37 protein-coding genes are annotated in these 52,371 nt (G+C 74.9%); 13 read left to right on the top strand and 24 right to left on the bottom strand.

Going from position 1 to position 52,371, the window contains the following annotated elements; genetic code table 11:
* The 4 genes from ACFWTC_RS30295 to ACFWTC_RS30280 all read left to right on the top strand — a co-directional run.
* Positions 1-2,632: response regulator (locus ACFWTC_RS30295; RefSeq protein ID WP_383932687.1), on the top strand; the 2,632-nt coding region annotated here is incomplete at its 5' end.
* Positions 2,633-2,714: 82 nt separating this feature from the next.
* Complete coding sequence (locus ACFWTC_RS30290) at positions 2,715-5,180, top strand: SpoIIE family protein phosphatase (protein WP_383932689.1); 2,466 nt, start codon at positions 2,715-2,717, stop codon at positions 5,178-5,180.
* 105 nt (positions 5,181-5,285) lie between these two features.
* Positions 5,286-5,693, top strand: coding sequence for an ATP-binding protein (locus ACFWTC_RS30285; protein ID WP_383932691.1), 408 nt, complete (start codon positions 5,286-5,288; stop codon positions 5,691-5,693).
* Between the two features lie 150 nt (positions 5,694-5,843).
* Complete coding sequence (locus tag ACFWTC_RS30280; protein ID WP_384029270.1) at positions 5,844-6,173, top strand: STAS domain-containing protein; 330 nt, start codon at positions 5,844-5,846, stop codon at positions 6,171-6,173.
* Positions 6,174-6,216: 43 nt separating this feature from the next.
* Here the strand turns inward: ACFWTC_RS30280 and ACFWTC_RS30275 are convergent, their stop codons facing one another.
* A complete protein-coding gene (locus ACFWTC_RS30275) occupies positions 6,217-7,152 on the bottom strand; it encodes a YihY/virulence factor BrkB family protein (protein ID WP_384029272.1) in 936 nt (311 codons plus the stop codon).
* A 468-nt stretch (positions 7,153-7,620) separates the two neighbouring features.
* On the opposite strand from ACFWTC_RS30275, the gene ACFWTC_RS30270 reads away from it, so the two are divergent.
* Together ACFWTC_RS30270 and ACFWTC_RS30265 are read left to right on the top strand one after the other, a co-directional pair.
* Positions 7,621-7,782 (top strand): hydrophobic protein, encoded by a 162-nt coding sequence (locus ACFWTC_RS30270; protein ID WP_383932696.1) that lies wholly within the window; start codon positions 7,621-7,623, stop codon positions 7,780-7,782.
* Positions 7,783-7,849: 67 nt separating this feature from the next.
* Positions 7,850-8,218 (top strand): PRC-barrel domain-containing protein, encoded by a 369-nt coding sequence (locus ACFWTC_RS30265; RefSeq protein WP_383932698.1) that lies wholly within the window; start codon positions 7,850-7,852, stop codon positions 8,216-8,218.
* Between the two features lie 76 nt (positions 8,219-8,294).
* Here ACFWTC_RS30265 and ACFWTC_RS30260 read toward each other — a convergent pair whose 3' ends face one another.
* The 4 genes from ACFWTC_RS30260 to ACFWTC_RS30245 all read right to left on the bottom strand — a co-directional run bounded on the left by ACFWTC_RS30260 (position 8,295) and on the right by ACFWTC_RS30245 (position 11,305).
* Complete coding sequence (locus ACFWTC_RS30260; protein WP_383932699.1) at positions 8,295-8,801, bottom strand: C40 family peptidase; 507 nt, start codon at positions 8,799-8,801, stop codon at positions 8,295-8,297.
* Between the two features lie 920 nt (positions 8,802-9,721).
* Positions 9,722-10,276 (bottom strand): YceI family protein, encoded by a 555-nt coding sequence (locus ACFWTC_RS30255; RefSeq protein WP_383932701.1) that lies wholly within the window; start codon positions 10,274-10,276, stop codon positions 9,722-9,724.
* A 247-nt stretch (positions 10,277-10,523) separates the two neighbouring features.
* Positions 10,524-10,814 carry a hypothetical protein gene (locus ACFWTC_RS30250; RefSeq protein ID WP_384029274.1) on the bottom strand — a complete coding sequence of 97 codons (291 nt, stop codon included), beginning with the start codon at positions 10,812-10,814 and terminating at the stop codon, positions 10,524-10,526.
* Between the two features lie 113 nt (positions 10,815-10,927).
* A complete protein-coding gene (locus tag ACFWTC_RS30245) occupies positions 10,928-11,305 on the bottom strand; it encodes a VOC family protein (RefSeq protein WP_383932705.1) in 378 nt (125 codons plus the stop codon).
* Between the two features lie 235 nt (positions 11,306-11,540).
* Between ACFWTC_RS30245 and ACFWTC_RS30240 the strand changes: the two genes are divergently transcribed.
* The gene (locus ACFWTC_RS30240) at positions 11,541-11,744 is read left to right on the top strand and encodes a cold-shock protein (protein WP_267719484.1); all 204 of its coding nucleotides are present in this window, start codon (positions 11,541-11,543) and stop codon (positions 11,742-11,744) included.
* A 130-nt stretch (positions 11,745-11,874) separates the two neighbouring features.
* Here ACFWTC_RS30240 and fusA read toward each other — a convergent pair whose 3' ends face one another.
* Positions 11,875-13,971 carry an elongation factor G gene (gene fusA, locus ACFWTC_RS30235; protein WP_383932133.1) on the bottom strand — a complete coding sequence of 699 codons (2,097 nt, stop codon included), beginning with the start codon at positions 13,969-13,971 and terminating at the stop codon, positions 11,875-11,877.
* A gap of 506 nt (positions 13,972-14,477) precedes the next feature.
* Here fusA and ACFWTC_RS30230 point away from each other — a divergent pair.
* Both ACFWTC_RS30230 and ACFWTC_RS30225 read left to right on the top strand, forming a co-directional pair.
* Positions 14,478-15,179: an aminotransferase class IV gene (locus ACFWTC_RS30230; protein ID WP_384029276.1), complete on the top strand. Its 702-nt coding sequence runs from the start codon at positions 14,478-14,480 to the stop codon at positions 15,177-15,179.
* Between the two features lie 155 nt (positions 15,180-15,334).
* Entirely contained in the window at positions 15,335-15,886 is a 552-nt protein-coding gene (locus tag ACFWTC_RS30225) for a DM13 domain-containing protein (RefSeq protein ID WP_383932155.1), read from the top strand.
* A gap of 47 nt (positions 15,887-15,933) precedes the next feature.
* Here the strand turns inward: ACFWTC_RS30225 and ACFWTC_RS30220 are convergent, their stop codons facing one another.
* Positions 15,934-16,455, bottom strand: a complete 522-nt coding sequence (locus tag ACFWTC_RS30220; RefSeq protein WP_383932137.1) for a TspO/MBR family protein — start codon at positions 16,453-16,455, stop codon at positions 15,934-15,936.
* 300 nt (positions 16,456-16,755) lie between these two features.
* On the opposite strand from ACFWTC_RS30220, the gene ACFWTC_RS30215 reads away from it, so the two are divergent.
* Positions 16,756-17,259, top strand: a complete 504-nt coding sequence (locus ACFWTC_RS30215) for a flavin reductase family protein (protein ID WP_383932139.1) — start codon at positions 16,756-16,758, stop codon at positions 17,257-17,259.
* Positions 17,260-17,298: 39 nt separating this feature from the next.
* On the opposite strand, the gene ACFWTC_RS30210 is transcribed toward ACFWTC_RS30215, so the two are convergent.
* Positions 17,299-18,516: an aromatic acid exporter family protein gene (locus ACFWTC_RS30210; protein ID WP_383932140.1), complete on the bottom strand. Its 1,218-nt coding sequence runs from the start codon at positions 18,514-18,516 to the stop codon at positions 17,299-17,301.
* A 203-nt stretch (positions 18,517-18,719) separates the two neighbouring features.
* Between ACFWTC_RS30210 and ACFWTC_RS30205 the strand changes: the two genes are divergently transcribed.
* Positions 18,720-19,973 (top strand): NAD(P)/FAD-dependent oxidoreductase, encoded by a 1,254-nt coding sequence (locus ACFWTC_RS30205; RefSeq protein WP_384029278.1) that lies wholly within the window; start codon positions 18,720-18,722, stop codon positions 19,971-19,973.
* Between the two features lie 108 nt (positions 19,974-20,081).
* On the opposite strand, the gene ACFWTC_RS30200 is transcribed toward ACFWTC_RS30205, so the two are convergent.
* Entirely contained in the window at positions 20,082-21,311 is a 1,230-nt protein-coding gene (locus ACFWTC_RS30200; RefSeq protein WP_384029280.1) for a glycosyltransferase, read from the bottom strand.
* Positions 21,312-21,819: 508 nt separating this feature from the next.
* Here ACFWTC_RS30200 and ACFWTC_RS30195 point away from each other — a divergent pair.
* Positions 21,820-23,898, top strand: coding sequence for a glycosyltransferase (locus ACFWTC_RS30195; RefSeq protein ID WP_384029282.1), 2,079 nt, complete (start codon positions 21,820-21,822; stop codon positions 23,896-23,898).
* Positions 23,899-23,908: 10 nt separating this feature from the next.
* On the opposite strand, the gene ACFWTC_RS30190 is transcribed toward ACFWTC_RS30195, so the two are convergent.
* Positions 23,909-24,064: a DUF6131 family protein gene (locus ACFWTC_RS30190; RefSeq protein WP_383932147.1), complete on the bottom strand. Its 156-nt coding sequence runs from the start codon at positions 24,062-24,064 to the stop codon at positions 23,909-23,911.
* On the opposite strand from ACFWTC_RS30190, the gene ACFWTC_RS30185 reads away from it, so the two are divergent.
* Positions 24,055-24,504: a DUF6480 family protein gene (locus tag ACFWTC_RS30185; protein WP_384029284.1), complete on the top strand. Its 450-nt coding sequence runs from the start codon at positions 24,055-24,057 to the stop codon at positions 24,502-24,504. The two genes, ACFWTC_RS30190 and ACFWTC_RS30185, sit on opposite strands and share 10 nt — an antisense overlap.
* 116 nt (positions 24,505-24,620) lie before the next feature.
* Here ACFWTC_RS30185 and ACFWTC_RS30180 read toward each other — a convergent pair whose 3' ends face one another.
* From ACFWTC_RS30180 to ACFWTC_RS30115, 14 genes are all read right to left on the bottom strand, one after another.
* The gene (locus ACFWTC_RS30180) at positions 24,621-25,361 is read right to left on the bottom strand and encodes a 4'-phosphopantetheinyl transferase family protein (protein ID WP_384029286.1); all 741 of its coding nucleotides are present in this window, start codon (positions 25,359-25,361) and stop codon (positions 24,621-24,623) included.
* A 10-nt stretch (positions 25,362-25,371) separates the two neighbouring features.
* A complete protein-coding gene (locus ACFWTC_RS30175) occupies positions 25,372-26,670 on the bottom strand; it encodes an MFS transporter (RefSeq protein WP_384029288.1) in 1,299 nt (432 codons plus the stop codon).
* A gap of 59 nt (positions 26,671-26,729) precedes the next feature.
* Positions 26,730-26,918: a hypothetical protein gene (locus ACFWTC_RS30170; RefSeq protein WP_384029290.1), complete on the bottom strand. Its 189-nt coding sequence runs from the start codon at positions 26,916-26,918 to the stop codon at positions 26,730-26,732.
* Positions 26,919-27,457: 539 nt separating this feature from the next.
* Positions 27,458-28,765 (bottom strand): glutamate synthase-related protein, encoded by a 1,308-nt coding sequence (locus tag ACFWTC_RS30165; RefSeq protein WP_384029292.1) that lies wholly within the window; start codon positions 28,763-28,765, stop codon positions 27,458-27,460.
* Complete coding sequence (locus ACFWTC_RS30160; RefSeq protein ID WP_383930987.1) at positions 28,762-29,745, bottom strand: asparagine synthetase A; 984 nt, start codon at positions 29,743-29,745, stop codon at positions 28,762-28,764. The genes ACFWTC_RS30165 and ACFWTC_RS30160 overlap by 4 nt, the downstream gene beginning before the upstream one ends.
* A 104-nt stretch (positions 29,746-29,849) precedes the next feature.
* Positions 29,850-31,196 carry a methylaspartate mutase gene (locus tag ACFWTC_RS30155; protein WP_384029294.1) on the bottom strand — a complete coding sequence of 449 codons (1,347 nt, stop codon included), beginning with the start codon at positions 31,194-31,196 and terminating at the stop codon, positions 29,850-29,852.
* Positions 31,193-31,624 carry a cobalamin B12-binding domain-containing protein gene (locus tag ACFWTC_RS30150; RefSeq protein ID WP_383930981.1) on the bottom strand — a complete coding sequence of 144 codons (432 nt, stop codon included), beginning with the start codon at positions 31,622-31,624 and terminating at the stop codon, positions 31,193-31,195. Before ACFWTC_RS30150 ends, ACFWTC_RS30155 begins: the two co-directional genes overlap by 4 nt.
* A gap of 153 nt (positions 31,625-31,777) precedes the next feature.
* Positions 31,778-31,984 (bottom strand): MbtH family protein, encoded by a 207-nt coding sequence (locus tag ACFWTC_RS30145; RefSeq protein WP_383930978.1) that lies wholly within the window; start codon positions 31,982-31,984, stop codon positions 31,778-31,780.
* A complete protein-coding gene (locus tag ACFWTC_RS30140; protein WP_384029298.1) occupies positions 31,981-39,129 on the bottom strand; it encodes an amino acid adenylation domain-containing protein in 7,149 nt (2,382 codons plus the stop codon). The genes ACFWTC_RS30145 and ACFWTC_RS30140 overlap by 4 nt, the downstream gene beginning before the upstream one ends.
* A gap of 316 nt (positions 39,130-39,445) precedes the next feature.
* Positions 39,446-44,737: a condensation domain-containing protein gene (locus ACFWTC_RS30135; protein ID WP_384029300.1), complete on the bottom strand. Its 5,292-nt coding sequence runs from the start codon at positions 44,735-44,737 to the stop codon at positions 39,446-39,448.
* Between the two features lie 13 nt (positions 44,738-44,750).
* Entirely contained in the window at positions 44,751-46,589 is a 1,839-nt protein-coding gene (locus ACFWTC_RS30130; protein ID WP_384029302.1) for an amino acid adenylation domain-containing protein, read from the bottom strand.
* A 5-nt stretch (positions 46,590-46,594) separates the two neighbouring features.
* Positions 46,595-47,635 carry a TauD/TfdA family dioxygenase gene (locus tag ACFWTC_RS30125; RefSeq protein ID WP_384029304.1) on the bottom strand — a complete coding sequence of 347 codons (1,041 nt, stop codon included), beginning with the start codon at positions 47,633-47,635 and terminating at the stop codon, positions 46,595-46,597.
* 51 nt (positions 47,636-47,686) lie between these two features.
* On the bottom strand, positions 47,687-48,484 hold the full coding sequence (locus ACFWTC_RS30120; protein ID WP_383930963.1) for a thioesterase II family protein: 798 nt from the start codon (positions 48,482-48,484) through the stop codon (positions 47,687-47,689).
* Positions 48,481-52,371: amino acid adenylation domain-containing protein (locus tag ACFWTC_RS30115; protein ID WP_384074784.1), on the bottom strand; the 3,891-nt coding region annotated here is incomplete at its 5' end. The genes ACFWTC_RS30115 and ACFWTC_RS30120, both read right to left, overlap by 4 nt.

Genomic DNA, 52,371 nt, shown 5'->3' with positions numbered 1-52,371 from the left:
GATCACGGTGGACGCCTCCGGTGAGGTCGCCGAGCTCAAGGACAACATCAACTCGATGGTCGGCTCGCTGCGCGAGACGACCCGGGCCAACCAGGAGCAGGACTGGCTGAAGTCCAACCTGGCGCAGATCTCCGGCCTGATGCAGGGCCACCGCGACCTCGCCGTCGTCGCCGAACTCGTCATGGACGAGCTCACGCCTCTCGTCCGCGCCCAGTACGGGGCCTTCTACCTCGCGGAGGAGGGCCCGGGCGGCTTCGCCCTGACCCCGGTCGGCTCGTACGGGGCCCCCGCCGGCGCACTGCGGCGGTTCGGCCTCGGCGAATCGCTCGTCGGGCAGGCGGCTCGCAGCCGCCGCACCATCTCCACCGACGACGTACCGCCCGGGTACCTGATCTCCTCCGGCCTCGGCCAGACCGCGCCCGGCAGCCTCATCGTCCTGCCCGTCGTCGTCGAGGGCCAGGTCCTCGGGGTCATCGAACTGGCCTCCTTCACCGCGTTCACCCCTGTGCACCGGGACTTCCTCGACCAGCTGATGGAGACCGTCGGCGTCAACGTCAACACCATCGTCGCCAACGCCCGGACCGACGAACTCCTCGACGAGTCCCAGCGGCTCACCGCGGAACTCCAGGCCCGCTCCGCGGAGCTCCAGTCCCAGCAGGAGGAGCTCCAGCACTCCAACACCGAGCTGGAGGAGAAGGCCGCCCTCCTCGCCGCGCAGAACCGCGACATCGAGACGAAGAACCTGGAGATCGAGCAGGCGCGCCAGGAACTGGAGGACCGGGCAAGACAGTTGTCGCTCGCCTCGCGCTACAAGTCCGAATTCCTCGCCAACATGAGCCACGAGCTGCGCACCCCGCTCAACAGCCTCCTCATCCTGGCCCAGCTCCTCTCGCAGAACCCGAGCCGCAACCTCACCCCCAAGCAGGTGGAGTACGCGGGCATCATCCACTCCGCCGGCTCCGACCTCCTCCAGCTCATCAACGACATCCTCGACCTGTCGAAGGTGGAGGCCGGGAAGATGGACGTCCACCCGGAGCAGGTGGCCATGCGGCAGCTGCTCGACTACGTCGAGGCCACCTTCCGCCCCATGACCACGCAGAAGAACCTCGACTTCACGATCACCACTGCCCCCGGCGTCCCCACCCGGCTGGTCACGGACGACACCCGGCTGCGCCAGGTCCTGCGCAACCTGCTGTCCAACGCCGTCAAATTCACCGAACGGGGCCGCGTGGAGCTGCGCATCGAGATGGTCGAACCCGCCGAACGCCCGGCGGAACTGAGGGCGTGCGGACCGGTGGTCGGCTTCCGCGTCGGGGACACCGGCATCGGCATCGTCGAGCAGCAGCTCGACGTCATCTTCGGCGCCTTCCAGCAGTCGGACGGCACCACGAGCCGCAAGTACGGCGGCACGGGCCTCGGCCTCTCGATCAGCAGGGAGATCGCGCACCTCCTCGGCGGTGCGATCACGGCGCAGAGCACCGTGGGCACCGGCTCCACCTTCACTCTGTACCTGCCCGTCGCGCGGCCGGACTACGAGGACGGGTCGGCCCCGGCGGCCGGAACCGCAGCGGCCGGAGCACGGGCCGACGGAACCCCGGTGGTCGGAGCCCCGGCCGGAGCCACCGCCATCGGGATTCGCGCCGCCGCCGATCCCGAGCCGTCGTCCCGTACCCCGGACGCCGCGCCCGGCGGTGACGGCGGGCCCCCGGCTTCGATTCCCCGTCCACGCCGCCTGTTGGTGATCGAGGAGCGCGCGAGGGGGCTCCTGTCGCTCGTCGCCGAGAGCGCGGCGGCCGACCTGGCCACCGTCCGGGCGGACGGCGGCGGCAACAGAGTCGACGTCGTGACCGCGGTCAGCGCCCGGGACGCCGCCGCGGCCCTGGCCGTGGAGCCGTTCCACTGCGTCGTGCTCGACCTCGGGATGCCCGAGGAGGAGGTGGCGGGCTTCCTGGCAGCCCTGGAGGGCGACGCGGGGCTCGCCGCCCTCCCCGTACTGGCGCACCACAGCCGGCGGCCCGGCTCCGCGGCGGAGGCGATGCCGCACCGGCCCGCCGGGAGGCAGCCGCTGGAGCTGGTGGCCGGCCTCGACGAACTGCGCGAGCGGATGGCCTTCCACCTTTCCTACGAGCAGTCGGGGGACACCCCTCGGACCACGCGGACCGACGGGCGGGGCGAACCGGGTGATCCGGCGGGCCCCGGCGATCCGGCGAGCCCGGCAGACCCCGGCGGGCAGGCGCTCCGGGGCGCCGACGCCGTGCTGGCCGGCCGTACGGTCCTCGTGGTCGATGACGACGCCCGCAACCTCTACGCCATCAGCGGGATCCTGGAGCTCCACGGCATCGACGTGCTCCACGCCGTGGACGGCCGCCGCGGCATCGAGGCACTGGTCCGGCACCCGCACGTCGATCTCATCCTGATGGACGTGATGATGCCGGAGATGGACGGGTACACGGCCACCGCGGAGATCCGCCGGATGCCCGGCCACGCGGACCTCCCGATCATCGCGGTCACCGCCAAGGCGATGCCGGGAGACCGGGAGAAGAGCCTCGCGTCGGGCGCCAGCGACTACGTCACCAAGCCGGTGGACGCGGTCGACCTCATCGACCGGGTGCGCCGCTGGCTGACCCCGTGACCGGAGGCAGGCCGGCCCCCGGGCCGGTCCCGCGCCGGGGCAGACCGCAGCCGGCACACCGCAGCAACGAGAAGGGGACAGGGTGAGCACCCCGTACAGCCCGTCACAGGAACCCGAGGCGGCCCAGCCCGCGCACACCCGGACCGGCACGTCCGGACAGGTCGTCGTGCCCGTGCTCCCGCCCGGCCCGCACCCCGCACCGGCGGCCCCGCCCGACTCGGCCGTCGGCCGGCTGGTGGCCACGGTGGAGCGGCTGCGCCGCGAGGTGCGGGAGGCCGACGCCGCCGCCGACGGGCGGGCCCTGGTCGAGCTGGCCAAGGGCATCCTCGTCGAACGGCTGCGCTGCGGCCCTGCCCACGCGGCGGAGCAGCTGGACCGCCTCGCCGCCCAGGCGGCCGTGTCCCGGCTGGAACTGGCCGCCGACATCGTCAACCAGGCCGCCCGGGACCGGGTCAGCGAACTCGCCGCCGACTTCGCCGAGCGTACGAAGGAGCCCCCGTCTGCGGACCCGGCGGCGCTCCCGCTCTCCGTGCGGCTGCGCACCGCCGAGAGCGGCGTCCTGGCCGCGAGCGACACCCAGGCCGTCGCGCGGTCCCTGCTGGAGAACGCCCTGGACCCGCTGGGCGCGGTGGCCGTCGCCGTGTGGACCGCCGGAACCGACGGGTCACTCGTCCTCGCCGGGCACGCCGGCTTCCCCGAGGCGGAGGCGGCCCGCTGGCGCTACGTCCCCCCGGAGGTCGGCACCTTCGCCCGGCTGGCCCTCACCGAGCGCGGCCCCGTAACCTCGCGCCACCCCGCCGACCGGGACGCCCCGTCGCTGGGCCGGCACACCTGGCCCGAGGGCGGCCGGATCGCCCTGCCGTCCGGCTCCGGGGGGCGGGTCCACGGTGTGCTGGAGGTCTGCTGGCCCGAACCGCTGGCCCCGCAGCCGCCGCAGGTCCTGCGCCAGCTGGAAGCCCTCGCCGAGCTGTGCTCCCACACCCTGCACGACCTGCCTGCGCCCGAGCGCGCGCACGGCGGTCCGGCCGCCTGGCCGGAGCTGGAGGAGCTCACCGACCTCGCCGACAACCTCCACGACCCGGCCCTCGTCCTCACGCCCGTCCTGGACGAGCAGGGAAACCTGACCGACTTCCGCATCCACCACGTCAACGAGCGGTTCGTCGACCCCGTCGGCCGGCCCCGCGGCGCCATCAGCGGCTCCCTGCTGCTGGAGGCGTACCCCACGGCCGCCGAGGACAACGGACTGTACGAGAAGGCAAAGCGGGTCCACGCGACCGGCGAGCCGCTGCGCAACCAGCGGACCACCCTGACGGCCCTGGTGGGCCAGGTGGCCCTCCCGGCGGTCGCCGAGGTCAGCATCAGCCGCCACGCCGCCGCCCTCCTGCTGCTGTGGCGGACCGAGGACGAGACGGCGCGGCTGGCGAGCCTGCTCCAGCACGCCCAGCGGCTCGGCCGGGTCGGCGGGTTCGAGGAGAACCTCACCGCAGGGAAGGTCACCTGGAACAGCCAGCTGTTCGACATCTACGGACGGGCCGCCACGGCCCGGCCCGTCCCGATGGAGGAACTGCCCGACCACGCCCACCCCGACGACGGGGTCGACATCCGGCGCTTCCTGCGCACCGTGCTGCACCACCGGCGCGACGCGTCCGTCGACTTCCGCCTCCAGCGGCCCGACGGGATCACCCGGCACATCCGCGTGGTCGCCGAACCCGTCCTCGACGCCCAGGGCGGTCTGGTCGCCGTCCGGGGCGCCTACCAGGACATTTCCGCCCAGCACTGGACCGAGGTCGCGCTGGCCGCGACCCGCGACCAGCTCGCGCACACGGAGGCCGAGTCGGCCGACCGGGTCCGGCTGACCCTCCAGCTCCAGCAGGCCATCATGCCGCCGGCCCCGGCGCCGTTGGAGGTGCCGGGCATGCGGATCGCCGTACGGTACCGGCCGGCGGAGTCCGAGGCGCTCGTCGGCGGCGACTGGTACGACACGGTCCTGCTGCCCTCCAAGGAGGTCATGCTGTGCGTCGGCGACGTCGCCGGGCACGGCATCGGCGCGGCGACGGGGATGGTCGTCCTGCGCAACGCACTGCGCGGACTGGCCGTGACCGGCGCCGGCCCCGGGCAGCTGCTGTCCTGGCTCAACCGGGTCGCCCACCGCCTCACCGACCAGGTGACGGCCACCGCCGTCTGCGGCCTCTACAACCCCGAGACCGGGATCCTGCGCTGGGCGCGGGCCGGGCACCTGCCGCCCGTCCTGATCCGCGGCGAGAGCGTCGAGTCGCTGCCGCTCTCCGACGGCCTGCTGCTCGGTGTGCTCGACGACGTCACCTACACCGAGCAGGAGATCCGGCTGGAGGGGGACGATACCCTTCTCATGTTCACGGACGGACTGGTGGAACGCAGGGACCTGTCGGTCAACGAGGCGGTGGGGGAGTTCCTCCTCCGCACCAGGGACGCCCCGCGCGACCTGGAACGGCGCCTCGACCGGCTCCTCACCCACAGCAAGTCCGACACCGATGACGACACCTGCTTGATCGGAATCCAGCTGGTGTGACGGGTGCGGTCCCGGTATACGGGGAAGGGCCCTGTCAGCGGCCGCGGTTCGGGCGGCGAGCCGGGTCGCGGGGGCCGCGGCGCAGAAGGCGGAACGGCGGAGTCGATGGAGTACGAAGGACGGCAGCACCCGGAGCTCGCACAGGAGCTGCCGGCCACGGTGGCCCAGGCGCGCGCCCGGGTCCGGGAGCTGGTCGAGAGCATCCCCCCGGAGCGGGCCGGGACGGACGAGGGCCTCACCGACATCCTGCTGGTGACGTCGGAACTCGCGACCAACGCCATCCGGCACGGCGGGGGCCTCACCGGGTTCGGCGTCAGGATGGAGGCGGACGGACTCGTGCTCACGGTCGCCGACGCCAGCCCGCGGATGCCGGTGGCCCTCCTCCGGGAGGAGGGGTACACCGGCCCGGGCGGGTTCGGCTGGCCCCTGATCTGCCGGCTGGCCAAGGACGTCGCGATCACCCCGCTGCCCGGCGGCGGCAAGCGCATAGAGGTGCTCATGCCCCTGCGCTGAGGGCACGTGGCCGGGTCCGTCGAACCGGGGGCCGCCCACCGGCGCCCGGAAGCCAACGTGCATGGTTGGTGCAGGCCATGGGTAGTCCATCGCCGCACTGAACGAAGAAGAGGGGAGTCCAGGGTGACTGCCGAGCGCTGCCATGTCGAAGTGCTGGATCAGCAGGACGGGGTACGCGTCGTGGTGATGGCGGGCGAGTTCGACCTCGACAACGCCGGTCCGCTGCGCCTGGCCCTGGATCCGCAGGCCGAAGGCGTCCGGCGCTTCGTCGTCGACGTCACCCGGGTGTCGTTCGCCGACTCGATCACCTTGACGATCCTGCTCCAGGCGACGCTGGCGCGGGACGTCGTGCTGGCGGGTTCCCAGCCCTCGCACCTCGCGCAGCTGCTCAGACTGACCGGGGCCGACCGGGTGTTCGCCGCCGCCCCCTCGGTCGACGAGGGGCGCGCCATGGTGCTGCCTCCCCGCTCGGGGCGGTGACCGGCGCGGTCCCAGGGCCCGGCCGGACCCGCCCCCGCGGGGGTCAGGGCCGCAGGCCCCGCGCCGCCCGGGCCTTCGTACCGCGCGTCCGCGCCGCCCGGGCCCAGGACCACCGGGGGCCGGCGGAGCGCGCGGGGGCGGCGGGCAGGGGCTCCGGCTCCGGTGCGGCGGCCGCGGGGGACCGGCGCTGGAGTTCGGCGTTGAACTGCGCGCCGATGAGCAGCGACAGGTTCCCGAGCCACAGCCAGATCAGGAAGACCACGATCCCGGCCAGCGACCCGTACACCCTGCTGTAGGTGCCGAGCCCGCTCTGGCTGTACAGCGTGAACAGGAACGACGCGGTGAGCCACAGCACCGCGGCCAGCACGCCCCCGGGCAGCCCCCGCCGGGTGCGGCCGGGGCTCAGCCGGGGTCCCGTGCGGAACAGCACGAGGACGAGCGCCGTCACGACGAGCAGCAGCGCCGGCCAGCGGGCCACGGCCCAGGCCCCGCTGGTGTCGTGGCCCAGGAGCTGCGAGAGCCTGCGCACCGCGGGCGCCGACAGCAGCAGGAGCGCGGCCCCCGCGAGGAGCAGGGCCAGCAGGGTCAGGGCGGTCAGCACGATGGTGTGCGCGGTGCGCAGCGGCGGCCGAGCGTCGGGCACGCGGTGCATGGTGTGCAGGGCCCGGCGGAAGACCGCGAGGTAGCTGGACGCGGACCACAGCGCACTGAGCAGGCCGCTGATCAGCAGGGCCCAGGTGGAGCTCTGCGAACTGACCAGGCCGGCCAGCGCCTCCTGGAGCACCTGGGCGGACTGCGGCGGCAGGTACGAGGTGAGGTCGGTCATGAGCCGCTCGCGGGTCGGCGTACCGGCCAGGCCGAACAGGGAGACGGCCACCAGCAGCGCCGGCAGGAGGGCCAGCACCGAGTAGTAGGTCAGGGCCGCCGCGCAGTCGGAGAGGTTGTCGTGCCAGCCGCGCACGACGGTGCCCCGCAGCACGGCGCCGATGCGCGCGCGCCGGCGCGCGGGCGGGCGCGGTGACGACTGCGGGGACGGGGGCGGAGAGGACGGTGGGAACACCGGGCGCTCAGATTCCGGACCCGGACGAGGGGCGTGCGAGAGGAGACATGCCAGCCGTCTACCCCCTGCCCGGTCCGGCAGACGCCGGGGGCCGGTGAAATGAATCAGGCCGCCCATGGTGGGAAACGGTGGGAAACGGGAGGTGCGACGGGGGGCGTTCCCCTCTTGCGGCCGCGTCGCGGCGGCCGAGTCCAGAACATCGCCAGCGACCCGGCCGTGGCGATCCCGGCGGAGATGTTCCACTACGGCACGTCCAGGACGGCCCTCCTCGCTACGCCGATTCGATCCTTCCCCTGAGGGCTGGTCCCGCATGACCCGCCGGAGAGTCGGAGGGTTCTGTGTAAACGCGGAAGGGCGGGGCAGCAGAGGCTCTGGAGGTTGATAACAATGGTTCCCCTGCTTCTTGTTCTTCTGCTCGCCCTGATCCTGTTCGGTGCCGGTTTCGCCCTGAAGGCATTGTGGTGGATTGCGATCATCGTGCTGGTCGTATGGCTCGTCGGCTTTGTCGCCCGCCCCAAGGGCAGTAGCGGCCGCTGGTACCGCTGGTAGCCGTCGCGGCTTTTCGCGGCCGATCCGTTCGGCCATCGACCGTTCGATATGAAGGAGTTGTCTTTTCGTGACGAACAACGTGTGGGCCTATCGACAGACTTCGGGTCATCTCCGGGGTACCGATCTGACCGGATTCAAGGTCGAGGCGACCGAGGGAGTCATCGGCAAGGTCGACAAGCACTCCGATGAAGTCGGTTCGTCCTACCTGGTGGTCGACACCGGTGTGTGGATCTTCGGCAAGGAGGTCCTGCTTCCGGCGGGCGCCATCACGAAGGTCGACGTGGACGAGAAGAAGATCTACGTCGACCGTACGAAGGACGAGATCAAGGCCGCTCCGGAGTTCCACCGGAACAAGCACCTGGAGAACGCCGAGTACCACGAGCGGCTCGGTCTCCACTACGGCAACGGCGCCCCGTACGGCGGCCCTTCCGCCTGATGCTCCAACGCCCGGTCTCCGGGGGCCCGCACCACGGTGCGGGCCCCCGTCGGCGTGCTGATGGGGGTCTGCGTGGTCAACCGGCGCGGCCGTAGCGGACGTTCCCGCTCCAGATTCGCTCCAGCCGTACGCGGCTGCCCGGGCGGGGGGCGTGCCAGATCTTGTCGTGGCCGGCGTAGATGCCGACGTGTCCAACGGTCGAGCCCTTGGGGAAGAACACCAGATCCCCCAGTGCGCGGTTGCTGCGGGAGACGTGGGAGGTCTGCTCGTACTGCTGTTCCGCGGTGCGGGGCAGCTTTCTGCCCGCCTTCCTGAAGGAATAGAGCATCAGGCCGGAACAGTCGAAGCGTTTGGGTCCCGTCGCCCCGCGGGCGTACGGGGCTCCCTCTTTGGATGCCGCGACGGCAACGGCTCTGGCGCCGTACCCAGGGGCCGCATGGGCGGGCGAGGCGGGGCCGGTCAGTATGCCGGCGGTCAGGGCGACGAGGATGGGAAAGACGCGAGGGATTCGAAATCTGGCGGCGCGGCGAGCAAGTGGGTAACCCTGTCGAGTCTTACGGGAGTCGGCCCTGGGGACGGACATCGCAGTACCTCCGCGTTCGGATGCAGATAGCGGTCGATCGGATACCTGAAGGCCCTGCTTTCAGTGACGTGATTCCTGGCGTTCAACGGCCGACAGTTTTCTCCGATGGCGTCCCGAATTCCTTTCCGGACATGGTTTGGATTGTATCGATTCTGTAACAGATCTGCGAATATATGTAAAAACGACACGCGTTGGCGTCGGCGTGTCGGGCCACGGGAAGGTGCCGCCCCACTGGGGGTCCCGTCGGAGGGGTGAGGGAGCCGCGGAGTCGGGCCCTGGTGGCGCCCTGGCGGCGGTGCGTGACCCGGACCGGCGCCGGCCGTCGAACGGGCTTGAGTTGAGGGGGCGTTGAGTCCGCTGCCCGTGCGACGCGCAGGGGCAACGGGCGGGCCGCCGCATCCGACCACCACGCGGGCGCCGCCGCCCTGTTCCGGCACCACGAGCACCAACCCCAACCGGGCCACGGGGTGCGCGTGCGCGGGCTCGCGGTGCGCCCCCGCAGCGACGGCCCGGAGCAACTGGGCCCGCGGCGCACGGACATGCGGCCGGCCCCACTGCCGACGGGGGACCGGCGCGTAGCGGAGCTCACGGTCCTCGTCCTCGCCCGTCACGCGGGGGGACGGCTCGACGGGCTGCGCGCGATCCGCTCAGCGGCGCACGTCCGGGGCGGGCTCTCTGCCATCGTTGCGGCCGGTGGCACGCACGGGTGCGGGGCGCAGGGCGCCTCCGGGAGTACTGCGGGCAGGAGCGGGGACGCCGCGCCCTGCGCGAAGCGCCCGGTTCCACATCGAGGCCGGTGCGGGGCGGTTCCACCACGGCCGCGACGCCGACGTGCGGCGCGGCGGCCCCGGTAGGGGACCCCCGCCGGACCGCCGCTCTGCCGGACCGGCGGCGGCGACTTGCCAGGGCTCTGCCGGTGGTCAGGGCTGCCGGATCGCGGACACCTCGAACTCCAGGACCACCTTGTCCCCGACCAGGACGCCACCGCCCTCCAGGGCGGCGTTCCAGGTGATGCCGTAGTCCTTGCGGCTGATCGCCGCCGAGCCCTCGAAGCCGACGCGCAGGTTCCCGTACGGGTCCGTGGCGCTGCCCTGGAACTCGAAGTCGATGCCGAGGGGGCGGGTGACGTCCTTGATGGTGAGGTCGCCGGTCAGCCGGTAGGCGGTGTCCCCGAGCCGCTGCACACCGGTGGACACGAAGGTGATCTCGGGGAAGGCCGGTGCGTCCAGGAAGTCGTTGGTGCGCAGGTGCCCGTCGCGCTGCTCGTTGCGGGTGTCGATGCTCGCGGATTTGATCGTGATCGAGGCGGAGGACTTGGAGGGGTCCTCGCCGTCGAAGTAGCCGCTTCCCTCGAACTCGTTGAACGCGCCGCGCACCTTGGTGACCATGGCGTGCCGAGCCACGAAGCCGATCTGGCTGTGCGCGGGGTCGAGGGCGTAGTTCCCGGTCAGTGAGGTGAGGGGGGTGGTGGTCATGGACCTGCTCCGCGGGGGCTCGGGGACGGGGACGAGATGCGCTCGTCCACGCTAGCCACGCTCGCCGCGACAGGCGTTCGACCGCGCCCGGACGTCACCCGATCGGCCAGGGCCGGTGCCCGGCGAGTCGCCGTGCCGCGCCCGGCCGCGTTCCCGTTGCCGCGCGCGGCCGGGTCCCCGCCGCGTTCCGTGCGGCGACCCCGCCGTGATCCGACCCCGCCGTGATCCGCCCCGCGCGCGGACCTGTTCAGGAACGCGGGGCGGTGGCGATCTCGTCGCGGATCAGGTTGCGGTGCTCCTCGTACACGAGGTGCGCCTCGTCGCTCGGAACCGCACCCGTGTCCAGGCCGCACAGGCACGTCACCGTGGTCTTGCCGGTGGGTACCCGCCCGGTCCACTGCTGTGCGGGGGTTTCCTGCGAGTCGAGCGCCGTGTCGTGGTTCTCGTAGCGGAGTTTGTGCCGGTACGCGGGCGTGCGCGGCTCGCGCGGGAGGGACGCCGGGCCGGTGCTGTCGAGGGTGGATCGGTACTCGCTCATGCGCCCATCATCCCGTGCCGGTGCGCTCCCGCGGCAAACCCCCGCCCGGGACACAGCCCGATGGGTGCACGTACGGCTGCCGGAGCGCGTGCCGGCCTTGCCCGGGGCGCCCCCTACTCGTCGACCAGGGACAGGACGTTTCCGGCCGGGTCCTTGAACCAGGCGATCGACGGCATGGCGCCGCCCTCCCCGCGGGCGATGCCCTTGGCGTCCTGGTCGAAGCCCGGATAGCGCTCGAAGGCCACCCCGAGGGCCGCGAGGGCGTCGACCCTCTCCTCGATGTCGTCCACCGGGAAGTTCAGCACGGTGAAGTCCGCGGGCCGGTGGTCGTCCTTGGGGTACAGCAGCACGGAGCCGCCGCCCCCGAGGTGCAGGAAGAGCATGTCGTGCTCCCGCGTGACCCGCAGACCGAGCGTTCCGCCGTAGAACTCCTCGGCCTTACCTACGTCGTCCACCGAGAACCCGCTGAATGCCTTCGTGTCCCGGAACATGATCACTCCTGTCTCCGCGGCGGCCCCCTCCCATCTTCTCCCCGACGGCCCGCGGGCGGCGCGCGCAGTGCCCGGCGGGTGGTCCGCCGGCCGGGGTGTGATCGCGGCCGCGACGAATTCCGGCGAGCAGGTGTAGACGCCGGGCGGCACGGGGAGGAAGGTGTCGGGTGCCCGACCACGGGCACCCGGGCGGCCCCGATCCGGGCCGCTCGCAGCATTGGACAGAAGGACGAGCATGGCCAGCGGCACCGTGAAGTGGTTCAACTCCGAAAAGGGCTTCGGCTTCATCGCCCAGGACGGGGGCGGACCGGACGTCTTCGCCCACTACTCCAACATCTCCGGCAACGGATACCGCGAACTGACCGAGGGCGAAACGGTGTCGTTCGACATCACGCAGGGCCAGAAGGGCCCCCAGGCGGAGAACATCATCCGCGCCTGAGCCCCCGCCCCACCCCGCTCGACGACGGCTCCCGCACCGGAAGGTGCGGGCGCCGTCGGCGTACCAGGAGGCGGCCCCGGGCGGGCACCTCGGCCCGGCGCCGCCGCAGCCCGGGCGCCCCGGCGCGCGGCTACCGGGCCGGCAACGCGTCCGCGACCGCGGCCGGGACCGGCGCGAGGCCGGCCGGGCGGGTGGTGAACGTGCCCCGCCCCTGGGTACGGCCGCGCAGCCGCGAGGCGTACCCGAACAGCTCGGCCAGCGGCACGGTCGCAGTGATCACCGCCGTGGCCGACTCCGCGGTGGACCCCGAGACCCGCCCGCGGCGGGCCGCGAGGTCCCCGAGGACGCTTCCCACACCGTCCTCGGGAACGGTCACCGTGACCTCCACGACCGGTTCGAGCAGCTCCACCGCACTCGCCCGCAGCGCCTCGCGCAGCGCGAACCGGCCCGCGGCGCGGAACGCGAGCTCCGAGGAGTCCTTGGAGTGGACCGCCCCGTCGGTGAGCGTGACCCGCAGGCCCGTCACCGGGTACCCGCCGAGGGGGCCCTCGGCGAGGGCGTCCCGGCAGCCGGCCTCGACGGCACGCGCGTACTCCTGCGGCACGCGGCCCCCGCCGACCACCGACCGGAACGTGAAGCCCGCAGTCCCGCTCGCCCCGCCCTCCTCGGCGGGCTCGACGTCGATGACGACGTGCGCGAACTGGCCCGCGCCACCGTCCTGTTTGACGTGCCGGTAAACCAGGCCCGACACCCCGCGCACGACGGTCTCCCGGTAGGAGACCTGCGGCCGGCCCACGACGACCTCGACCCCGTGGCCGCTGCGGATCTTCTCCACCGCGACCTCCAGGTGCAGCTCGCCCAACCCCGACAGCACGGTCTGGCCCGTCTCGGCGTCGGACCGCACCGCCAGCGACGGATCCTCCTCGACGAGCCGCGCCAGCGCCGACGCGAGCCGGCCGGTGTCGGCGCCGCTGCGGGCCTCGACGGCGACCGAGACCACCGGTTCCGCCACCGGCGGCGGTTCGAGGACCAGCGGCGCCCCCGGCGCGCACAGGGTCGTGCCCGCCCGGGCCGCCTTCAGCCCGATCACGGCGACGATGTCACCGGCAACCGCCTCCTCCCGTTCCTCGTGCCGGTCGGCCTGGACCCGCAGGATGCGGCCGACCCGCTCCGTACGGCCCGTACCCGCGTCCAGTACGGATGCGCCCTTGCGGAGGGTGCCCGCGTACACCCGCAGGTAGGTGAGCCGCCCGGTCGCGGTCGCCGTCACCTTGAAGGCGAGCGCCGTGAACGGCTCCTGCGGATCGGGCGCGCGCTCCTGTTCCGCACCGCCCGACACGCCCCGTACCGGCGGCATGTCCGCGGGCGACGGCAGGTACGCCAGGACCGCGTCGAGCAGCGGTTCGATGCCCCGGTTGCGGTACGCCGAGCCGCACAGCACGACCACGCCGTCGCCGCGCAGCGTCAGCTCCCGCAGGACGCGGGCCAAGGTCGTGCCGCTCAGCGCCGAGGTCGCGCAGAACTCCTCCAGCGCGTCCTGATGGAGCTCGGCCACCGTCTCCTCCAGGAGCCGGCGCCGCCGGCCCGCCTCCTCGCGCAGCGGTTCGGGGACCGGGCCCGCCTCGTACGTGTCGGAGCCCGCGCGCCAGAGCAGCGCGCGCATGTCCAGCAGGTCGACGACACCGGTGAAGCCGTTCTCCCGCCCGACGGGCAGCTGGACCACCAGCGGGACCGTGCCCAGCCGGTCGCGGATCGAGGCGACGGCCGTGTCGAGGTCGGCGCCCGCCCGGTCCAGCTTGTTGACGAAGGCGATCCGCGGGACCCCGTGCCGGTCGGCCTGCCGCCACACCGTCTCGCTCTGGGGCTCGACTCCGGCGACGGCGTCGAACACCGCGACCGCCCCGTCGAGGACCCGCAGGGACCGCTCGACCTCGTCCGAGAAGTCGACGTGCCCCGGAGTGTCGATCAGGTTGACGCGGTGTCCGCCCCAGGTGCAGCTGACGGCTGCGGCGGAGATGGTGATGCCGCGGTCGCGCTCCTGGGCGTCGAAGTCGGTGACGGTCGTGCCGTTGTGGACCTCGCCCCGCTTGTGGATGGCGCCGGTCGCGAACAGGATCCGTTCGGTGATCGTGGTCTTGCCGGCGTCGACGTGGGCGAGGATGCCCAGGTTGCGGACGGTGGTGTGGGCGGGGGAGGCGGTGGCGAACGGTCGCCGGTCGGTGCGCATGGCCCGATGCCTTTCGAACGATGGGGAAGAGGGCGGCGCGATTCCCCGACGACGCTCCCCACGCCCGCCGCCGCCGGTCCGCGGCGCGCGCCGGTGCCCCGCGGAGGGGAGCACCGGGCAGCGGGCCGCGGCGTGACCGTGCCGCCGGGACGGAGTCCGGACGGGACGGGACGGGGAGCGGGAGGAGCGGACGCTAAGCGCGCGTCAGGGGCGTACGGTGCCGGCCGCGCGGCCGGCACCGCGCCCCGTGAGACACCGGGATCACGTCGTACCGGGACGGGGGAGCGAACGCGGCGGCGGTGCGGTGCGTGCACATGGTCCGGCTCCCCTTTTCTTCACTCGGTTCGAGGCGCGCGCCGCCCTGTCGGCGGTGCGTGTGGTGAGTGTAGAGAGCGAAGTGCACCCGCGGCACGGGGTTTTCGCGCGGGCCGGGACAGACCGAGGACCCGGGGAGTGAAGGTCTCCCCGGGCCCTGGGCCGCATACACCGCGGGGACGTCCCTCCAGGTGCGCGGGGGCGCCGTGCGCGGCCTGGAACTGCACCTCCGGCGGATGGAGGAGGCGTCCCGGGAGCTGTTCGACGAGGCGGCCGACGCCGGGCGCATCCGGGCGCTGATCGGGCAGGCGGTCGCCGCGGCCGCCGGGGACGGCGACGCCTCGGTGCGCGTCACGGTCGTCCCGCACGAGAGCTCGACGGCCCGTACCGACGTCGTGGTCGCCGTCTCCGACCCGGTCTCCGACGCCCCGCGGCCACCCCTGTGGGTGCGGACCGCGGTCTACGAACGGGAACTGCCCCACCTCAAGCACGTCGCGACGATGGGACTCACCCACCAGGCGCGGGCGGCGCGGAAGGCGGGCTACGACGACGTCCTCTTTCTCGGCAGGGACGGCGCCGTACGGGAGGGTTCGGTCTGGAACGCCGAGTTCTGGGACGGCGAACAGGTCGTGTGGCCCGACGCCCCCGTGCTGCCCGGGATCACGATGCAGCTGCTGCGGGCGGCGTTGACGCGCGACGGGGTGCCGTGGACCACGCGCGTCCTGCGGACGGCCGACCTGCCGCTGCTGCTGTCCGCGGCGGCGGTCAACTCGCACTGTGCCGCACAGCCGGTCGGACGCGTCGACGGGGTTGACCTCGCGCGCGACGCGGGCGCGCTGGTGAAGGTCCTGAACAGCGCCTGGGCGGGCGTCGCGTGGGAGCCGCTCGGCTGAGACGCCCGGACGGGACGGGCGCGTCGAGTGGCGCCGTAAGGTTTCCGTCACCACCTCTGACCTGGTACCCGGCGGCCCGGACCCGTTGAATACGGGGAACGGATCCCTTCACGGATTCCTTTGAAGATCCCTTCGAGGAGGCAGCACCAGTGGCAGTGTCAGAGACGAAGCAGCGGCGCGGCAGGCTGTTCACCGGCGGCCTGGTCGCCGGGACCCTGATGGCGGGGGTGGGGCTGTACTGGTTCCAGCCCTGGAAACTGTGGCAGGACACGACCGTCAGCGACGCCCTGCCGACCGCGCCGGCGGCCGCCGCCCCGCCCGGAGCCGCTTCCCCGACCGGTCCCGCCGCCCCGCCGACCACGCTGGCCGGCGGCACGTTCACCAGCCACGAGCACGCCACCACGGGCAAGGCCGCCCTCATCCGGCTGCCCGACGGCTCCCACACGCTGCGGCTGGAGAACCTCGACACCAGCGACGGGCCGGACCTGCGGGTGTGGCTCACCGACGCCCCGGTCCTGGAGGGCGTCGCGGGCTGGCGCGTCTTCGACGACGGCGCACACGTGAGCCTCGGCAAGCTGAAGGGCAACAAGGGCGACCAGAACTACGCGATCCCGGCCGGCGTGAACCCGGCCGACTACACCAGCGTGACGATCTGGTGCGACCGCTTCGACGTCTCCTTCGGCGCGGCGGCCCTCACCACAGCGTGACCCCGGTCGGTCCGCGCCCGTGCCCCGGGTGCCCTGCCCGCTCCCGCCTACGTGTTGAGCTGCCAGACGGCCGCGTTGAGGGCGGCCGCGAAGGCCACCCACAGCAGGTAGGGGAGGAACAGGAGCGCCGCCGTGCGGCTCAGCCGGCGGAAGAGGACCAGCGTGGTGGTGACCGCCGACAGCAGCAGGGCGATGTCCAGCAGGGCGAGCCCGTACTGGCGGGCGCCGAAGAACAAGGGCGTCCAGGCCAGGTTGAGGGCGAGCTGTACGCCCCACCAGGCGAGGGCGCGCCGGGCGCGCGAACGGTCCGGGTGGCGCCAGACCAGCCACCCCGCGACGGCGATCGCGGCGTACAGGACCGTCCACACCGGGCCGAACAGCCAGGCGGGCGGTGCCCACGCCGGCCGTCGCAGCGCCCCGTAGACGTCGCCCGCGTCGGCGGAGGCCAGGGCGCCGAGGGCGGCGACGCAGAAGGTCACGGCGAGGAAGGCGGCGAGGGCCGCCCAGCTCTTCGCTCCGCCCTGCCGAGCGGGCGTCGATGTCGATGTCGGTGTCGCGGATGCTGACACGGCTGGACTCCTGGCGGATTCGGCTTGCTCCGGGGTGGCGCCGCCCGCGCGGTTTGTCGACTGCCGCGGCGGCCCCACGTCCTTCCTTCTGTCCCGGGGCGCCCGTCGGATTCGCCATCGCCGGGGGAAGGCGACGCGACCGCGCTTCGCGGACGGCCCCCGCGTCCCGCGGACGGCCCCGCACCGGACGCCGTCGCCGGTGTGGCGGGGCAGCGCCGTCGACCGGTCGCCCCGGCGCACGCTTGACCGGAGGGGACGCGGGGCACCCGCCCCGTACGGGACGCACCACGAGGAGCCACTGTGCCGGATCTGGACGCCTTCACCGAAGAACTCGACGGTGCGATGTACGTGGTCACGGCCGCTGCCGGGGACCGGCGGGCGGGCTGCCTGGTGGGCTTCGCCTCGCAGTGCTCGATCCACCCGCCGCGGTTCGTGGTCTGGCTCTCCACCGCCAACCACACCTACCGCGTCGCCCGCGGGGCCTCCCACCTCACCGTCCACCTGCTGCGCAAGGACCAGAAGGCGCTGGCCGAGCGGTTCGGGAGCCTGACCGGAGACCGCGTCGACACGTTCGCCGGGACGGACTGGCGGCCCGGGACGGAGGGCAGTCCGGTCCTCGCGGAGGCCGACACCTGGTTCACCGGCCGCGTCGAGGGACAGATCGAGGGCGGCGACCACGTGGGCTTCCTCCTGGCCCCCGTAGCCGAGGGCCGGCCCGACAAGGGCCGTCCCGCCGGGAGCCCGCACCCCGCCCCGCTCCAATACGGCGACGTCCGGGACGTGGAGCCCGGCCACGCGCCCTGAGCCGGCGCGCGGCAGGCCCGCGGGCGGGCCTCACCGGCCTCAGCGGGACCGGGAGCGGGTGAGGGAGCGGGCGCGTCGGGTCAGGCGGTGCAGGCGGGGATAGCGCTCGCGGCGCGCCCGCGCGTGCCGGTCCAGTTCCTCCATCAGCCGCTCGGAGCGCTTCTCCACGCTCAGCTCGTCCAGTACGCGGTCCGCCTCGGCGAGCAGGGCCCCGTACAGCTGCCACTGCCCGGGGTGGCGTGCCATCTCCTGCGGCAGCAGGGCGGCGAGGCGCTCGCGGCTGTGGCGGGCGGTGGCCAGTTCCTCGGAGAGCCGGGCCTCGGCCGCCTCCGCGTTGGCGCTGACCTGGGCCGTGATGAGCTGGGCGAAGGACTCCACCGCGACCGCCGTGTGCTGGTACAGGTCGTTGAGCGCGAAGGCCACCTTCGGCGGGAAGAGCGGCTCGTCGCCGCGGAACCGGGCGAGGTCGGTGAGCGTACGGCAGGACACGCGCAGCACCACCGCGCAGATCTCCAGCGTGTCCAGCCCGGTGCGCAGCACCAGCCGGAACATGAGCCCCTCGCGGACGCGCGGATTGAGCCGCAGGCTGTCCTCGGCCTGCCGCAGCGCGCCGTCGACCTCGGCGATGTCGTTGTCGAGCCGGCGGGCCTCGTGCAGGCGGGCGGCCGCCTTCTCGACCGTCGTCGTGTCGCCCGACTCGTCGCCGATGTGCAGCAACAGGGTGCGCATGCGCGCGGCCAGGTCGGTGATGGCCTCGCTGGCGGGACCGACCCAGACCGGCGGGACGAACAGGACGTTGAACGCGAGGCCGACCGCGGCTCCGATCAGCGTCTCCAGCACCCGGTCCCAGGCCGTGTCCGCGACCCGCGTCACGCCGAGGACCAGCATGGCGCTGATCGCCACCTCCGGGACGAACTCGCCCGCCTTGACGACCCGGCCGACGACGAGCGAGGCCAGGATGATCAGGCCCAGGCTCCACCACGTCAGTCCGACCAGGGCGCTGAAGCCGATCGCGAGCAGCACGCCGGCGACGACCGAGTTCACGCGCCGGATGCCCGTCGTGAGCGTCGTGTACAGGGTCACCTGGACGACGAGCAGCGCGGTCAGGGGCGCCGTCAGCGGAGCCGGCTCGCTGCTGAGCCGCAGCGCGATGACGTAGGAGACGACCGCGGCGGCGGTCGAGCGGAAGGCCTGGACGACGGCCGGCTCCCGGTACCGGCGTACGAGGTGGAGCAGACGGGCAGTTGCATGTGTCATACGCCGTGCCTGCCCCGATCAGGCGAAACCATCACCGCGGAGTTCACCCGGTCCGCCCGCCGCCGGCGGCGTGGCGAACCCGCGAACGGTTCCCGGAGCGGTCCCGGAGTGACCCGGAGTGCATCCTCCGGGGCGTCGGCGGCGGAATGAACCGCGTATCCGGTACCCAGGAGGACGGGGACGGACGGAGAGCGGAGGACACCGTGCACACGCGTCGGACGAGTCGGAACGTACTGGTCGTCGGAGCGGGCCTGGCGGGGCTGGCCTGCGCCCGCGACCTCGCGGCGGCCGGGCTGCCGGTACAGGTACTGGAGGCCGGTGACGCCGTCGGCGGCCGGGTCCGCAGCGACCGGGTGCGGGGCTTCGTCATCGACCGCGGGTTCCAGGTTTTCAACACGTCCTACCCGCAGGTCAAGGCCCGGATGGACCTGCGGGCCCTGAGGCTCTCGCCGTTCACCCCGGGGGTGGTGACCCATACGGGCGGGGGGCGGCTGCGGCGGCTCGTCGACCCGAGCCGGCGACCGCGCGAGGCACGCCGGTTGCTCGCTAGCGGCGTGTCCCCCCGGGACCTGGCCGCCCTCGGCGCGCTGTCCGCGCGCGACGTGTGCACCCCGGCGGCGCTGCTCCGCAGGGACGGCCGGGAGCGTACGACCCTCGAAGTGCTGCGCGGGGCCGGGTTCTCGGACGCGTTCGTGGAGGAGTTCTTCCGGCCGTTCCTGTCCGGCGTGTTCCTGGAGGACGAACTGGAGACGTCGGGCCGGGTCTTCCACCTCGTTTGGCGCAGCATGCTGCGCGGGACCCTCTGCCTGCCCGCCGCCGGCATCGGGGCGGTGCCCGCGCAGCTGGCCGACGGCCTGCCCCCGGGCACGGTCCGCCTGGAGAACGCCGTCACCGCGCTCACCGACGACGGCGTGCTCACCGCGGAGCACGGCGAACTGGCCGCCGCCGCCGTGGTCGTGGCCACCGGGCCGGGTGTGGCCCGGCGCCTGCTGGACGGTGTCGAGCCGCCCCCCTACCGGACCGTGACGACCTGGTACCACGCCGCCCCGGGCCTGCGCGGGTACGGGCCCGACCTGGTCACGGACGTGGCGCGCCGGTTCCTGAACACCTGCGTCCTGAGCGAGGTGTCTCCCGGCTACGCGCCCCCCGGGACGTCCCTGGTGGCCACCTCCGTGCTCGGAACCGGCTCGCCCGGCACCGGGACGGCGCTGCTCGGGACGCTCGCGGAGGTGTACGGGACGGACACCGCGTCCTGGGAGGAGGTGGCCGTGCGCACCGTCGAGGAGGCGCTGCCGGCGATGACCGGCCCGTGGCCGCTCTCCCGCCCCGCCCGGCTCGGCGCGCACCGGTACGTGTGCGGGGACCACCGGGCCACCGGCTCGGTGCAGGGCGCGCTGGCCTCGGGGGCCCGAGCGGCCCGCGAGGTCCTGGCGGACCTCGACGGGCCGGCCCGCTGACGTCCCGCCCCGCGCGCGGCGCGGCCCGCTGACCGTGCCGCACGGAGCTGCGGCCGCAGGCTGCCCCGTCCGGCCGGCTGCCCCGTCCGGCCCGCTGGTACGTCCCGTTCAGGCCATCAGCGCCACCAGCCGCCGGGCGGCGCGGGCCGGGCCCAGGGAGCGGACCTGACGGCTCAGGCCCGCCAGCCCGTGCCCCGGGGCGTCCAGCAGTGCCGACACCGCCTTGCCCACGTCGTCGGCGCGCAGCCCGTGCGGGTCCAGGCACAGGCCGGCGCCCGCCCGCTCGGCGTCGTGGGCGATGGCGAACTGATCGCTGGAGAACGGCAGTACGAGAGCCGGCACCCCGGCGGCCAGGCACTCCGTGAACGAGTTGTTGCCGCCGTGGTGGACCATGGCGTCCACCCGCGACAGCAGGGCCTGCTGGGGGACGGTCGCCGCGATCGCCGTACGGGGCCCCGCCAGGTGCGCGAGTACGCCGGCCCGGTCGCCCGCGGCCAGGATGACCGACACGTCCGGCCGGGCGGCGAGGATGCCCCGGCACACCGTCTCCAGGACGTCCTCCCGGGCCGAGAGGAAGGTGCCGAGCGCCACCAGCACCACGCGGCGGCCCGCCCGCCGCAGCCGGCGCAGCTCGGTCTCCCAGAACGGGCCCGGGCCGGCCGGTTCGGCGCGCGTGCAGTGCCCGCTGAAGACGTACCGGGGGTCCTGCTGCGGCCCGGGCAGCCAGTCCAGCCGCGGATAGTTCAGGACCACGGCGTGCGGGGAGCTCAGGGAGAACGCCCGGCCCGGCGCGGGCCGGTGCGGGGTGTGGCGCGCGGCGAACGCGGCGAACAGCGCGGTGAAGGCGACGTCGTTGGCCCGCGCCTCCCGGCGCAGCGCGAGGAGGTCCGCCGCCGGGGGCCGCACGGCCCGCGGCCAGGCGTACGGCACCCCGAACAGGGCGCCCGCGGAGTGCGTGAGGTAGCTCGGGTGCCCCGGGCAGAACGTCGCGTACGGCAGGCCCAGGCAGTGCAGCGCGAGCGTCACCGCATAGCTCAGCTGGTCCACCACGTACCAGTCGGCGGGCCAGCGGGAGTGCAGCGCGCGCAGTTCCGCCAGGACGCGTTCGGGCTCCGCGAGCATGTCGGCCCGGCGGTGACGGGCCTGGGCGAGCAGCGCGGGGACGGCGCCCGCGCGGGTGGCGTCGAGGAACTCCTCCAGGCGCGCCGCCTCCTCCCGGCCCTGCGCCGTGCGCCGGGCGATGCCGGTGTTCGCGTTGCGGGTGACCGTCAGCGGTGTGAAGTCCACGCCCGCGGCCCCGGCCAGGGGAGCGAAGGCCTCGGCGCAGGCGAAGCGCACCTCGGCCCCCGCAGCTCGCCGGCCAGCACGGACAGCGGCTGTGCGTGGGACCGGAAGGGGGGTGCGATCACGTGGACGCGGCGCATGCGGGGCTCACTTCCGTAGGTCGGCTCCGGGCTCGAGGCCCTCGGCACTGGTACGCGGTATCCGGCACTCGGCACTTCGGCTGCTCTTCCGCCGTCCGGCCCGCTATGGAGGCAGCACCCGGCGAAAAGGGCCCCGGCGGGCCCCGCGCCCGGCCCCGGGGGATGCCGGTGTGTGCCGGACGCCCGGTCCACCGCGCCGTGCGCCCGGTCCACCGCGCTGGACCCCGGCCGCGCTGGACCCCCGGCCGCACCGGGCCCGTGGGTGCGCGCCGCCCGCCGCCGCCAGGCCTGGGGGCGCGGCGCGCGGCGGGCCGGGCCCCGGTGCGTCGGCACGCGCGCCGCGTGAGGGCCGTCCGCATCCGAAGCGGTCGGACCGGCGGAAGCACGGGTGACCTCCCACCCGAGCGAGAGAGCAGGGCCCCGTGGACTCAGCCGCCCCGCACGACCGGCCGGATCCGTTCGTCGCGGTCCGCCACGCGTTCTGGACGCCCGGCGCGCCCCCGGGGCTCCCGCTCCCGGCCGGGGCGCTGGCTCCCTACCTGCGGGCCGAGTACCTCCCCTCCGGGCAGGCCGGCGCCCTCTCCGATCCCGTCGACCACCGGATCGCCCGGATGCGGCGGTCCCTGCGCCTCGGCCCGGCCACGCCGCCGGAGGAACTCGTGGCCGCCGCCCGCTGCGGGGACCAGCGCACGCGCGGCACGGTCACCGAAGCGTGGCCGGGCTCCCTGCGCCGCTACGGGGCCGATCGCGCCCGGCGCGCCCTGGGCGACGAGCTGCCGCGCTGTACGGACCCCCGTACGGCGGCGTTCCTCCTCGACCTGGCCACGGCGGGCCTGCTGAGGCCCCTGGAAGTCGTCCGCTGGGCGCGGCTGCGGGAACGGGAGGTCTTCGCGGCCCGTCCCGCCCGGCACGCCCTGTGGCGACACCTCGCGAGACACCCGCAGGACCGCGGCCTGCTGCCCGCGCCGGAGACGGCCGCCGACCCGTACGAACGGCTCCTGCTCGCCGCCGTGTCGGGTGCGCGGCTGCTCGACCCTCCGCGGATCCCCGAGGGCGGGGGACTCCTGGTCGTGCAGTCCATGCTCCTCGGCGCCATGGACAGCCCCGGCGAGGGGGCCAGTGGCGGTCTCGGGGTGCTCCTCGGGAGCCTGGGCGACGCGCTCGCGTGCACCGCCCCCGTCGACGGGGTCATCACCCTCGTGACCGGTGGTGGCGGCCCGGCCCCGACCCGGGAGCGGGACACGGGGCTCCTGCGGCCGCGCGGCCCCGGGCACTGGACCCTGGGCCTGCCCGCCGACACCTACGCCGATACCGATGCCGACACGGGCGCCGGTGCGGCGGGCGCCGACACCGCGGGCACGGTCACGTGGTGGACGGGGCGGCTCCTCGGCGAACTGGCCCGCCGGCCCGACCTGGTGCACGTCCGGTACGCCGACGACGGCTCCCTCGCCGTCGCGGAAGCGGCCCGGCGGCTGGGTGCCCGCGTGGTCTTCACGGCCACACCGGACCCGCACCGCCGCATGAGCGAGCGGCACGCGGGCGACCGGGTCCGTACGGCGGCCGACCGGGAGGAGCTGCGCCAGGACCTGCACCGCGTCTTCGCCGCAGACCGGCTGGTCGAGCGGGCCGACGAGGTCGTCGGGATTCCCGGCCCCGGCGGCACGGCCGAGCTGGTCCGCCACTTTCCGCAACTCGCGGGCGTACGGGGCGGCATGGGTCCCGCCGCGCCCCCGGAGGGCATCACCGCCCACCGGCCCCTCCCCGACGAGCACCCGCGCGGCGAACGGCTGCTGGAGCTGCTGTTCGGTGCGGGCGACCGGCCGTCGGCGCTGGATCCGGCGGCCCGGGGCCTGCCGCTCCTGCTGACCGTAGGCCGGCTGCACCCGCTCAAGCAGCAGCACGTGCTGGTCCGGGCCTGGATCGAGTCCGGGCTGCACCGGCGCTCCACGCTGGTTGTCGTCGGCGGATCGGCCAGCGCGCATGCGGCGGACGCGGCGGAACGCGAGGTGCGTACCGCCATCGCGGGCCTGTGCGCGGCCCACCCCGAGGCCGCCGCACGCCTCGCCCTGGTCCCCGCCCTGCCCAACTCGGAGGTGCGCTGCCTGGAACGGGCCCTGGCCCGCTCCGCCACCACCGGCCGGGCCCACTACGTCTGCCCCAGTGCCAAGGAGGAGTTCGGCATCGCGGTCCTGGAGGCCATGGACGCGGGTCTGCCCGTCGCCGCGACGGGCCGCGGGGGCGTCCCGCACTACCTACGGGACACGGTCAACGGCCTGCTCCTGGACACGTCCTCGGCCGTGCGGCTGGCACAGGGGGTGGAACGGCTGCTCGCGCTGCCGGACGGCGACGTCGCCGCGATGACGGCACGGGCCGCCGAGACCGTCCGCGGCGACTACTCGATCGAGGCCGCCGCGTCGGCCTTCGCCTCGGTCTACGCGGGCATGGCCCGGGCGGCGGAACGCGAATGCCTCCCGGCTCGGGGCCGGGAGGCATTCGCGTGAGACCGGACGGCTACCAATAGTGACGCCTCCCGCCGACCGCGTGACCGACGGACCCCATGATCCACAGGATGGCACCGATGACCACCAGGATGATCCCGAGGGTCCAGAGGATGGAGATGCCGAGGAGCCAGCCGATGATCAACAGGACGATTCCGAGTGCGATCATGTTTTTTCTCCCATCTCGCGATCGGCTTCTGCCCCATCCCGGCGACGGCATGCCTGCGCGGGCCCACCGGCCGGATCCGGCGGGCGGGACCTGCCCCGCACGGCCCGTACGCCGCGTGCGGCAGTCGCGTACGGGGCCCGCGCGAACCGAAGCGCTGCACGAACGTTGCGCACCGCCCGCGCCTCGGAAGGCTCCCATACTGGAGAAGCAGCGGCCACTGGAGAGCAGCGGCACCGGACCCGGGGGGATTAGAGGGCACCATGAGCGCACACCTGCTCCCGCCGGGAGAGACGCCCCCTGCCGAAGGCTCCACCGCCGAGGCCCACCAGGAGCGGCCCGACGGGGGCCTGTGGGAGCACCCCCGGTTCCTGCTGGCGCTCATCGTGATCGGCGCCGCCCTCGTCGCGGGGTTCTTCGCGGCCCGGATCGCGGGCTTCTGACCCGACCGGGGTCCCCGGCCGGACTGGAGCGGTCGCCGCGCGTCAGCGCCCCGCCTGCGTTCCGGATGACGTGCGCCTCACCGGGTCGCGCCTCACACGACTGCACCGCTCCCGCATCAATCCGGCCCGCCTCCCGGCCCGCGGTCCCGCGCGGTCCGCAGGGCGACGGCCGCGCAGTGGCCCTCCGGGACCAGGACGTCCGTCAGAGTCCAGCCCGGCAGGGGGGCCGGGGCGGGTCCCGAGCCGACGTAGTCCGCGGCCGGGTTCTCCGACAGGCCGACCCCCAGGCCCTTGAGGTAGGCCTCCTTGCGGGTCCACACGCGGGTGAAGGCGGGCGAGCGCTCCCCGGCGGAGAGGACCGCCAGCTCGGCGGCCTCCCGTGGGTGCAGTACGTCCGACAGCTCCGGGATCGTGCGCGGCGCCACCAGCTCCTCCACGTCCACCCCGACCGGCGCGGCCGCGAACGCCAGCAGGCTGATGCCGGCGCAGTGCGAGAGTGAGAAGTGCAGGGCGCCGCCCGGGAGTACGGGCCGTCCGTGCGGTTCGTCGCAATGGGCGCACGGGGCCCGTTCGACGGTGACCTCGCGCGGGGCGAGACCCAGGTACGCGCCGAGCAGCCGGCGCAGCGCGACGTGCGCGCAGACGTACGAGTCGCGGTCGGCCGCCCGCACGAACTCGGCGGCGCGGGCCAGTTCCTGCGCGTCCAGCGTGCCCGGGGCGTGCCGGGCGGCGTGCGCCCGGTAGTCGGTGGTGTCCACGAGCCACAGCTGCGGGCTCGCGGCCACCAGGACGGCCCGGGCCGGTCCCGGGTCCGACAGCCTCTCCGGTGGCAGGAGTTGCCGTGTGACCAGTGTCATCGGATCCTCCTCAGACGGCCGCGGGGACGGGGAGCTCCACCGGCACCGGCTCCTCGGCCCGCGCGGGGTGGCGCAGGGCGATGACCGCGGCCAGCGGCGAGACGAAGGCGATCACACCGCACAGCAGCCAGGTGGTCTGGACGCCCAGGACCAGGGAGAGCGAGCTGAAGACGGCGATGGAGATGGGGGCGGTGCCGATGCCGGCCAGGGAGAGGGTGGACATGGCCGCGCCCATCCGGTCCTCGGGGGCGGACTGCTGGTAAAGGGTCACGATGGCGGGCCCGTTGAGCCCGGACAGCAGGCCGACTCCGGCGGCGACGGTGGTCAGGGAGACCACGGACGGCATCAGGGCCATCACCAGGATCCCGGCGGCGAGGCCGACCCCGGTGACGACGAGGCGGACGAACATCGGGATGCGGTGGGCCATCGCGGCGCCGACCGCGCTGGAGCCGAGGGCGCCCACGCTGAACGCGGCCAGCACCACGCCGACGGCGCCGACGCCCCAGCCGCGCTCGGAGACCAGCAGGGGCAGCGCCACCTCGGCGGGCCAGCTGAAGGCCAGGTCCAGGCAGAGGGCGGCGATGAACATCCAGCGCAGGCGGGGGTTGCGGGCCAGCAGCCGGAATCCGTCGCCCGACCGCTTGACCAGGGAGACGCCGGGCTCCGGCTTCGGGCGGACGAACCCGTGGGTGACGTGCAGCAGGCAGCCGAGCCAGATCGCGCCGGTGACGGCGCCGGCGACCATGGCCAGCCACAGTTCGCCGACGGTGATCAGGAAGGCGCCGGCGGGGGCGCCGAGGATGGGCGCGACGCGCAGGACCATGGCGTAGAGGGAGTTCGCGCGGGCCAGTTGGTCGCCACGGGCGAACATCGGCAGCAGGACGCCCGAGGCCGGGCCGGCCAGTCCGAGGAGCACCCCCTCGATCAGGGCGATCACCACCAGCGGCCACAGCTCGTGCGAGGTGGCGGTGACGACGGCTCCGACGGCGAGCAGGACGACGCGGGCGGCCGTGGTCCGCAGGAGGACGAAGCGCGGGCCGAGGGTGTCGGCCACCGCCCCGCCGAAGATCAGCATGAGGGCGCGGGGCACGGTCGCCGCGAGCATCAGCAGGGTGACCGCGCGGGTGCCGCCGATTTCGACGGCGGTCCAGTTCATGGCGATGAGCAGGGCGAAGCTGCCGAGCTGGACGGCGGCCTGGCCGCCGACGAGGGAGCCGACCCGGCCCCACTGGACCGGCGCCGATGCCGGCGGCGGGGCCTGAGGCTTCGGGGCCTGCGGCTGCTCGGCCTGCTGTGCGGGGGTGTCCATGGTGCACCTGTTCTCTGCGAGGGGTGAGGGACGGAGGGGTGAGGGAGGTGGGAGTCGGGTCAGACGTGGTGGGGGCCGGCCAGGGCGGCGGCGACGGCCCGGCGGGCGGCGCGCGCCAGGTCGGAGCTCCGGGGGGTGGCGCCGGTGGTACGCAGTTCCAGGCGGCCGCCGAGATGGCCGAGGCCGGCCGAGCCGAGGGCGCGGTACGCGGCCGTGGCCGCCACGGCGGTGGAGCCGGTTCCGGGCACGGGGCCCACGGTGACCCCCGGGACCTCCGAGAGCCGGAACCGCCCGCGCACGCAGGCGGCGTGCCGCCGGCGCCCGCCGGGCCCGCGCCGCCCGGCCCGCCGTCCCGTACCGCGCGGGGCGGCCGACGGGGCCGCCCCGCCCATGCCCCGCCCGCCCGCCCCGGGGCCGTACTGCCCCTCGGCGGGCTCCGGGAGAGTGCCCGAGCCGGGTGCCGGGGCGGGCTGCCGGGCGGGGCCGTGGCCGCCTTGGGCGGGTGCCGGGCCGGGCCTCGTCCCGGGCCCCGGGCCGGACCGTCCGGCGGCGAGGGTCGGATGGGGAGCTGACGTGGCTTCTTGGCCGGGCTGCGGTGCGCGCCAGTGACCGCCGCCCCGGGCGGGTCTTGGAGCGGGCCTCGTGCCGGGTGCCGGGGCGGGCTGTCCTGTGGCGGGTTCCGTGAGGGAGGTTGAGACGGGTGTCGGGGCGGGCCTTGTTGCGGGTTCGGGTGCCGGGGTGGGGCGTGCGGGGTTCGCGGCGGGTGCCGCCGCGGGGCGGGGGGCGTTCACGCCGGGTTTCCGAGGGGGATCGACGGGGGCGCCGCGTGGACCGGGGCGTCCGGGGACCACAGGTCCGCGGGGTCCAGGTCGGCGACGCGGTACTTCCCGACCGCGCTGACCAGCAGCCGCAGTTCCAGTGCCAAGGCCTCCGCCAGGCGGACCAGGCCCGCCTCGCCGTCCTCGTCCACCGCCAGCAGCGCCGCCCGGCCCAGGCCCACCGCCGTCGCGCCGAGCGCGAGCGCCCGTACCGCGCGGCCGCCCTCCCAGATCCGCCCGGTGGCGAGGAGGTCCCCGGCCGGCCGGCCGATCCGGCGCAGGCACTCCCCGAGCGGCAGCCCGACCTGGTCCAGGAACACCCGAGGCGCCCAGCCGGTGCCGCCCTCGGCGCCGTCGACCGTGACCGCGTCGGCGCCCGCCGCCCACGCCGTCGCGGCGGCCCGCGCGATGTCCCGGCCCGGGTGGAACTTCACCCAGGTGCGGGCCAGCGGGAAGTTGTTCCGCATGAACCGCAGCTGCTGGCGGACGATCTCATCGGTGAAGGTGCCCGGCGTCGCGCAGCGCAACTGCCGCGCCGCCCCGCCGCCCAGCAGGTCCCGTACGGCGAACTGACCGGCCAGCCGGCCCGCTTCGGCCGCGCCCACCACCGTCATCCCGCCGAGCCCGGGCTTGGCGCCCTGGCCCACCTTCAGTTCGAAGCCGAGCCGTCCCGAGTCCCGCAGGGCGCGGGTCCCCGGGTCGCTGTAGAGCAGGTTCCACACCTCGGAGTCGGCGTCCTCGGTGGACTGCTGGACCACGACCCCGCCGGTCCCGTCCGGGACGGCCTCCGCGTACGCCGCCACGCGCTCCAGCAGCGCCGAGCGGGAGGCCCCGTCCGCGCCGCCCCGGGCGTACCCGTGCACCGGCACCATGTTCTCGCCGATCACCATCGGGATGCCGAGCCGGGCCGCCTGCCGGCCGGCCGCCACCCCGAGGTCCCCGCTGCCGGCCCGGGTGGACCCGAACGCCGAGAGGTACAGCGGGAGCCGGGCGGCGAAGCCGCCGACCGAGGTGTGCAGGTCCACGTCCTCGTACGAGGGCTCGCGGCCCAGGTCGATCAGCTTCTCGAGCCGCCGCGGCATGAAGACCGGCGGCGCGATCCGCAGCGCGTCCAGCGCGTCGGGCGCGTCCGCGCCCCCGGCCGGCCCGTGCCCGCCGCCCGCCCCGAACAGCTCCGCCCCGTAGGCGTCCGCCGCCGGGAAGACCTCGGCGGTCCCCGCCCGGGCCCGGGCCCGTACCGCCCGCTCCGGGAACCCCGGCGCACCCAGCCCGCTCACGGCGCGATCACCCCCGGCAGCTTCGGGTAGGCGCTGACCCGCCAGAGCGCGTCCAGCCCGGTCAGGAACCGGACGAGGCGCTGCAGTCCCATCCCGAAGCCGGCGCTGGGCTCGATGCCCTCGCGGGCCATCTCCAGGTACCAGGCGTACTTGGCCGGGTTCTCCCCGCTCTCCCGCATCCGGGTCACGATCGCCGCGTAGCCGGACTCGCGTTCGCTGCCGCTGACCAGCTCGCCGAAGCCGCCGTGCGCGATCAGGTCGAAGTTGCGCAGCACGCCGGGGCGTTCCGGGTCCTCGCGGTCGTAGAAGCCGCGCGACCCCTTGGGGTAGTCGTTGATGAAGAACGGGCGGCCGGCCTCCAGCGAGAGGACCTCCTCGCCCGCCCAGTCGATCTCCGCGTCCGGGCTCTGCGGATGGCCCTGGCCGATCAGCCGCGCCACCGCCTCCCCGTGCGTGCAGGAGTCGAACTTCCCCGACCGCAGCTCCGCGAAGTCCATCTCGTCCCGGCCCAGTTCGCGCAGCACCTCGGGAACGGTCGTCCAGACGTGGTCCACCACGCTGGTGAGCAGACCGGCCGCCAGCTCCTGGACGTCGGCGCGGCTGCCGCCCGCCAGTTCCACGTCGATCTGGTGGAACTCCACCAGGTGGCGGCCGGTGGCCGCGGTCTCCGGCGGCTCCACCCGGACGTTCGGGGCGATGTAGAAGAGGCGCGGAAAGCCCTGCAATGAGGCCTGCTTGTAGAGGATGGCGCTCGTCATCAGCTTGTACGGCTGGCCGTAGTAGTCGACGTCCAGCGCCTTGGCGCCGCGTCCGCCCGGGTCGGTGACCGGGCCCACCAGCGGGGGCAGCAGCTCCACGAAGCCCTCGCCGCGCAGGAACTCCCGCGCGGCGTGGAGTACTTCCTGCTGGACGAGCATCGCGGACCGCAGCTGCGGCGAGCGCAGGTGTGCAGCCAGCGGGGGAGGGGTCGAGTGGTCCATGTCGGCTCCTGTTCGTCTGCGTATTGGTAGGGGCGGGGCAGGACGGGGTGGGGCCGGCGGAGGGGCCGGCGGGGGTGCGCCCGTCGGAGCGACGGTGGCGCCGTTCACGCCGGGCTCCGCACGCCGCCGGCCCCGGCCCCGTCGTCGTAGCGCCGCGCGACCCGGCCCAGGGCGGCCAGCAGCCCGTCCGAGGTCATCGACCGCACGGGCGCCAGCGCCCGTCCGCCCGGGGGCGCGTACGGGGCCACCGGCATCGCCCCGGTCTCCGACCAGCGCAGCCGCCCGGCCGCGTCGACGAAGCTGCGCGAGCGCCCCGCGTTGTCCGGGTGCAGGCAGTACGGGACGTCCAGCACGCCCCGGGCGAACGCGGTCCGCAGGGACCGGCCGAGGTCCTCGCCGAGCTCCAGCACGGCCTCCACGAAGGCCCGCGCCTCGCGGTACACCTCGCTGTCCGCCGACTGTGCGGGTTCCCCCGATGGCGTCGTCAGCGCCGCGGTGGCCGCGGCCGTCTCCAGCGCCCGTACGTTCTCCAGCACCGTCGGGATCCGGTGGGCCTCGGCGGCGGTCTTCACGATCAGCCGCTGCGCCCCGGCCGTCACCGCGAGCCGCGCCGAGGCCTCCAGCAGCCGGGTCGCCCCGCGCTCGGTGTGCGGGAAGACCCCCATGTACGTGTAGAGCACGACATGGCGGTCCACGTCCGGGGGCAGGAACTCGCCGGCCAGCCGGCGCAGCGCCCGTACGGCTTCCGTGTCCTGCGCGGGGTCGGTCTGCTGCGCGTAGCTGAGGGACACGCTGCGGATGCCGTGCCGGACGAAGAACATCCCCTCCAGCAGGCTGATCGCCACCAGCAGTCCGGGCGGGCAGAGCTGGCCGAGCATGCAGCCGCCGAAGCTCTCCAGGTGCGGGACGCGCGCCGCGGGCACCAGCGTGGCCAGCAGCTCGCAGCAGCGCGCCCAGTTGTCCACGGACTCGGCGAGCGGGGTCCGCCCGTAGGGCAGGCAGTACGAGACCGGTCCCCCCTCGGTGGCGTCCAGTCCGGCGGCGGCGAGCGCCCTGACGATCGCCTCGGGCCGGGAGGAGCCGTGCCGCACCTGGACGGGGAACCCGGCGTCCAGCACGCCCGCCAGCAGCCCCCGGGTCAGTTCGGCGGAGTGGGCCGCGATCGGGTAGCCGTTGAGCGGGACCCCCTCGGCGAGGGCGGCGCGCGCGGCGGCGTGGTCTCCGACCCGGGTGTAGCTGTCGATGGTCAGGGTGCCGACGCTGGTGGCCACGGCGGACTTGGTGCGCTCCAGCCCCGCCCGCATCCGGCGCGGGTCGCCGAAGCCCATGCGGGGCTGTACGACGAGCTGCCCGGAGGCGGCGGCCTCGGCGACGAACGCGCCGAAGGACGGGGAGGGCGGTGGTGCGGGCAGGGGGGCCACGTTCGGTGCGGCGAGCGTGGCGGCGGTCATGCGACGGCCTGAGCGGCGGCAGCGGCGTCGAGCGAGGTGAGGAAGGTCCGCAGCGCGTTGACGTCGCCGTCGTCGAAGACGGCGTCGCAGCCGGCGTCGAGGAGGCGCCGGCGCTGCTCGGGGTCGGCCGTGCCGGCCACGCCGAGCTTGCCGCCGATGACGACCGGGAGGGCGAAGCCGGATCCGCGCAGCGCGCGCACGGCGCTGAGGCCGTCCCGGTAGCCGTGCCCGTTCACACTGCTGATGACCACGAGACCGGGCTCCTCGGCCGTGCAGGCTCCGGTCAGCAGCTCGTCCGTGACACAGGGACCCAGATTGCGGACCGGGTGCCCGAGCTCCTCCAGGAGCAGCTGCAGATAGACGAGATTCCAGGTGTGGGAATCCGAAGCCGTACCCGTCAGCAAGATGTTCACATTCCTTCTTCGCATACGGAGAATATAGGAAGGCACGTGCCCGGTGAGGGGCAGTCGGACCGGCAGGATGGCGGAATGAGAAAACATGCCGGACGGGCGCCGGCCGGGAATGCGGGGAAGCCGTGCCCCGACAATGCGGGACACGGCTTCCGGGTGCGGGCAGGGGGGTCAGGCGTATTGGGCGACCAGGCTCTTCGGGCGGATGTCCGTCCAGTTCAGCTCCACGTACGCGAGGGCGTCCGCGCGTGTTCCCGCACCCCAGACCGTGTCCCAGCCTGCGGGAACCTCGGCGAAGTCGGGCCACAGGGCGTGCTGCCCCTCGGCGTTGACCACGACGCGGAACGTGCCCTCGGTGTCGTCGAAAGGATTGGTCATGACAGGCTCCTCAATTTATCGGAAAGAATACGGCCGATCAGGGAAAGCGGTTCGGGTTCGCCCATTCTCGTGTGCGGGACCCCGATGAGGTGATTCTCTACGCGGCCTTCCACGTAGGGAATCCAGTGCTGCGCGAGGGTGTTCTCCGTTTCCCCGTCCTCCAGCGCCGCCAGGAAGAGCATGTCGGTGGCGACCGGACGCGGGGCGTACAGGTTCATGATTTCGGCGTGGTTGATGGAGGCGCCGATCACGGAGCGGATCTCGGCGTCCGAGAAGGCTCCGAGCACCGGGTCCTTCAGGCGCACCAGGCCGATCAGCGCGTCCACGTCGAACGGGGCGTCGGCCGGCCCTTCCGCGGCGTCGCCGACGAGCATGTCCCGCTTCTGCGCCGGGGTCATCCGGCGCCGCACCGGCTCGGTGGGCAGCAGGTGCACGTCCATCATGGCCAGCAGGTCGGTGCGTTCCCCCAGCTCCGCCAGCCGTACGGCCAGCGCGTGGGCGACCGTGCCGCCGAAGGACCAGCCCAGGAAGCGGTACGGGCCGTGCGGCTGGACCCCGCGGATCAGCGGCAGGTAGTCCGCGACCATCTCCTCGACCGACTCGGGGGAGTGGCCCAGCTCGCTCAGCGCCCGGGCCTGGATCGCGTACAGCGGCTGGTCCGGCCCCAGGTGCTGGGCCAGACCCGCGTACGGCCAGCCCACGCCCGTCCCTGGGTGCACGCAGAACAGAGGCGGCCGCGATCCGCGGGTGCTCAGCGGCAGCAGCACCCCCATCGGGTCGAAGCCGGTCGGCTCGTCGCCCAGCAGCCCCGCGACCGTCGGGGTGCGGAACAGGTCGCGCACCCCGCGCTCCAGGCCCAGGACGGTCCGCATCCGGCTGACCAGGCGCACCCCGAGCAGCGAATGCCCGCCCAGCCCGAAGAAGTTGTCGTCGATGCCGACCCCTTCAACGCCCAGCACCTCGGCGAACAGCCCGCACAGGACCTCCTCGCGCGGCGTGCGCGGGGGCCGGCCGCAGGGGCGTACGGCGACGGCGGGCGCCGGCAGCGCCCTGCGGTCCGGTTTGCCGTTCACCGTCAGCGGGATCGTGTCGAGCAGCACCGCCGCCGACGGCACCATGTGCTCCGGGAGTTCGCCCGCCGCCCAGCGCAGCAGCTCCTCGCCGGTCAGACCGTGGCCGGCGCGCGGTACGGCGTACGCCACGAGCCGCTTGCCGCCGGGGCCGTCCTCGAAGACGGCCACCGCGACCTGACCGACGCCCGGGTGCCGGGCCAGGGTCTCCTCGATCTCCCCGGGCTCGATCCGGAAGCCGCGCAGCTTGATCTGGCCGTCGGCCCGCCCGATGAAGCGCAGCTCGCCGTCCGGGGTCCAGTGCACCAGGTCGCCGGTGCGGTACATCCGGCCGCCGTCCGCACCGAACGGGTCGGCGACGAACCGCTCGGCGGTCAGCCCCGGCCGGCCGAGGTAGCCGCGCGCCACCTGGGTCCCGGCGATGTACATCTCGCCGGCCACCCCGATCGGCACCGGCCGCAGCCGCGCGTCCAGGACGTGGACCCGGGTGTTGTCCAGGGCCGCGCCCAGGTAGACGCCGGGGAGCGTGCGCTGCCCCGCCGGGATGCGCTGCTGGTGGGAGGCGAAGGTGGTCTCGGTGGGCCCGTAGGAGTGCACCAGGACCGTGTCGGGGCAGTGGTCCAGGACCCGTTGGAGGGCGCTGGGGGAGGCGACGTCACCGCCGGTCCACACCTCGTCGAGGAGCTTGAGGGTGTCCAGGCCCTCGTCCGCCATGATGTGGAAGAGGCCCATGGTGAAGTAGGCGGCGCTGACGTCGTAGGTGCGGATGGTGTGGTCGAGCTCGGCGACGTCGGTCCCGTCCCCCGGGGCGATGACCAGCCGGCCTCCGTTCAGCAGCGGCACCCACAGCTCGTACGTCGAGGCGTCGAAGCCGATCGCCGAGTGGACCAGCATCCTGCGGTGGTTGGTCCGGCTCCAGCAGCGGTCCGTGACCAGCTCCACCACGTTGCGGTGGGTGACGCCGACGCCCTTGGGCCGGCCGGTGGAGCCGGAGGTGAACATGACGTACGTCAGGGCGTCCTCGCCGACGGCGACCCCCGGATCCGAGAGGTCGGGCTGCGCCCCTCCCGTCTCCGGCGCGTCCACCGCCAGCACGCGGACCCCGGCCGCGTCCTCCCGGCGCACCGCCTCCTTGCCGAGGTGCTCCCGCTGCGTGAGCAGGACCTTCGCCGACACGTCCTCCATGATCATGCGGACCCGGGTGTCGGGCAGCCGCGGGTCCAGCGGCACGTACGCGGCCCCGCACTTGAGCACCGCGAGGAGGGACACCAGCAGCTGCGGGGTCCGGTCCATCAGGACGCCCACCGCCCCGTCCCGGCCCACGCCCGCCGCGAGCAGCCGGTGGGCGAGGGCGTTGGCCCGGCCGTCCAGCGCCGCGTAGGTCAGCGTCTCCTCCTCGTACGACACGGCGATCCGGTCCGGGGTGCGACGGGCCTGCGCGGCGAACCGCTCGTGCACCAGCCCGCACCCGGCCCGCGGCGTCGCCGTGTCGTTGTACTCGGTCACCAGGCGGAACTCCTCCTCGGCGGAGAGGAGCCGGATGTCCCCGATGCGCTGACCGGGGTCCTCGGCCACCGCCCGCAGCGTGCGCGCCAGGTGCGCGGCCAGCTGCGCGGCGGTCGCCCCGTCGTACAGGTCCGTCGCGTACTCCAGTACGCCGTCCAGCCCGGCCGGGGCCCCGTCCGCGGTCCGCGACTCGCGCAGCGACACGGTCAGGTCGAACTTGGTGAACCCCGACGCCGACCCGAGCGGGGTTCCCGCCAGGGCCGTCCCCGGGGGCGTCTGCGGCTCGGCCGGGTGGACCTGGACCACGGCCTGGACCAGCGGGTGGTGGGCGGTGGAGCGGACCGGGTTGAGCTGCTCCACGACCAGGTCGAACGGGAGGTCCTGGTGGGCGTACGCGGCGAGGTCGGTGTCCCGCACCCGCAGCAGGAGTTCGTCGAACCGGGGGTCACCGGAGGTGTCGCAGCGCAGGGCCAGGGTGTTCACGAAGAAGCCGACCAGGTCGTCCAGGGCCTCGTCGTCGCGCCCGGCGATCACCGTGCCCAGCGGCAGGTCGGTGCCGGCGCCGTGCCGGGTCAGGGTGGCCGCCAGGGCCGCCTGCACCACCATGAACAGGGTCGCACCGTGGTCCAGGGCCAGGCGCTCCAGCCGGGCGTGCGTGGCGGCGTCCAGGTCCAGCGGGGTCGCGGCGCCCCGGTGCGAGGCCTCCGCGGGCCGGGTGCGGGCGGCGGTGAGCGACAGCACCGGGGGCGCGTCGGCCAGCGTCCGCTTCCAGAAGGCGATGTGTCCGGCGGCGGCCTCGCCGTCGAGGGCCGCCCGCTCCCACAGGGTGTAGTCGGTGTACTGCACGGGCAGCGGCCGCCAGCCGGGAGCGCGGCCGTCCAGCCGGGCCCCGTAGGCGGCCGCCAGGTCGGCCAGCAGCGGCCCCGTGGACCAGCCGTCGGCGGCGATGTGGTGCACGAGCAGCACCAGCACCTGCCCGCCGTCTCCGGCTCCGGCCGGGGCGCCCGGGTCGGCAGCGCCCGGGTTCGCAGCGCCCGGGTCCCCGGCGCCGGTGGTGTCCGCGACGTCGATCAGCGCCGCCCGGAAGGGCAGTTCCGCCGCCAGGTCGAAGACGTGCCCGGCCGCCGCGTCCACGGCCGCGTCGAGCCGGTCCGGGGTGGCCGTGACCCGCTCCAGCACCGGCCGCGCCGCGTCCAGCACCCGCTGGTGCGGCTGCCCGTCCACCGCCGGGTACACGGTCCGCAGCACCTCGTGCCGGTCCGCGACGTCGCCGAGGGCCTCGGCCAGCACGGCCGGGTCCAGCGGGTGGTCCAGGCGCAGCGCGAACGGGATGGTGTAGGAACGGCTCGGGCCCTCCAGCTGGTCGACGAACCACAGCCTGCGCTGCGCGTACGACAGCGGAACCGGCTCCGGCCGCTCCGACGGCGGGACCGGGACCAGTGCGGCCCGCCCGGACGCGGCGCCGTCGCGCGTCAGCCTGACGGCCAGCCCGGCCGGAGTCGGGGCGAGGAACAGGTCGCGGATCCGAGCCTCCAAGCCGAGCACGGCCCGAATCCGGTTCACCAGACGTACGCCCATCATGGAATGGCCGCCGACCGAGAAGAAGTTGTCGTCCGGCCCCACCCGGTCGATGCCGATCACCTCGGCGAACAGGGTGCGCAGCACGTCCTCGGCCGGGGAGCGCGGGGCGGGCGGCGCGGTCGCGGCCGCCGACGCCGCGGCCTCGCGGGCCGCGACGAGGCGGGCCCGGCGCTCCGCGATCCCCGCCCGTTCCTCCTCGCTCAGCAGGGGGTCCGCGGAGGGCGGCCCGTCCGGGTTGGCCGCCGCCCGCGCGAGGGCCCGTACGAACACGTCCAGCAGCAGCTGCGCGGTGTCCCGGTCGAAGAGGTCCACCGCGTACTGCCACCACACCTCCAGCCCGCCTCCGGGCAGGGCCACGCACGCGGCGCTCAGGTCGAACTTGGCGGCCTCCAGGCCGGTTTCGGCGAAGCGCCCGGTGAGCCCGCCGCCGAGTGCGACCGCCCCGCCGTCCTCCTGCTCCTGGGCGGTCAGCATCACCTGGAAGAACGGGTTGACGGCGAGCGCGCGTTCCGGGGCCAGGTGCTCCACCAGCAGGTCGAACGGCAGTTCCTGGTGGGCGTACGCGGCCAGGTCGGCGTCCCGGGCCCGGTCCACCAGCTCCGCGTACGGGGCGTCTCCGGACACGTCGGTGCGCAGCACCAGGGTGTTCACGAAGAAGCCGACCAGGCTGTCCAGGGCCTCGTCCCCGCGCCCCGCGACCGGGGTGCCGATCGCGATGTCCGTCCCGGCGCCGACGGCGGCCAGCGCCTGCGCGAGAGCAGGCTGGAGCACCATCAGCAGGCTGGCCCCGCGCTCCTCGCCGAGGGCGGCGAGCCGGCGGAACACGTCCGGGTCCAGCGTGGCGGTCAGGCTGTCCCCCCGCCCGGTCGGCTCGGCGGGCCGCGGCCGGTCGGCGGGCAGGTCCAGTACGGTCGGCATCCCCTCCAGGGCCGCCCGCCAGTGGTCGAGCGGGGCGTCCGGACGTTCCAGGAGCTCGTGCTGCCACAGGGTGTAGTCGGCGTACTGGACCGGCAGCGGCTCCCAGTCGGGTGCGCCGCCGGCCAGCCGGGCCTCGTACGCCTCGCCCAGGTCGCGCAGCAGCGGGCCCACCGACCAGCCGTCGGTGGCGATGTGGTGGGTCAGCAGCGCGAGGGTGGCGCTCCCGTCCCCGGTCGTGAACAGCCGGGCGCGGAGGGGGAGGTGAGCGGAGAGGTCGAAGGTGCCCGCGGTGAACTCGGCCACGAGGGAATCGAGTTCGGCGGGGAGGCACTGCCGGACCGGCAGCGGGACCGGGGGCGCCTCCAGGACGTGCTGGTACGGTTCCGCGTCCACGGCCGGGTACACGGTGCGCAGCACCTCGTGCCGGTCCACGACGTCGGCGAGGGCGGCGGCCAGTGCGGCCCGGTCCGGGACCGCGTCCAGACGCAGGACGAGCGGCAGGTTGTAGGTGGTCGACGGGCCCTCCAGCCCGGCCAGGAACCACAGCCGGCGCTGCGCGAAGGACAGCGGGATGCGGTCCTCGGCCGGCAGCACCGTCCCGTCGAAGACCGCCTCGGCGGCGGCCTCCCGAACGGGGGCGCGCAGCAGCTTGCGGTCGATCTTGCCGGAGGAGGTGCGGGGCAGCGCGGCCAGCAGCGTCACCGTGGACGGGACGGCGGCGGCGGGCAGTTCGGCCCGGGCCCGGGCCCGCAGCTCATCGGCTCCGACCCCGTCGTCGGCGACCACGAAGGCGGCCAGCCGCTTCGTCCCGTCCGGGGTCTCCTGGGGCACCACGGCCGCCTCGCGGACCCCGGGGTGTGCGGTGAGCACGGACTCCACCGAGGCGGGGTCCACCCGGTGGCCGTTGATCTTGACCTCGTCGTCGGCGCGCCCCCGGAAGCCGAGCTGCCCGTCGGGCCGTACGAACACCACGTCGCCGGTCCGGTACGCGCGCTCCGGGCCCAGTGCCGAGAAGCGCCGCCCGGTCAGCTCGGGGCGCCCGAGGTAGCCCAGGGCCAGGCCCCCGCCGAGCAGCCAGAGTTCGCCGTCGACCACGGCCGCCCGCACCCCCGGCAGCGGCTCGCCGATGGGCACCGGGCCGCCGGGGTGCCGGGACAGGTCGGCGACGGTCGCGACGACGGTGGCCTCGGTCGGCCCGTACGTGTTCAGCAGCCGCACCCGGTCGGGGTCCACGGTCCGGCACCACTGCGCCACCCGCTCCGGCAGCGCGGCCTCGCCGCCGATGACCACCGTGCGCACCGCGTAAGGGAGTTCGGCGACGCCGGCGGAGAGCGCGTGCGCCAGCTCGTGCCAGTAGGCGGTGGGCAGGTCCAGTACGGTCACCCCGTGCGCGGCGCATCCCGCCAGCAGGCCGGGCACGTCCAGCATCTCCTCGTCGCGCAGGACCAGCGCGGCGCCGGCGCCCAGGGTCAGGAAGACCTCCTCGACGCTCGCGTCGAAGTGCAGGGGCGCGAACTGCAGGACCCGGTCCTCGGCCGTGATCCCGTAGCGGACGGTAGCGCCGGCCGTGAAGTGGGCGAGCGCGTCCTGCCCGACGGCCACGCCGTTCGGGGTGCCGGTGGACCCGGAGGTGTAGATGACGTACGCCGTGTCCTGCGGCACACCCGGCCCGGGCAGTACGAACTCCCCGGCCACCGGCCGTACGTCCGTTCCGGCGCAGTCGGCGAGGATCGCCGCCGTACGTGAGGCCGGCGCGCCCGGGTCCAGCGGCAGGTAGGCGGCGCCGGTCCGCAGGGCGGCCAGCAGCCCCACGACCGCGTCGATCCCGCGCGGCCGGTACACGGCCACCAGCCGTCCGGGGCCCGCCCCCTCGGCCGCCAGCTCCTCGGCGCGGAACGCGACGGCGAGGGCCAGCTGGCCGTAGGTCATCCTCCGCTCGCCGTCGACCAGCGCGGTCCGCTCGGGACCGGCGGCGACCCGGGCGTCGATCCGGTCGAGCACGCGGGGCGCCGGGGTGATCGCCGGGCCGCCGTCCAGGACGGCGGAGGCGGTGGGGGCGGTCGAGGGCATCGCGGGGCCTCCAGGCGAGGGGTGGGGTGCGGAGGGGACTCCGTGACCCACACGCTAGGCACCCGGCCCGGCACCGGTCGGCAGTCCCCGCGGCAGCTTCCGCCGGACCCGGCTGCCGCCGTCGGCTGCCGCCGACGGGCGAGGCGGGCCCACAGGGGCCGGGCGCGAGCCGGCGCCGAACCCCGTCCGCAGACGCGGGAAGGCCGTCCGCCCCGCTGTGACGCGGGGCGGACGGCCTCCGGCCCGGCAGGTCCCGGTGGTACCCGGCACGACCCGTTGGTACCGGGCACGACCGGCAGGGCCTGGCGGCGGCCTCCTACGGCTGGCGGACCCGGGAGCCCGCGCGCGTACGGCGGCGCAGTGCCGGGGGAGGCGTCGGCGGCGTCGGGGCCGCCGAGGCCAGGAGCGCCGCCAGCCGGGCCGGGGTCGGGTGGCGGAACACCTCGCGCAGGGTGAGCTCGCGGCCCAGCTCCGCCTTGACCCGGTTCACCAGCCGTACCGCCAGCAGCGAATGCCCGCCGGACTTGAAGAAGTTGTCGTCCGGGCCGAGCCGCCCCCGCTCCAGCACCTCCGCGAACAGCCGCAGCACGGCCGCCGCCAACGCGTCGTCCCCACGGGAGCCGGCGACGGAGGCCTCGGGCAGGGCTCCGGGCTGCGGAGCGGACGGCGCTCCCGACAGCAGGCGCACCGACGACGGGACCGCGTACTCCGGCAGCCGCTCGGCCGCCCACTCCTGCAGGGCCGCCACCCCGGCCTCCCCGGCCACCGTCGGCCGGTTCAGCACCTCGGCGACCAGCCGGCCGTCCACCACCCGGGCCCGGGCCCGGCCCACCGCCGGGTGCTCCGCCAGGACCGCCGCGACGTGGTCGAGGTCGATCCGGTAGCCGCCGACGACCGGCCGCCCGCCCCGCCGGTCGGCGGGCGCCGGCAGGTCCCCGATCTGCTGCCCCGGGTCGGCGGCGAACAGTTCCAGCGCCGCGACCAGGAGCCCGGCCAGCCGCTGCGCACCGGCCTCCCCGTACAGGTCGGTGGCGTACTCCAGCACCCCGGACAGGCCGCCGTCCGCGAGCTCCGTCAGGGCGAACGTCAGGTCCGCCTTCGCCGTGTCCGACCCGTACGGGAGCTCCGTACCCGCCAGCGGCCCCCCGGAGGCCCCGGGTCCGCCCGCCGGGTTCACCTGGAGCATCACCTGCACCAGCGGGTGGTGGGCCGCGGACCGGTGCGGGTTGAGGTGCTCCACCAGGCGGTCGAACGGCAGGTCCTGGTGGGCGTACGCCGCCAGGTCGGCCTCCCGGACCCTTCCCACCAGCTCCTCGAACGTCGGGTCCCCGCCCGTGTCGGTGCGCAGGACCAGGGTGTTCACGAAGAAGCCCACCAGCCCCGACAGGGCGTCGTCGTCCCGCCCGGCCACCGTGGTGCCGAGCGCGAGGTCCGTGCCCGCGCCGAGCCGCGTCAGGGCCGCGGCCAGCGCCGCCTGCACCACCATGAACAGGGTGGCCCCCTGCGCGTGCGCGATCCGGACCAGGCGCCGGTGCGCGTCCGGGGACACCGTGAACCCCGTCAGCGCGCCGCGCCCCGAGGGCTCGGCCGGCCGGTGCCGGTCCGTCGGCAGGTCGATCAGGGGCGCCAGCCCCGTCAGCGTCCGCTGCCAGAAGTCCAGTTCCGGCCCGGCTCCGGCGAGCAGCTCGCGCTGCCACAGCGTGTAGTCGGCGTACTGCACCGGCAGCGGCTGCCAGCCGGGCGCGCGCCCGGCCCGCCGAGCCCCGTACGCCTCGGACAGATCGGCGAGCAGGGTCCCGGTGGACCAGCCGTCGGCCGCGATGTGGTGCAGCAGCAGGACCAGCGTCTGCGGGCCCCCGCCGACCGGCAGGAACAGCCAGGCCCGCAGCGGCAGGTCCCGCGTCAGGTCGAAGACGTGCCGGGCGGCCTCGTCCACGGCCGCCGCCACGTCGTCCGGGCGCGCCAGCTCCAGCTGCGGCCGGGCCCGCTCCAGCACCCGCTGGTACGGTTCGCCGCCCTCGGTCCCGTACACCGTGCGCAGCACCTCGTGCCGCTCCACGACGTCCGCCAGCGCCTCGGTGAGCGCCGCCGGGTCCAGCGGCCGGTCCAGCCGCCGCACCAGCGCGATGTTGTAGGTGGGGGAGGGCCCCTCCAGCTGGTCCACGAACCACAGCCGGCGCTGCGCGTACGACACCGGCAGCCGCTCGGGCCGCTGCGGCGCGGCCGTCAGCGCGGGACGGGAGTCCGCGGAGGCCGTCCCCAGCCGCCGGTGCAGGGCCGTCGCCGTCGGGGCCAGGAACAGGTCCCGGATGCCGGCCTCCACGCCGAGCACGCTCCGGATCCGGTTGACGAGCTTGCTGGCCAGCAGCGAATGCCCGCCGGACTTGAAGAAGTTGGCGTCGGCGGCCATCCGCTCCCGCCCCAGCGCCTGTGCGAACAGCCCGCACAGGATCTCCTCGCGCGGTGAGAGCCCGGCCGCGGCGGACCCCGACGGCGCCTGCGCCGCCGCCGCGGCGGCTCCCGCGGCCGCGAGGCGCTCGCGGCGCTCCCGGCGCCGGGCCAGCGCCTGCTCCTGCGGCCCCGTCACCAGAACCAGTTCGCCCAGCCGGGCCTCGGGGGAGTCCGCGAAGGCGCGCAGCGCCCGTACGTACACCTCCAGCAGCAGCCGCGCCGTCTCCCCGTCGAACAGGTCCTCGGCGTACTGCACGTGCACGTCCAGCCCGTCCGGACCGCCGTCCGCGTCCCGCCGCTCCGCGCAGTGGAAGCTGAGGTCGAACTTCGCGGCGCCCAGGTCCGTGCTGGTGGCCCGCCCGGGGATGCCGCCGAGGCGCATCCGGTCGTCGGCCGCCTCCTGCACGGTCAGCATCACCTGGAAGAACGGGTGCTCGCCCAGTGCCCGCCCCGGTTCGGCGAGCTTCTCCACGAGGACGTCGAAGGGCAGGTCCTGGTGGTCGAAGGCCGCCAGGTCGGCGTCCCGCACCCGTTCGACGAGCGCCCCGACCGCCGGGTCGCCGGACAGGTCGGTGCGCAGCACGAGGGAGTTGACGAAGCAGCCCACGAGATCGTGCAGGTCCTGGTCGGGCCGGCCCGCCACCGGGGTGCCGATGGCCAGGTCCTGCCCGGCGCCGGTCGCCGACAGGGCCGCGGACAGGGCCGCCCGCGCCACCATGAACAGGCTGGCGCGCCGGCCGCGGGCCAGCCCGAGCAGCGCCCGGTGCGCGCCCGCGTCGAGGTCCGCCGACACCGTCACCGCCCGCCCCGAGGGCTCGGCCGGACGCGGCCGGTCCGCTGGCAGCGCTGTCCGGGCCGGCAGCCCCTCCAGCGCCGTCCGCCAGAACCCGAGCAGCCGGTCCGGGTCGGCCAGCAGGTCGCGCTGCCACAGGGCGTAGTCGGCGTACTGCACCGGCAGCGCCCGCCACTGCGGCGCGCGGCCCGCGCACCGGGCCGCGTACGCCTCGTCCAGGTCCCGCAGCAGCGGCGCGATCGACCAGCCGTCGGTCGCGATGTGGTGCACCAGCAGCGTCAGGACGCAGCCGCGGTCACCCGGCAGGAACAACCGGGCCCGCAGCGGCGGCCGCGCGGCGAGGTCGAAGGGCTCCCGGGCGAATCCGGCGACCAGCGACTCCAGCGTGTCCGGGGTGCACGGCTCCACCTCCAGCGGTTCCCCGGCCGCGGGCAGCACCCGCTGGTACGGCTCGCCGCCCTCGGCCCCGTACACCGTGCGCAGCACCTCGTGCCGCTCCCGTACGTCGGCCAGCGCGGCCGCCAGCGCCGCCCGGTCCGGCTCCCGCTCCAGCCGCAGCACCAGGGGGGCGTTGTAGGTGGCCGACGGACCCTCGATCCGGTCGAGAAGCCACAGGGCCCGCTGCGCCGCCGACAGCGGCAGCCGCCCGGGCCGCTCCGCCGCGGGTGCCAGCGCCGGCCGGGCCGTCGCCGCGCCGCCCGGTGCGGCGGCGAGGCGACGGTGCAGGGCGGTCGGCGTCGGGGCCAGGAACAGGTCGCGCATGCCCAGCTCCAGCCCGAGCGCGCCCCGGATCCGGTTGACGAGCTTGCCGGCCAGCAGAGAATGCCCGCCCGACTTGAAGAAGTTGGCGTCCGGGGCGAGCGTCTCGCGGTTCAGCACCTCCGCGAACAGCCCGCACAGGATCTCCTCGCGCGGCGACAGGACGTCCCGCCGGACGGGCCCGGCGGCCGCCGTGGCGGTCCCGGTCCCGGCCGGCACGGCCGCGCGGCGCCCGGCCAGCCCGCGCGCCTCCTCCGCGGTCACCAGTGCGAGCTCCCCGAGCCGCCGCTCCGGGCCGCCGGCGAAACCCGCCAGGGCCCGTACGTACACCTCCAGCAGGAGCCGCGCCGTCGCCTCGTCGAAGAGGTCCACCGCGTACTGGAGGGCGATGTCGATCCCGTCCGGGCGCCCCTGCGCGGTGTGCCGTTCTGCGCAGTACCAGGTCAGGTCGAACTTGGCGGCGTCCAGCCCCACGTCCGCGAGCCGGCCGGCGATCCCGCCGCCCAGCTCCACCGGCGCGGCCGGCCCGCCGCCCGCGTCCACGGTCAGCATCACCTGGAAGAACGGGTGGTGCCCCAGGGCCCGCTCCGGCGCGAGCCGCTCCACCAGCAGGTCGAAGGGGAGCTCCTGGTTCTCGTACGCCGCGAGGTCCGCCTCCCGCACCCGGTCCAGCAGCTCCCCGACCGCCGGGTCGCCCGACAGGTCGGTGCGCAGCGCCAGGGAGTTGACGAAGAACCCGACCAGGTCGTACAGGTCCTCGTCGGGCCGGCCCGCGACCGGCGCCCCGATCACCACGTCCTCGCCGGCCCCGGCGGCGGACAGCGCCGCCGCCAGCGCGGCCCGGGCCGCCATCGTCAGGCTCGCCCGGTGTCCCCGGGCCAGGGCGAGCAGCCCGCCGTGGGCCGCCGCGTCCAGCCGGGCCGTCACGGTGGCGCCCCGGCCGGAGGGCTCCGCCGGGCGCGGCCGGTCGGCGGGCAGGGCGATCAGGGCGGGGGCCCCCGCCAGGACGCCCCGCCAGTGCTCGGTCTGCTCGTACGCCAGGCTCTCCGGGTCGGCGGGGTCGCCCAGCAGCTCGTGCTGCCACACGCCGTAGTCCGCGTACTGGACCGGCAGCGGCTCCTGCTCCGGGGCCCGGCCCGCCAGCCGGGCCGTGTACGCCCGGGACAGGTCGCGCAGCAGGGGGCGTACGGACCAGCCGTCGGTGGCGACGTGGTGGATCAGCAGTACCAGTACCGAGGTCCCGTCACCCAGGAGCAGCAGCCGGGCCCGCAGGGGCGGCTCGGCGGTGATGTCGATCGCCTGCCGGGTGAACGCGGCCACGGCCGCCTCCACTTCGCCCGGCGCGCACACCGCGCTGGTCAGCCCGGGAACGGCGGCCGCGGCCAGCACCCGCTGGTACGGCTCGGCGTCGGGCCCGGCCGGCAGGACGGTGCGCAGCACCTCGTGCCGCTCCACCACGTCGGCCAGCGCCTCGCGGAGGGCCCCGGCGTCGGGCTTCCCGTCCAGGTGCAGGACCACGGGGGCGTTGTACGCGGCCGACGGGCCGTGCAGCCGGCCCAGGAACCACAGCCGGCGCTGGGCGAACGACAACGGGATCTCGGTCATGTCCGTGACGGTCCTAACTGTCCTGGCGCGCTGCGGCCGCGTCGGCGGCCGCCGCGACGAGCGTGTCGAGGTGGGCGGCGAGGTCCCGCAGGCGGGGGTGGGCGTAGACGGCCTTCACCGGGAGCGCGACGCCGAGTTCGGCCCGGACCCGGGACACGAGCTTGATCGCGAGGAGCGAATGCCCGCCCAGCTTGAAGAAGTTGTCGTCGGGCCCGATGCGCGAGGCGCCGAGCACCGCTGCCCACACGCCCGCGATCAGCTCCTGCGAGCGGGTCAGGCCCTCGGCCGCGGCGGCGGGCACCGGGGCGGCGGCGGCCGGGGCGGGCAGCGCCGCCCGGTCCAGCTTGCCGTTGGTGGTCGTCGGGAAGCGGTCCAGGGCCACGAAGGCCGCCGGGAGCATGTAGGCGGGCAGCGCCGCTCCGAGGTGCTCGCGCAGCGCGCCCTCGGTGACCGGGCCGTCCGCCGCCCGGTAGTACCCCACCAGCCCCGGAGCCCCGTGCACCTCGTCGAGCAGCAGCACGGCCGCCTCCGCGACCCCCGCGACCGCGGTCATCGCGGCCTCGATCTCCGGGAGTTCGATGCGGTGCCCGCGCAGCTTGACCTGCCCGTCGGCCCGGCCCAGGTAGCCCAGCCGGCCGCCCGGCAGCAGCCGCACCAGGTCGCCGGTGCGGTACATCCGGCCGCCGTACGAGGCCCCCTCGCCGGAGTCGGCGGTGAACCGCTCCGCCGTCAGCGCGGGCCGCCGCCGGTAGCCGCGGCCGACGCGCGAGCCCGCCAGGTACAGCTCGCCGCCCTCGCCCTCGCCGACCGGGTTCAGCTTCTCGTCCAGCACCCGCATCCGCAGGCCCGGCAGCACACTGCCGATGTGGGGGGCGTCGGCCCCGTCGATCCAGCCGGCCGTGGAGTCCACGGTGCACTCGGTGGGCCCGTACAGGTTCACCGTACGCAGCACCCCCTGCGCGCCCTTCTCGGCGAGGCGGGCCCAGAGCGCCGGGGCGACGGCCTCGCCGCCGATGAGGAGGGTCAGCGGGCGGGGCCCGCCGTCGGCGGTGAGCAGGTCCAGCAGCGGGTCGGCGTGCGAGGGGGTGATGTCGAGGTCGGTCAGCGCGTGCTCGTCCACGAGCCGGGCCAGCAGGGCCGGGTCGGCGCGGGTCTCCTCGTCGATCATCACGAGGGTGTCGCCGCGGCAGACGCGCACCCACTGCTGGACGGAGGCGTCGAAGGACGGGGAGGCGTTCCAGCCGACCCGCCCGCCGTCGGTGACGGCGATGCCCGCGCCCTCCAGCTCGGCGAGCAGCGCCGAGGCGGCGGCCCGGCCGATCTCCACGCCCTTGGGGCGTCCGGTGGAGCCGGAGGTGTAGATGACGTAGGCGAGCGTGTCGCCCCGGACGGCCACGGGCGTGTAGGCGGGGTCGGGACCCTCGCCCGGCGCGGTGAGTTCGGCCACCGCGAGGTGTGCGACGCCCGCGGCGAGCGGCCCGGCGTCCGGGCCGGCCGTGACGACCAGGTCGGCGCCGGAGTCCTCGACCAGGTAGCGGCGCCGCTCGGCGGGCAGCTTCGGGTCCACCGGCAGGTACGCGGCGCCCGCCGTCAGGGTGCCGATCAGCGCGGCCACCAGGTCGGCGCCGCGCGGCAGGGCGAGCGCGACCACGCTCTCCGGGCCGATGCCGCGAGCCGCGAGGCGGGCGGCGATCCGCATGGCCTCGGCGCGCAGGGCGCCGAAGCTGAGCTCGCGGTCGCCCGCGACGACGGCGGTGCGGCCGGCGGGGGCCAGCGCGAGGCGCGCCAGCAGGTCCGCGGCGGGGCGCGGGGTCTCCTCGGTGCGGGAACGCTCGGGAAGTACGGCGGTCATGGTGCTCACTCCCCGGCGAACGCGGTGGTGGACGGCTGGGTGGCGGGGGCGCAGTCGGCCAGCGCGACCGGATCCCCCATGGCGACGAGGATCTTGCGGTCGCCCTTGTAGGCCTCGCGGCCGTGGGCGCACAGGATGTTGTCGACGATCATCAGGTCGCCCTGCTGCCAGGTCTCGCGCACCGTGACCCGGTCGTAGACGGCGTTGACCGCGTCGACCTCGGCGTCGGTGAGCGCGGTGCCGTCGCCCAGGTAGGTGTTGAAGGGGAGCCCGTCCTCGCCGTAGGTCTCCAGCAGCACCTCCCGGATGTCCGGGTCGAGGGTGCGGCTGTTCCAGAAGGCGAAGTGGTTGAACCAGCTCTGCTCGCCGGTCACGGGGTGCGTCACGATCGCCGACCGGCGCTGCCGGGTGATCATCGAGTCGTCCTCGTCGACCCACTCGTACCCGACCGTGTTCTCCTCGCAGTACGCCTCCGCCACCGCCTTCTCCTCGGTCGCGAACGTCTTGTACCAGGGCAGACCGGCCAGCTCCGAGTAGTTGCGCACGAGCAGCCAGCCGACCCGCGCGAACCGCTCGACCAGCTCCGGCGGCAGCAGGCGCAGCGCCTCGCGCATGTCGCCGACGGTGGTGGCGCCGCCCTCCTCGGGCGCGGTCACGCAGCCGAACAGCAGCACGCCGGGGAAGTCGAGGGTGTAGCTGTTCTCGTTGTGGAGCCGGATCGGCTGGACCGCCGGCAGGTCGGTGGAGGAGAAGACGCCCTCGCCGAAGTCGGTGCGCGGGGTGGCCTTCTCCTTGTACCCGGCGCGCCGCTGGATCAGCGCGTCGCGGGCGGCGCCGAAGGAGGAGGCGTCCGACACGGGCAGCCCGCGGAGCAGGACGGCGCCGGAGCGGTGCATCTCGGCCTGGATGTCGGCGCGGTGGGCGTTCAGCCAGGCGACGGCCGTCTCCAGGTCGGCGCCGGCCGGGGTCTGGACGACGACCGGCTTGCCGGCTTCGCGGATCGGGCTGATGCCGGTGTCGGTGGGGGCGTCTGCGAACGTGGTCATGGCAAGGTCCTCAAAGGGGTGCGGAGGCGGGGCGGGAGAGGGTCGGGCGGGTCAGGCGGCGGCGCGGGCCGGCAGGTGCCCGCCGACGAGCGGCGCGAGCACGGCGAAGAACTCGGGCAGCTGCTGCTGGAAGTAGAAGTGGCCGCCCGGCAGGACGTACGAGGCGAAGGGCCGGTCGGTGATCCGGGCCCAGCGGCCCAGCGTCTCGGCGGGGGCGACCGGGTCGGCGTCCCCGCCGATCACCGTCACGGGGCAGTCCACGCGGGCCGCGGACTGCTCGCAGCGGTACACGTCGTCGATGGCGAAGTCGGCGCGGATCGACGGGATGATGATCTCCCGCAGTTCGGGCTCGTCGAGGATCCCGTCGTCGGTGCCGCCGCGCTCCTTGATGGCGGCGACCAGCTCGTCGTCGTCCAGCCGCTCGGGGTGGACCGCGCACGGGTTGGCCAGGAACGGCGCCCGGCAGGCCGAGGCGACCAGGGCCCGCGGGGTCCGGCCGGCCGCCTCCAGGGCCCGTACCACCTCGAAGGCGACGAGCGAGCCCATGCTGTGTCCGAGGACCACCAGGTCGTCGGTGGTTCCGGCGGGCAGGGACGCCACGACCGGGCCGGCCAGGTCGCCGATCGTGCGGGGCAGGTCCTCGGCGAAGCGGGCACCGCGGCCCGGGTACTGGCCGATGAGCAGCCGCACGTCGGAGGGCAGGTGCGCGCGCCACTCGGCGTACGCGTGCGCGTTGCCGCCCGCGTGCGGCAGGACCAGCAGCGAGGTGCGCTGCGGGCCGTCGCCCGGAAGGTCCCACACCACGTCGTCGGGCGCGGGGGTGAAGTCCGGGTAGGTGTCGTTGCTCATGAGGAACTCCGTTCCTGGTCGGGGGTGCGGCGGCGCAGCGCGGGCCGGGCCCGCCGGGGCGCCACCGGCTCGGACCGCCGCAGGCCCTCGATGTGCTGGGCGAGGGTGGCGGGGGTGGGGTGCTGGAAGACGTCGCGGAGGGTGAGGGTGACGCCGAGGGTGGCGCCGATCCGGTTGGTGAGGCGGGCGGCGAGCAGGGAGTGGCCGCCGAGGTCGAAGAAGCCGTCGTCGATGGAGAGCGGCTCCGTCGTGTTCAGGGCCTCGGCGAAGTACGCGAGGACCGACGCCTCCAGCTCGGTCCGCGGGCCGCGCCCGCCGACGGTCGCCGCGGCCTGCGGGACGGGCAGCGCCCGCTTGTCGATCTTCCCGTTGGGGGTCAGCGGCAGCCGGTCGAGCAGGACCACGAAGGCCGGGACCATGTGGTCGGGCAGCAGCGTGCGCAACCAGAGACGGACGTCCTGCGCGGAGAGGTCCGGCGCGGTGGAGACGAGGTAGGCCGTCAGCTGGGGCGTGTTGTGGTGGTCGGGATGAGTCGAGAGGGTGGCCTGCGTGATGTCCGGGTGGGTGGTGAGGACGGTCTCGATCTCGGTGGGTTCGATGCGGAAGCCGCGGATCTTGATCTGGCTGTCGGTGCGGCCGGTGTAGTGGAGGTTGCCCTCGGTGTCCCAGTGGGCCTGGTCGCCGGTGCGGTAGAGGCGCGAGCCGGGCTCGCCGTACGGATTGGGGACGAAGTGCGATGCGGTGGTGCCGGGTTGGGCGAGGTAGCCGTGGGCGAGCCCGTCGCCGGTGAGGTAGAGCTCGCCGGTGGTCCCGGGCGGGGCGGGGCGCAGCCGCTCGTCGAGGACGTAGGCGTGCTTGTTGGTGAGGGGGCGCCCGATGGAGACGGTGGCGGACGGCCGGTCCGAGACCGGGATGGGGTGGGTGGTGGTGAATCCCATGGACTCGGCGGGGCCGTAGCCGTTGGTGACGGCGAGGTCCGGATAGAGGGTGTGGAGGCGGTGGACGTGGGTGGGGGAGGCGGGTTCGCCGCCCGTGTAGACGATCCGCGTGGTGGTGAAGGACTCCGGGTGCTCGTCGGTCAGGAAGTTGAACAGGCTCGACGACAACTGGAGCATCGTGACGCCCCACCGCGGGGACAGTGCGGCGATGAGTGCGGGTTCGGGTCGCTGTCCGGGTTGCAGGACGGTGGTGCCGCCGTGGAGGAGGGCTCCCCAGAATTCGAGGCTGAAGGCGTCCCAGGAGACGGGGGAGCACTGGAGGAACACCTCGCCCGGGCCGAAGTCGGCGTAGGTCTGGGCGGTGACGGTGGAGACCAGGTTGCGGTGCGAGGACAGGATGCCCTTGGGGCGTCCGGTGGAGCCGGAGGTGAACATCACGCATGCCACGTCCGCCGGCGTCAGGCCGATGTCCGGACTCCCGGAGTCCTGCCGGCCGATGGCCTCGCGGTCGGCGTCGACCAGCACGGCCGTCCAGGGGCCGCTCACCCGGTCCCCGTGCCGGGCGTCCGTGACGAGGACGCCGACCGCCGCGTCCCGCGCGGTCCCGGTGAGGCGTTCGTCGGGGAACTCGGGGTCGAGGAGGGCGTAGCCGGCGCCGGTCTTGACGACGGCGAGGAGGGCGACGGCGAAGTCCGTGCCGCGGTCCAGCAGGATGCCGGCCAGGTCTCCGCGGCCCAGGCCCTGTCCGGCGAGGTGGTGGGCGAGCCGGTTGGCGCGGGAGTCCAGTTCCCCGTACGAGAGTTCCTGGTCGCCGAAGACGAGGGCGCGGGCGTCCGGGCGGAGGCGGACCTGCTCCTCGAACCGGTCGACGAGGGTCGCCCCGCCGATGTCCGTCCGCGTGCCGGTCCACTCCTCCAGCACCTGGCGCCGCTCGGCCTCACCCAGCAACTCCAGCTCGGAGAGCGGTACGTCGGGAGCGGCGACCACGTGCTCCAGGGCACGCCGCAGCATCGCCGTCAACCGCTCGACCGTCGACGGCTCGTACAGGTCGGAGCTGTACAGCACCGCACCCGTCAGCGGCCCGTCCGGCTCGGCCCGCAGCAGGAACTCCAGGTCGAACTTGACGGCCCCCGTCGCCAGCGGCTCCGCGGCCCCGGCCCGCAGGCCCGCCAGGTCCGGCGCCACCGCCGGCCCCGACTCCAGTGCCAGGCAGACCTGGAACAGGGGGTGACGGGCCAGCGAGCGGGTCGGGCTGACGGCCTCCAGCACCAGGTCGAACGGCACCTCCTGATGGGCGAAGGCGTCCAGGTCGGCGGCCCGCACCCGGGCCAGGAGCTCGCGGAACGCGGGATCGCCCGAGGTGTCGGTCCGCAGCACGAGGGTGTTGACGAAGAACCCCACCAGCCCGGACAGCGCCTCGTCCGAACGCCCCGCGACCGGCGAGCCGAGGGGGATGTCCGTCCCCGCACCCAGCCGGGTCAACAGGGCGGCCAGCGCCGCCTGGAGCACCATGAACGGGGTGCACCGCTCGACGCGCGCCAACTCCACGATCCGCTTGTGCAGTTCCGGGCCGAAGTCGACGTGCACCGCCCCGCCCCGCTGCCCCGACACCGCGGGCCTGGGCCGGTCGTGGACCAGTCCCAGCTCCTCCGGCAGCCCCGCCAGGGCGGTCTTCCAGTAGGCGAGCTGGTCCTCCAGGGCCCCGCCGTCGGCCAGCGCGGCCCGCTGCCACAGCGCGTAGTCGGTGTAGTCCGCGGACAGCGGGGCCCAGTCGGGGGCGTGGCCCGCCAGCCGGGCCGCGTAGGCGGTGGACAGGTCGTCGAAGAGCGGCCGCAGCGACTGCCCGTCGGTCGCGATGTGGTGCAGCAGGACGAGCAGGGTGGACTCCGCCTCCCCGGTCCGCACCAGCGTCACCCGCAGCGGGTGCTCCGCGGCCAGGTCGAACGGGTGCCGGGCGGCCGCCAGCAGCTCGGCCTCCCGCTCCGAGGGAGCGACCGTACGGACCTCGAAGACCGGCTCGCCGGCCGGGTCGACGACCTGCCGCGGCTCGCCGTCCACGGTGGTGAACCGGGTCCGCAGCGGCTCGTGCCGGCCCACCAGATCGGCGAAGGCGGCGCGCAGCGCCCCGACGTCCGCAACCCCGTGCAGCGGGACGGCCATCGGCACGTTGTACGAGGTGCCCCGGTCCTGGAGCCCGGACACCAGCCAGAGGCGCTGCTGGGCGAAGGAGAGCGGCGGCCGCTCGGGCCGCACCGCGGCCCGGGTGAGCGGCGGGAGCACGGGACGGCCCGACGCGGCGCCGATCTGCCGCGCCAGCGCGGCCGGCGTGGGGTGCTGGAAGACGTCGCGGAGGGTGAGGGTGACGCCGAGGGTGGCGCCGATGCGGTTGGCCAGGCGGGCGGCGAGCAGGGAGTGACCGCCGTGGTCGAAGAAGCTGTCGTCGACGGACAGCGGTACGGGGGACTCCAGGACCTCGCCGACCAGCGTCCGTACGATCTCCTCCAGCTCGGTCCGCGGCTGGCGGCCCCCGGTGGTCAGCGGTGCTTCGGCGGCGGGCAGGGCCCGCTTGTCGATCTTCCCGTTGGCCGTCAGCGGCAGCCGGTCCAGGACGGCGAACCGCGCGGGCACCATGTGCTCGGGCAGGTGCTCGCGCAGCCAGCTCCGCAGGGCGGCGGGGGCTAGGCCGGGGCCGGGGGTCAGGGTGACGTAGGCCGTCAGGTCGGTGGCGTGGACGAGGGTGGCGCGGGCGACCCGGGGGTGGGTGGTGAGGACGGTCTCGATCTCGGTGGGTTCGATGCGGAAGCCGCGGATCTTGATCTGGCTGTCGGTGCGGCCGGTGTAGTGGAGGTTCCCGTCGGTGTCCCAGTGGGCCTGGTCGCCGGTGCGGTAGAGGCGCGAGCCGGGCTCGCCGTACGGATTGGGGACGAAGTGCGATGCGGTGGTGCCGGG

The sequence above is a fragment of the Streptomyces sp. NPDC058619 genome (genome assembly GCF_042717785.1).
Taxonomy (GTDB): Bacteria; Actinomycetota; Actinomycetes; order Streptomycetales; family Streptomycetaceae; genus Streptomyces.
This window is presented reverse-complemented; position numbering and strand designations above follow the sequence as displayed.

Excerpts from the sequence above, each read along its gene's own strand:
- ACFWTC_RS30145 (WP_383930978.1), bottom strand. The coding sequence starts at position 31,984 with ATGACCAATCCTTTCGACGACACCGAGGGCACGTTCCGCGTCGTGGTC.
- ACFWTC_RS30260 (WP_383932699.1), bottom strand. The coding sequence starts at position 8,801 with ATGTCCGTCCCCAGGGCCGACTCCCGTAAGACTCGACAGGGTTACCCA.
- ACFWTC_RS30120 (WP_383930963.1), bottom strand. The coding sequence starts at position 48,484 with ATGAGCAACGACACCTACCCGGACTTCACCCCCGCGCCCGACGACGTG.
- ACFWTC_RS30240 (WP_267719484.1), top strand. The coding sequence starts at position 11,541 with ATGGCCAGCGGCACCGTGAAGTGGTTCAACTCCGAAAAGGGCTTCGGC.
- ACFWTC_RS30150 (WP_383930981.1), bottom strand. The coding sequence starts at position 31,624 with ATGCGAAGAAGGAATGTGAACATCTTGCTGACGGGTACGGCTTCGGAT.
- ACFWTC_RS30135 (WP_384029300.1), bottom strand. The coding sequence starts at position 44,737 with ATGACCGAGATCCCGTTGTCGTTCGCCCAGCGCCGGCTGTGGTTCCTG.
- ACFWTC_RS30255 (WP_383932701.1), bottom strand. The coding sequence starts at position 10,276 with ATGACCACCACCCCCCTCACCTCACTGACCGGGAACTACGCCCTCGAC.
- ACFWTC_RS30130 (WP_384029302.1), bottom strand. The coding sequence starts at position 46,589 with ATGACCGCCGTACTTCCCGAGCGTTCCCGCACCGAGGAGACCCCGCGC.
- ACFWTC_RS30210 (WP_383932140.1), bottom strand. The coding sequence starts at position 18,516 with ATGACACATGCAACTGCCCGTCTGCTCCACCTCGTACGCCGGTACCGG.
- ACFWTC_RS30140 (WP_384029298.1), bottom strand. The coding sequence starts at position 39,129 with ATGCCCTCGACCGCCCCCACCGCCTCCGCCGTCCTGGACGGCGGCCCG.
- ACFWTC_RS30245 (WP_383932705.1), bottom strand. The coding sequence starts at position 11,305 with ATGTTCCGGGACACGAAGGCATTCAGCGGGTTCTCGGTGGACGACGTA.
- fusA (WP_383932133.1), bottom strand. The coding sequence starts at position 13,971 with ATGCGCACCGACCGGCGACCGTTCGCCACCGCCTCCCCCGCCCACACC.
- ACFWTC_RS30250 (WP_384029274.1), bottom strand. The coding sequence starts at position 10,814 with ATGAGCGAGTACCGATCCACCCTCGACAGCACCGGCCCGGCGTCCCTC.
- ACFWTC_RS30160 (WP_383930987.1), bottom strand. The coding sequence starts at position 29,745 with ATGGACCACTCGACCCCTCCCCCGCTGGCTGCACACCTGCGCTCGCCG.
- ACFWTC_RS30190 (WP_383932147.1), bottom strand. The coding sequence starts at position 24,064 with ATGATCGCACTCGGAATCGTCCTGTTGATCATCGGCTGGCTCCTCGGC.
- ACFWTC_RS30155 (WP_384029294.1), bottom strand. The coding sequence starts at position 31,196 with ATGACCGCCGCCACGCTCGCCGCACCGAACGTGGCCCCCCTGCCCGCA.
- ACFWTC_RS30175 (WP_384029288.1), bottom strand. The coding sequence starts at position 26,670 with ATGGACACCCCCGCACAGCAGGCCGAGCAGCCGCAGGCCCCGAAGCCT.
- ACFWTC_RS30125 (WP_384029304.1), bottom strand. The coding sequence starts at position 47,635 with ATGACCACGTTCGCAGACGCCCCCACCGACACCGGCATCAGCCCGATC.
- ACFWTC_RS30180 (WP_384029286.1), bottom strand. The coding sequence starts at position 25,361 with ATGACACTGGTCACACGGCAACTCCTGCCACCGGAGAGGCTGTCGGAC.
- ACFWTC_RS30270 (WP_383932696.1), top strand. The coding sequence starts at position 7,621 with ATGGTTCCCCTGCTTCTTGTTCTTCTGCTCGCCCTGATCCTGTTCGGT.
- ACFWTC_RS30285 (WP_383932691.1), top strand. The coding sequence starts at position 5,286 with ATGGAGTACGAAGGACGGCAGCACCCGGAGCTCGCACAGGAGCTGCCG.